This window comes from Gracilibacillus halophilus YIM-C55.5 (genome assembly GCF_000359605.1).
GTDB lineage: Bacteria > Bacillota > Bacilli > Bacillales > Amphibacillaceae > Gracilibacillus > Gracilibacillus halophilus.
On sequence record NZ_APML01000019.1, the window covers coordinates 173,015 to 230,685 of the forward strand.

57 protein-coding genes, 6 tRNA genes, 1 pseudogene and 1 other annotated feature (1 of these 65 cut by a window edge) are annotated in these 57,671 nt (G+C 37.8%); of the genes and pseudogenes, 6 read left to right on the plus strand and 58 right to left on the minus strand.

Features of this window, described 5'->3' with window-relative positions; translation table 11 throughout:
* Positions 1-49 precede the first annotated feature (49 nt).
* Positions 50-1,513, minus strand: coding sequence for a spore germination protein (locus tag J416_RS05315; RefSeq protein WP_003466472.1), 1,464 nt, complete (start codon positions 1,511-1,513; stop codon positions 50-52).
* Positions 1,514-1,627: 114 nt separating this feature from the next.
* On the opposite strand from J416_RS05315, the gene J416_RS05320 reads away from it, so the two are divergent.
* Complete coding sequence (locus tag J416_RS05320) at positions 1,628-2,491, plus strand: hypothetical protein (RefSeq protein WP_003466473.1); 864 nt, start codon at positions 1,628-1,630, stop codon at positions 2,489-2,491.
* A 75-nt stretch (positions 2,492-2,566) separates the two neighbouring features.
* Here J416_RS05320 and J416_RS05325 read toward each other — a convergent pair whose 3' ends face one another.
* The 4 genes from J416_RS05325 to rpmG form a co-directional block, all read right to left on the minus strand.
* Positions 2,567-4,120 carry a rhomboid family intramembrane serine protease gene (locus J416_RS05325; protein WP_040513026.1) on the minus strand — a complete coding sequence of 518 codons (1,554 nt, stop codon included), beginning with the start codon at positions 4,118-4,120 and terminating at the stop codon, positions 2,567-2,569.
* 86 nt (positions 4,121-4,206) lie between these two features.
* Complete coding sequence (locus J416_RS05330; RefSeq protein ID WP_040512952.1) at positions 4,207-4,386, minus strand: hypothetical protein; 180 nt, start codon at positions 4,384-4,386, stop codon at positions 4,207-4,209.
* Positions 4,387-4,436: 50 nt separating this feature from the next.
* Positions 4,437-4,994 (minus strand): 5-formyltetrahydrofolate cyclo-ligase, encoded by a 558-nt coding sequence (locus J416_RS05335; protein WP_040513028.1) that lies wholly within the window; start codon positions 4,992-4,994, stop codon positions 4,437-4,439.
* Positions 4,995-5,069: 75 nt separating this feature from the next.
* Positions 5,070-5,219, minus strand: coding sequence for a 50S ribosomal protein L33 (gene rpmG, locus J416_RS05340; protein ID WP_003466482.1), 150 nt, complete (start codon positions 5,217-5,219; stop codon positions 5,070-5,072).
* 149 nt (positions 5,220-5,368) lie between these two features.
* Here rpmG and J416_RS05345 point away from each other — a divergent pair, with 149 nt between their 5' ends.
* Both J416_RS05345 and J416_RS05350 read left to right on the plus strand, forming a co-directional pair.
* The gene (locus J416_RS05345) at positions 5,369-5,716 is read left to right on the plus strand and encodes a hypothetical protein (protein ID WP_003466485.1); all 348 of its coding nucleotides are present in this window, start codon (positions 5,369-5,371) and stop codon (positions 5,714-5,716) included.
* A 13-nt stretch (positions 5,717-5,729) separates the two neighbouring features.
* Positions 5,730-6,239 (plus strand): endolytic transglycosylase MltG, encoded by a 510-nt coding sequence (locus J416_RS05350; protein ID WP_003466487.1) that lies wholly within the window; start codon positions 5,730-5,732, stop codon positions 6,237-6,239.
* A 59-nt stretch (positions 6,240-6,298) separates the two neighbouring features.
* On the opposite strand, the gene phoU is transcribed toward J416_RS05350, so the two are convergent.
* The 16 genes from phoU to J416_RS05430 all read right to left on the minus strand — a co-directional run bounded on the left by phoU (position 6,299) and on the right by J416_RS05430 (position 18,328).
* Positions 6,299-6,958 (minus strand): phosphate signaling complex protein PhoU, encoded by a 660-nt coding sequence (gene phoU / locus J416_RS05355; protein WP_003466489.1) that lies wholly within the window; start codon positions 6,956-6,958, stop codon positions 6,299-6,301.
* 44 nt (positions 6,959-7,002) lie between these two features.
* A complete protein-coding gene (gene pstB / locus J416_RS05360; RefSeq protein ID WP_003466490.1) occupies positions 7,003-7,761 on the minus strand; it encodes a phosphate ABC transporter ATP-binding protein PstB in 759 nt (252 codons plus the stop codon).
* A gap of 21 nt (positions 7,762-7,782) precedes the next feature.
* Positions 7,783-8,652 (minus strand): phosphate ABC transporter permease PstA, encoded by an 870-nt coding sequence (pstA, locus tag J416_RS05365; protein ID WP_003466492.1) that lies wholly within the window; start codon positions 8,650-8,652, stop codon positions 7,783-7,785.
* Entirely contained in the window at positions 8,652-9,551 is a 900-nt protein-coding gene (gene pstC / locus J416_RS05370; protein ID WP_052000933.1) for a phosphate ABC transporter permease subunit PstC, read from the minus strand. The genes pstA and pstC overlap by 1 nt, the downstream gene beginning before the upstream one ends.
* Before the next feature lie 110 nt (positions 9,552-9,661).
* Positions 9,662-10,669 carry a PstS family phosphate ABC transporter substrate-binding protein gene (locus J416_RS05375; protein ID WP_003466496.1) on the minus strand — a complete coding sequence of 336 codons (1,008 nt, stop codon included), beginning with the start codon at positions 10,667-10,669 and terminating at the stop codon, positions 9,662-9,664.
* Between the two features lie 214 nt (positions 10,670-10,883).
* Positions 10,884-12,956, minus strand: coding sequence for a peptidoglycan D,D-transpeptidase FtsI family protein (locus J416_RS05380; protein ID WP_003466498.1), 2,073 nt, complete (start codon positions 12,954-12,956; stop codon positions 10,884-10,886).
* A 71-nt stretch (positions 12,957-13,027) separates the two neighbouring features.
* On the minus strand, positions 13,028-14,242 hold the full coding sequence (locus J416_RS05385; RefSeq protein WP_003466500.1) for an MFS transporter: 1,215 nt from the start codon (positions 14,240-14,242) through the stop codon (positions 13,028-13,030).
* A 108-nt stretch (positions 14,243-14,350) separates the two neighbouring features.
* Positions 14,351-14,962 carry a superoxide dismutase SodA gene (gene sodA, locus J416_RS05390; protein ID WP_003466501.1) on the minus strand — a complete coding sequence of 204 codons (612 nt, stop codon included), beginning with the start codon at positions 14,960-14,962 and terminating at the stop codon, positions 14,351-14,353.
* A 138-nt stretch (positions 14,963-15,100) separates the two neighbouring features.
* Positions 15,101-15,176 (minus strand) — tRNA-Phe (locus J416_RS05395).
* A 29-nt stretch (positions 15,177-15,205) separates the two neighbouring features.
* Positions 15,206-15,298, minus strand: a tRNA-Ser gene (locus tag J416_RS05400).
* 11 nt (positions 15,299-15,309) lie between these two features.
* Positions 15,310-15,386: transfer RNA gene (locus J416_RS05405), tRNA-Ile, on the minus strand.
* A gap of 17 nt (positions 15,387-15,403) precedes the next feature.
* Positions 15,404-15,479, minus strand: a tRNA-His gene (locus J416_RS05410).
* Positions 15,480-15,490: 11 nt separating this feature from the next.
* Positions 15,491-15,567: transfer RNA gene (locus J416_RS05415), tRNA-Met, on the minus strand.
* 3 nt (positions 15,568-15,570) lie between these two features.
* Positions 15,571-15,645, minus strand: a tRNA-Asn gene (locus J416_RS05420).
* 168 nt (positions 15,646-15,813) lie between these two features.
* Positions 15,814-17,448: a Na/Pi cotransporter family protein gene (locus J416_RS05425; RefSeq protein ID WP_003466502.1), complete on the minus strand. Its 1,635-nt coding sequence runs from the start codon at positions 17,446-17,448 to the stop codon at positions 15,814-15,816.
* 232 nt (positions 17,449-17,680) lie between these two features.
* The gene (locus J416_RS05430) at positions 17,681-18,328 is read right to left on the minus strand and encodes an NfeD family protein (RefSeq protein WP_003466503.1); all 648 of its coding nucleotides are present in this window, start codon (positions 18,326-18,328) and stop codon (positions 17,681-17,683) included.
* 189 nt (positions 18,329-18,517) lie between these two features.
* Between J416_RS05430 and ispG the strand changes: the two genes are divergently transcribed.
* Complete coding sequence (ispG, locus tag J416_RS05435) at positions 18,518-19,621, plus strand: flavodoxin-dependent (E)-4-hydroxy-3-methylbut-2-enyl-diphosphate synthase (RefSeq protein WP_156809520.1); 1,104 nt, start codon at positions 18,518-18,520, stop codon at positions 19,619-19,621.
* A gap of 64 nt (positions 19,622-19,685) precedes the next feature.
* On the opposite strand, the gene J416_RS05440 is transcribed toward ispG, so the two are convergent.
* Positions 19,686-20,123 carry a DUF4190 domain-containing protein gene (locus J416_RS05440; RefSeq protein ID WP_003466508.1) on the minus strand — a complete coding sequence of 146 codons (438 nt, stop codon included), beginning with the start codon at positions 20,121-20,123 and terminating at the stop codon, positions 19,686-19,688.
* A gap of 136 nt (positions 20,124-20,259) precedes the next feature.
* Here J416_RS05440 and J416_RS05445 point away from each other — a divergent pair, with 136 nt between their 5' ends.
* The gene (locus J416_RS05445) at positions 20,260-20,544 is read left to right on the plus strand and encodes a DUF2624 family protein (protein WP_003466510.1); all 285 of its coding nucleotides are present in this window, start codon (positions 20,260-20,262) and stop codon (positions 20,542-20,544) included.
* Positions 20,545-20,621: 77 nt separating this feature from the next.
* Here J416_RS05445 and J416_RS05450 read toward each other — a convergent pair whose 3' ends face one another.
* Positions 20,622-21,515, minus strand: a complete 894-nt coding sequence (locus J416_RS05450) for a deoxyribonuclease IV (protein ID WP_003466512.1) — start codon at positions 21,513-21,515, stop codon at positions 20,622-20,624.
* Between the two features lie 22 nt (positions 21,516-21,537).
* Complete coding sequence (locus J416_RS05455) at positions 21,538-22,845, minus strand: DEAD/DEAH box helicase (protein WP_003466514.1); 1,308 nt, start codon at positions 22,843-22,845, stop codon at positions 21,538-21,540.
* A gap of 151 nt (positions 22,846-22,996) precedes the next feature.
* Between J416_RS05455 and J416_RS05460 the strand changes: the two genes are divergently transcribed.
* Positions 22,997-23,944: a 4-hydroxy-3-methylbut-2-enyl diphosphate reductase gene (locus tag J416_RS05460; protein WP_003466517.1), complete on the plus strand. Its 948-nt coding sequence runs from the start codon at positions 22,997-22,999 to the stop codon at positions 23,942-23,944.
* A gap of 116 nt (positions 23,945-24,060) precedes the next feature.
* Here J416_RS05460 and J416_RS05465 read toward each other — a convergent pair whose 3' ends face one another.
* The 34 genes and pseudogenes from J416_RS05465 to gpr all read right to left on the minus strand — a co-directional run.
* Complete coding sequence (locus tag J416_RS05465) at positions 24,061-25,179, minus strand: Nif3-like dinuclear metal center hexameric protein (protein ID WP_003466520.1); 1,119 nt, start codon at positions 25,177-25,179, stop codon at positions 24,061-24,063.
* A complete protein-coding gene (locus J416_RS05470) occupies positions 25,179-25,877 on the minus strand; it encodes a tRNA (adenine(22)-N(1))-methyltransferase (protein WP_003466523.1) in 699 nt (232 codons plus the stop codon). Before J416_RS05470 ends, J416_RS05465 begins: the two co-directional genes overlap by 1 nt.
* A gap of 104 nt (positions 25,878-25,981) precedes the next feature.
* Entirely contained in the window at positions 25,982-26,335 is a 354-nt protein-coding gene (gene cccA / locus J416_RS05475; protein WP_003466525.1) for a cytochrome c550, read from the minus strand.
* Between the two features lie 149 nt (positions 26,336-26,484).
* On the minus strand, positions 26,485-27,015 hold the full coding sequence (locus J416_RS15055; RefSeq protein WP_003466527.1) for a hypothetical protein: 531 nt from the start codon (positions 27,013-27,015) through the stop codon (positions 26,485-26,487).
* A 134-nt stretch (positions 27,016-27,149) separates the two neighbouring features.
* On the minus strand, positions 27,150-28,265 hold the full coding sequence (gene rpoD, locus J416_RS05485; RefSeq protein WP_003466529.1) for an RNA polymerase sigma factor RpoD: 1,116 nt from the start codon (positions 28,263-28,265) through the stop codon (positions 27,150-27,152).
* 21 nt (positions 28,266-28,286) lie between these two features.
* On the minus strand, positions 28,287-30,092 hold the full coding sequence (dnaG, locus tag J416_RS05490) for a DNA primase (protein ID WP_003466530.1): 1,806 nt from the start codon (positions 30,090-30,092) through the stop codon (positions 28,287-28,289).
* Positions 30,093-30,412: 320 nt separating this feature from the next.
* Positions 30,413-31,252, minus strand: coding sequence for a pyruvate, water dikinase regulatory protein (locus J416_RS05495; RefSeq protein WP_003466531.1), 840 nt, complete (start codon positions 31,250-31,252; stop codon positions 30,413-30,415).
* Positions 31,253-31,273: 21 nt separating this feature from the next.
* Positions 31,274-33,370 (minus strand): glycine--tRNA ligase subunit beta, encoded by a 2,097-nt coding sequence (gene glyS / locus J416_RS05500; protein WP_003466532.1) that lies wholly within the window; start codon positions 33,368-33,370, stop codon positions 31,274-31,276.
* The gene (glyQ, locus tag J416_RS05505; RefSeq protein ID WP_003466533.1) at positions 33,357-34,250 is read right to left on the minus strand and encodes a glycine--tRNA ligase subunit alpha; all 894 of its coding nucleotides are present in this window, start codon (positions 34,248-34,250) and stop codon (positions 33,357-33,359) included. The genes glyS and glyQ overlap by 14 nt, the downstream gene beginning before the upstream one ends.
* Positions 34,251-34,442: 192 nt before the next feature.
* Positions 34,443-34,620 (minus strand) — a binding site (T-box leader).
* Between the two features lie 48 nt (positions 34,621-34,668).
* Positions 34,669-35,424: a DNA repair protein RecO gene (recO, locus tag J416_RS05510; protein WP_003466534.1), complete on the minus strand. Its 756-nt coding sequence runs from the start codon at positions 35,422-35,424 to the stop codon at positions 34,669-34,671.
* 25 nt (positions 35,425-35,449) lie between these two features.
* Entirely contained in the window at positions 35,450-35,590 is a 141-nt protein-coding gene (locus tag J416_RS15355) for a YqzL family protein (protein ID WP_003466535.1), read from the minus strand.
* A gap of 137 nt (positions 35,591-35,727) precedes the next feature.
* Positions 35,728-36,633: a GTPase Era gene (era, locus tag J416_RS05515; protein ID WP_003466537.1), complete on the minus strand. Its 906-nt coding sequence runs from the start codon at positions 36,631-36,633 to the stop codon at positions 35,728-35,730.
* 112 nt (positions 36,634-36,745) lie between these two features.
* The gene (locus J416_RS05520; protein WP_003466539.1) at positions 36,746-37,114 is read right to left on the minus strand and encodes a diacylglycerol kinase family protein; all 369 of its coding nucleotides are present in this window, start codon (positions 37,112-37,114) and stop codon (positions 36,746-36,748) included.
* Positions 37,092-37,556 (minus strand): rRNA maturation RNase YbeY, encoded by a 465-nt coding sequence (ybeY, locus tag J416_RS05525; RefSeq protein ID WP_003466541.1) that lies wholly within the window; start codon positions 37,554-37,556, stop codon positions 37,092-37,094. The genes J416_RS05520 and ybeY overlap by 23 nt, the downstream gene beginning before the upstream one ends.
* Positions 37,557-37,726: 170 nt before the next feature.
* A complete protein-coding gene (locus tag J416_RS05530; RefSeq protein WP_003466543.1) occupies positions 37,727-38,686 on the minus strand; it encodes a PhoH family protein in 960 nt (319 codons plus the stop codon).
* 2 nt (positions 38,687-38,688) lie between these two features.
* Positions 38,689-39,897 (minus strand): sporulation protein YqfD, encoded by a 1,209-nt coding sequence (gene yqfD, locus J416_RS05535; protein WP_003466544.1) that lies wholly within the window; start codon positions 39,895-39,897, stop codon positions 38,689-38,691.
* A gap of 17 nt (positions 39,898-39,914) precedes the next feature.
* On the minus strand, positions 39,915-40,205 hold the full coding sequence (gene yqfC / locus J416_RS05540) for a sporulation protein YqfC (protein WP_003466546.1): 291 nt from the start codon (positions 40,203-40,205) through the stop codon (positions 39,915-39,917).
* A 122-nt stretch (positions 40,206-40,327) separates the two neighbouring features.
* Positions 40,328-40,801 carry a hypothetical protein gene (locus J416_RS05545; protein WP_003466548.1) on the minus strand — a complete coding sequence of 158 codons (474 nt, stop codon included), beginning with the start codon at positions 40,799-40,801 and terminating at the stop codon, positions 40,328-40,330.
* 38 nt (positions 40,802-40,839) lie between these two features.
* The gene (gene floA, locus J416_RS05550) at positions 40,840-41,841 is read right to left on the minus strand and encodes a flotillin-like protein FloA (RefSeq protein ID WP_003466550.1); all 1,002 of its coding nucleotides are present in this window, start codon (positions 41,839-41,841) and stop codon (positions 40,840-40,842) included.
* Between the two features lie 21 nt (positions 41,842-41,862).
* On the minus strand, positions 41,863-43,203 hold the full coding sequence (locus tag J416_RS05555; RefSeq protein WP_003466553.1) for an NfeD family protein: 1,341 nt from the start codon (positions 43,201-43,203) through the stop codon (positions 41,863-41,865).
* Between the two features lie 240 nt (positions 43,204-43,443).
* The gene (locus J416_RS05560; protein ID WP_003466554.1) at positions 43,444-43,890 is read right to left on the minus strand and encodes a GatB/YqeY domain-containing protein; all 447 of its coding nucleotides are present in this window, start codon (positions 43,888-43,890) and stop codon (positions 43,444-43,446) included.
* 18 nt (positions 43,891-43,908) lie between these two features.
* Complete coding sequence (rpsU, locus tag J416_RS05565; protein ID WP_003466560.1) at positions 43,909-44,082, minus strand: 30S ribosomal protein S21; 174 nt, start codon at positions 44,080-44,082, stop codon at positions 43,909-43,911.
* Between the two features lie 105 nt (positions 44,083-44,187).
* On the minus strand, positions 44,188-45,522 hold the full coding sequence (gene mtaB / locus J416_RS05570; protein ID WP_003466563.1) for a tRNA (N(6)-L-threonylcarbamoyladenosine(37)-C(2))-methylthiotransferase MtaB: 1,335 nt from the start codon (positions 45,520-45,522) through the stop codon (positions 44,188-44,190).
* A 4-nt stretch (positions 45,523-45,526) separates the two neighbouring features.
* Entirely contained in the window at positions 45,527-46,282 is a 756-nt protein-coding gene (locus J416_RS05575; RefSeq protein WP_003466568.1) for a 16S rRNA (uracil(1498)-N(3))-methyltransferase, read from the minus strand.
* A gap of 4 nt (positions 46,283-46,286) precedes the next feature.
* A pseudogene (gene prmA / locus J416_RS05580) lies at positions 46,287-47,236 on the minus strand (50S ribosomal protein L11 methyltransferase).
* 23 nt (positions 47,237-47,259) lie between these two features.
* Positions 47,260-48,384 (minus strand): molecular chaperone DnaJ, encoded by a 1,125-nt coding sequence (gene dnaJ, locus J416_RS05585; protein WP_003466575.1) that lies wholly within the window; start codon positions 48,382-48,384, stop codon positions 47,260-47,262.
* Between the two features lie 162 nt (positions 48,385-48,546).
* Positions 48,547-50,385, minus strand: coding sequence for a molecular chaperone DnaK (gene dnaK / locus J416_RS05590; protein WP_003466578.1), 1,839 nt, complete (start codon positions 50,383-50,385; stop codon positions 48,547-48,549).
* Between the two features lie 30 nt (positions 50,386-50,415).
* Positions 50,416-51,015, minus strand: coding sequence for a nucleotide exchange factor GrpE (grpE, locus tag J416_RS05595; protein ID WP_003466581.1), 600 nt, complete (start codon positions 51,013-51,015; stop codon positions 50,416-50,418).
* A 126-nt stretch (positions 51,016-51,141) separates the two neighbouring features.
* Positions 51,142-52,164 carry a heat-inducible transcriptional repressor HrcA gene (gene hrcA, locus J416_RS05600; RefSeq protein ID WP_003466584.1) on the minus strand — a complete coding sequence of 341 codons (1,023 nt, stop codon included), beginning with the start codon at positions 52,162-52,164 and terminating at the stop codon, positions 51,142-51,144.
* 124 nt (positions 52,165-52,288) lie between these two features.
* A complete protein-coding gene (hemW, locus tag J416_RS05605) occupies positions 52,289-53,434 on the minus strand; it encodes a radical SAM family heme chaperone HemW (RefSeq protein WP_003466586.1) in 1,146 nt (381 codons plus the stop codon).
* 57 nt (positions 53,435-53,491) lie between these two features.
* Positions 53,492-55,306 carry a translation elongation factor 4 gene (gene lepA / locus J416_RS05610; RefSeq protein WP_003466595.1) on the minus strand — a complete coding sequence of 605 codons (1,815 nt, stop codon included), beginning with the start codon at positions 55,304-55,306 and terminating at the stop codon, positions 53,492-53,494.
* Between the two features lie 84 nt (positions 55,307-55,390).
* Complete coding sequence (locus tag J416_RS05615; protein WP_003466597.1) at positions 55,391-55,738, minus strand: hypothetical protein; 348 nt, start codon at positions 55,736-55,738, stop codon at positions 55,391-55,393.
* A gap of 3 nt (positions 55,739-55,741) precedes the next feature.
* Positions 55,742-56,917: a stage II sporulation protein P gene (gene spoIIP, locus J416_RS05620; RefSeq protein ID WP_003466599.1), complete on the minus strand. Its 1,176-nt coding sequence runs from the start codon at positions 56,915-56,917 to the stop codon at positions 55,742-55,744.
* Between the two features lie 100 nt (positions 56,918-57,017).
* Positions 57,018-57,671 carry the 3' portion of a GPR endopeptidase gene (gene gpr, locus J416_RS05625; protein WP_003466601.1) on the minus strand. 438 nt of this gene lie beyond the right edge of the window, so only the last 654 of its 1,092 coding nucleotides appear in the window; its start codon lies beyond the right edge, outside the window; its stop codon occupies positions 57,018-57,020.

The window sequence follows — 57,671 nt, forward strand, 5'->3', positions numbered from 1 at the left end:
AGGAAATCAACGTAATTACTTTGATCAATTTCATTTCTTTATAAACTGATTACGACTTATTTTTATCTGGATCTTGTGGACGTAGAAATGAAGGTCTTACTTCTGTGCTTGGAACAGGACGTCGAATGATCACATTATACAACGCCTTACCATCAAATGGAATAAACGGCCATAGGTAACCGATATAGAATGTATTCAAATTAATCAAGTAAAGTAAATAGACGGTTGTTCCAATAACAAAACCTTTTAATCCAAAAAATGCCGTAACTAAAAGGAGTCCCAGTCGAATAATCCGATTGGCAAGGCTCAATTCATAGCTAGGTGTACAATACGTTCCCATCACAGCTACAGCTAAATATAACACCACTTCATTCGAAAATAATCCCACTTCTACCGCTATCTGTCCAATTAAAATCGCTGAGACCAATCCTAAGGCAGTCGCCAATGCTGATGGCGTGTGAATGGCAGCCATCCGAAGCATATCGATCCCTATTTCCGCAATTAAAAACTGAAAGATAAGCGGAATTTTACCAACATCTTGCGGTCCAACAAATGATAGTTCTTCTGGTAATAAACCAGGTTCTGTTGACAATAAATAGTACATGGGCAAAATAAAAATCGATGAAAATATCGCAATATAGCGTACCATTTTTAAGTACACGCCAATAAACGGTTTTTGGCGATATTCTTCTGCATGTTGTAAATGATGCCATAAAGTAGCTGGTGTGATCATGACACTCGGTGAACCATCAATCATAATAACAATATGACCTTCATACATATGAGCAGCAGCCGTATCTGGACGTTCCGTATAACGAATGGTTGGATAAGGGTTCCATTCCTTCCCACTTAAATATTCCTCAATAGTTTTTTCAGCCATGGGTAATCCATCCGTATCAATCTCGTCTAAATGTTTCTTTAATTGCTCTACTTTTTTCGGATCAGCAATATCGGCAATATAACTAATACAAATATCTGTTTTTGAACGACGACCAATAGACATATATTCCATTCGCAACGAACGATCGCGAATCTTTCTACGCGTTAATGCGGTATTAAATATAATTGTTTCCACAAAACCGTCTCTCGCACCACGTACTACACGCTCTAAATCAGGCTCTTTCGGCGAACGAACAGGATATGTCCGAGCGTCAATCAATATGATTTTATCTAATCCTTCAACTACAAGAGCAGACGGACCAGATAACACCCAATCGGCCGCTTTATTTAAATCTTTTTCTTTATCGATCTCAACATATGGGATATATTTCTGCATTAATTTTTCAAATGGCTTATCATCTAAGTCTTCTTCTTCTAATTGTGCTAAAAAACGCATTAAATAGTGCAGGATCTCATCTTTTACTAATCCATCTACAAGAAATAGAGACATTTTGCGACCTGCATATTCCAAGTCTAAATGAATTAAGTCAAAACTTTTCTCTACTTTTAAATAATCACGTATATAATGAACATTCTTTTCATAACTATGATACAAACCTTTTTCTTGTTCCATGTGATCACCTACAATATTTCAATTATTCTTGTCTACGGAGTAGTGTTCACAAAGACAAAGGTTTCATACGTTTTCATAGAAATGAATATTTTAAATGGATTGGGAGGCATCAATGTGGTTAAGGACAAGCTCTCTCAAACAGTGATGATTTTGCTTTGTATTTCTGCCATTATTGGGGTAACTGTATATTCTAAAGATGATACAGAAACGTTACAATATTTCCCTTTGGATCAAACGTATCAATTTCTATCTGCTGATACCCTTTTGACATTACTACAAGAAACTTCGAATGACCAATATCGAATATCATGGCAGACAAATAGTGAATTAGATGAACCGGTGTATTTAAGACAAGATGTATCTTTATTGTATATGGACGGTGTTTTGAAAGGAATAAACGGAGTATGGAAAGAAGATGTAGAAGATCTTACATTAACTAAAGATTTTGAAGAAAGTGATAGTAGTCATTTTCAAGCGATTACACTCCATCATGGTGAGATTCATTATCCAGATGATGAAATAAAAAGTATACAAACAATGAGTAATGACTATTTATATGTAATTGATTCTCCACATACCCCTTTAGAATCGTTTCGTCAACCGAAAAACAAATTTCAACGTGATTGGAAACAGACGATCGATCATGCCACTCAGCAACAATTGCAATACACATGGAAGAGGTGGATCGAAGAAGCTGAAATTGATATCAATCGTTATCAACTGGTTCCGTTAGTAGAGATTGTCAATTTCCAATCAGAAGCAATACCTGGACTCGGTCAAGAAGCGACAGATCGAATTATGGGACAATTATGGGAAGGATTATATCGCAATTATATTTTGCCAGTATCGTCGAGCCCAGAGCAATTACATCAACCCATGCCGCTTATTTTAATGGAAAAACAAAATGATCACCTTATCGTCTTATTTCAAAATGAGGAGAAAGAACTTGAACGCCTGTATCAAGTGTACTCAAATTAGTAACGCCCTTTGAAGCTTCATTCCTTATTAGGAATTTACATAAAGGGCGCTTTCCTTTGCACAATATGAAAAAATTTATGCTCCTGAAGTTTGTTGTAAGGTTTCCTTTAATTTTTGATATTCCGAGGCTTCAGGATTGATTTCAATCGCTTTTTTGATCGTTTGTAGCGCTTCTTCTGTTTGCCCCATTTGTCGATACGTTAAAGCAAGATTATATAACGCTTCTTCAAAATTTGGTTTCATTTTAATAGCTTCCTCTAAATCTTGCCGTGCATTTTGGTACTTTTGTAATTGGAGATAAGCATAAGAGCGAAAAAACAATAACTCTGCATTGAAATCATCCGCGTACGCCAATCCATTCGTGACTACATCAATCGTTTCTTTGTATCGTTCATCTTCAATATAATTTTGGGCGCGTTGAGTGATGATTGATTCATCATAATGAACACTTTCATTTTGTAGTCCGTAAAACGTTAAACCAAGAGTGCTACACAAAACCAAAACAAAACCGAGTGATTGAATGATTTTTCTACGATATGTTGGAAACATGACAAGCATTGATGAGAAAAAGCCACCCACCATACCGCCTATATGAGCACCATTATCAATTTGTGGCACACTAAAACCAAAAACGACATTGATCCCAATGACAAAGATAACGTTCCAGCCCATCGTCTGAAAAAATACTTTTGGATATGTTACACCGAAAAATAACAAAGCTCCAAATAAACCAAAAATGGCACCAGATGCCCCAGCTGCAAGACTCGGGTTTAGAGCAAAACTCGCTAAGCCACCAATCATACCAGCAATAAAGTAAATCAACAAAAAGCGAAAGTTACCGTAAATACGTTCCACTAACGTCCCAATAAAGTAAAGCGCAAGCATATTCAATAAGATATGCGGCATTCCTATATGGAGAAACATCGACGTTACAATTCGCCACCATTCCCCATTCATAATGGCCATATTTTCTTTTGCACCAAATGCGATCAGTGTTGATATTGATGTAGAGCCACCATTTAATTCTAATAGAAAGTATATGAAAACATTTATTCCTAGCAAGACATAAGTGAAAAAAGGCTTCGCTTGTTGAAATAAACCTTCTTTTTGTTTTTGCCGTTGTTGATACAATTGATAAATATTATGTTGTATATAAGCATTCGCTTGTTCCATTTCAATGACATTGTCAGGCATTTGAATTGATTCAAATGCTGTTGCATTCACTTTGTTTTGTATTTTTATCAATTCATCCGCTCGATGTTCATCATCAAGCATGTAAACAAATGAATCGCGTGTCCTTTTCACTTCTGTTTTCTGCTCCGTAAGATCATACCAGTCATCTACTGGTTCAAAGTCTGAAATATATATATGATGAAAATCGACTGGTTGTGCTAAAATCCTCGTTTGCTTCTGTTCATATTGTTGTTCAGCACGTAACATATCTTGATAGACATCCCTACGCCAATCAAGCTGTTTAAGTGATAATCGAACAATGTCTTTTCTCCCTTTGTTTGCATGCTCCAACCAATATTCGTTTCGATTCGCTGAAACAAAAATTAAATCCCAATGATCTTTATACATCAAGTCATATGTTAATCGATGGAGCAGCAACTGTTTTTTTATATACATTTGAAACCACCAACCTTCAATTATGTTCATCATACCACGATTATCGCAGAAAAGAACAATCATAAGGTTGGTGAATCTCTTGTGACTTACTTACGAAACATCGACTTCATCATTTGATTACGAAGAAACGGAATATTTAATGAAAGCTTAACGGCTTGTTGTCGTAACACTCGATTATTCATGATAAATTGATACAAATATGAACGTAAGGAATAGATAGTTCCTGCAATTGCAATCAAGATTCCAACAATTCGTAACACTCGCAAAATACTCACCTCTTTGACAGAATGATACTTATATTTTGCGCAGCTTATGATCATTTATGTACAGTCATCATTTCTGTTTCGGTGCAAATATAATCGATTGGGATATCATGATGTTGGTAAAAGAGCTGATCCGTAAGTTGCCAATCGGCAGCTAAGCCAATGGTTATCCCGTGATAGTGTTGTAAGTAACGATCATAATAACCTCCACCATAACCAATACGCCAACCTTTGGGATGAAAAGCGATGCCCGGTACAATGATAATGTCCAATTGATCAGGAGCTACTGGCTGAGTTTTCTCTGGACTTGGTTCGAATAAATCTATGTATGTGTTTTCTAATTGATTAAAGGAATCGACTTCATAAAATATCAGTTGCTTTGAAGCAGGAAAACATTTCGGTAAAGCCACATATTTACCACTTTTCCATGCTTGTTCAATGATAGGTGTTGTATTCCATTCCACCCCTTTTGAAATGGTACAACCTATACGTTGTCCTCTTTCCCATATAGAACTGGTGAAAAGTTGTTGTATTAATAATGGTTCTGTTTCTTCTCGCTTAGCATGTGTACGCCAGTATGTTAGCATTTCTTTTCGTATTTGATCTTTCATACTCACTTCGATCACTCCTAATAAAAAACCCTTACCTAATGCACGAACAAGGTTTAGGTAAGAGTTTTTCATTACTTATTTTGTTTCACGATGCAATGTATGTCTTTGCAAACGCGGGGAATATTTTTTAAGCTCTAAACGTTCAGGGTGTTTACGCTTATTTTTTGTCGTAATATAATTACGGTCTCCCGTTTCCGTGCAAGCTAATGTAATGTCTACACGCATGTTTATCCCTCCAAACTAAATCAACACAGTTCTTATCGAATGTTTACCCCAAATATCATAGCAAAATCTTTTCTACTTTTCAAGTAAATCTTTTCAATCGATCATCAACTATGATATAACTATAATAGGAATTCGTAAGGAGGGACATGATGATTTATTCCGTTATCATTACCATTGTGGTGATTGGTATTATACTTTGGATTTTATCGTTTTTTATGCAAGACAAGTTTAGACAAATAGAAGATGAATTTGAACAATTTACGATTTCATCTTTACAAGAAAGTTACCAATTAAAGAAGAAGATTAAAGTACTAGAAGAAGAGCTTCTCGTGAATGAGAAAACAGAAGAGGAAACGATGAAAATGAATCAAAACGAAACACCAATCATGCGTGAAATACGCGCGCTTTATCAACAAGGGCTAGACGCAAACAAAATTGCTCAACAAATGAATTTAAATGAATATGACGTAAAATCTATGATTAAACAACTCTATTAAATGAGGGATGACAATGAAGCAAATCATTCGAGCCTTTGCATTAGGATTGCTCACTGCATCTGTCATCATTGGAAGTTTCTATTACATATCAACATCAAAAACACAATCAGAATCAAGTAAGCTCTCTTTAGACGAGCAAATTCATCAGGTCGAAGAAGAAGGGTATTACGTGTATCAAGAAGATATGGAAACACGTATTTCTGATATGGAAGCTACCATAACTGAATTAGAACAGTCTAGTTCTGAAGATGACAATCAAGAAACATCTGAGCAAGATCATGAAGAAACAAATACAGTGGCCTTACAAACAATTGAAATTGAAACAGGCATGACAGGTCCAGAAGTAGCAGAAATATTACATGAAAATCAAATTATTGATGATCCTGAATCATTCTCTGATTATTTAGTCGAAGAAAACTTGGCACGTTTTATTCAAATTGGGGAATTTCAAGTACATGAAGAAATGACGATCGAAGAAATTGCATCCATATTGACGACAGAACAAACCACAGAAGACGAATAAATCGTCTTCTGTGGCTTTCTTTTAATCCATCTCACCAATACTTGATCAAATATCTAAATTTATTTATTTAAATCGGGGGATTCACCTTTCACTAAATACGTAACATCTTCTCCAATATTTGTCGCATGGTCACCAATTCTTTCAACATATCGACCACTAAAAGCCATTTGCATAATATGTTGGATTTTTTGTGGGTTTGTCGCCGTTTCCTCTAATAATTCACGTAACATCGTTGAATACAAATTATCAACAAAATCATCGAGATCAGCAAGCTTTCGAGCAAGGGTGATATCCTCGTTTTCATAAGCTTTAACTGCTAAGTCCATCATTTGTAATGTGACTTGCTTCATTTCATGGATCGATTCATGGATATGGATCCCATGATCATTCCCTAAGTGGATCGTTGATTTTGCGATATTTTTCGCATTATCGGCCATTCGTTCCAAGTCAGTCGAAATACGGATTGCCACGATTAAACGTCGCAAATCGGTAGCTACTGGCTGTTGCTTCGCGATTAGCAGAATGGATGCTTCATTGATTTCAAAATCAAGTTGATCTAACATCTTGTCTGTTTCAATAATCTCTTCTGCTTTGGCTACATCACTTTGATAAAGAGCGGTCACTGCTTCATCTAGTTGTTGCTTTGTTTTTTGTGAAAATTGCACGATTAATGATTCAACATGTTTCAATTCGTCCTCAAACGCTTCTCTACCTACCATAATTCACTTCCTTCCTATCAAACTTTTTACGAAAGCACTCAAATTTACCCGAATCGACCTGTAATATAATCCTCCGTCCGTTTATCTTTTGGATTAGAGAATAATTGATCTGTATCCGAAAACTCCACCATTTCACCATTTAACATAAATACAGTATTATCCGAAATTCGAGCGGCCTGTTGCATATTGTGAGTAACAATAATGATGGTATAATCTTTCTTTAACTCTTTAATCAATTCTTCGATTTTCAATGTAGATATCGGATCCAAAGCTGAAGTTGGCTCATCCATTAAAATGACGTCTGGTTCAATTGCCAAACATCTAGCAATACAAACCCGTTGTTGTTGGCCGCCGGATAACCCAAATGCGTTTTGATTCAATCGATCGTGAACTTCATCCCAAATGGCTGCTCCCTTTAAACTTTTCTCTACGACTTCATTTAAGACTTGTTTTTTCTTTATGCCATGGATTTTCGGACCATATGCCACATTCTCAAAAATTGACTTCGGAAATGGATTCGGTTTTTGAAAGACCATACCGACACGTGTACGAAGTTCTTCAACCATTTTCTTTTTGGCAAAAATATCTTCTCCATCATATTCTATGCTTCCAGATGTCTGAACAGAAGGAATCGTTTCTGTCATTCGATTCAATGTTTTTAATAAGGTTGATTTTCCACAACCTGATGGTCCAATAACTGCTGTAATTTCATGTTTTGGTATATCCAAATTGATTTGATACAACGCTTGGTCTGTACCATACCATAAATTAAAATCTTCAATTGAAAATGCTTTGTTAGCCATGGTTCATAACCCCTTTTACAATTAAAATCTTTTTTGAAATTTATTTCGAATCCAAACAGCAATTGCATTCATACACAATAAAATAATTAATAATACGATAATTCCTGCGGCTGCTACATATTGCCATTCTTCTTGAGGTCTTGCCGTCCAACTATAAATTTGCATCGGCATCACGGTATATTTTGAAAACAATGAATCTGGTATCGAATAAATAGCTGTAGCTGCGCCAACAATGATTAATGGTGCCGTCTCACCAATTGCACGTGAAAATGCCAAAATGGACCCCGTTAAAATACCAGGAATCGCAGCTGGTAATACAATGCGCCAAATCGTTTGCCATTTCGTTGCTCCCATCCCAATTGAGGCTTCACGAATTTCTGATGGGACGGAACGAATGGCTTCTTGAGCAGCTACAACGATTATTGGCAATACCAATAAACTCATCGTTAACGCACCTGCTATGAGTGTGTAACCCATTTCGAATAAATAAACGAAAAATGTAAGGCCGAGTAAACCAAAGACAATCGACGGTACACCAGCTAAATTTTGAACATTCACACGTATAAACCGAGTAAACTTATTATCCCTCGCATATTCTTCCAAATAAAGAGCAGTGCAAACCCCTAAAATCATTGACACTGGTGCTGTAATTGAAATCATAGCTAATGACCCCATAATTCCAGCAAAAAGGCCCGCTTCCTCAATATAAGGCGCAGGGTAGTTCTTTAAAAAATCTATTGATAAATAGCCAACTCCTTGGCTCAGTACTCTCCCAATTAATAAAGCTAAAAAGATTAACGCTACAGATGTAGCCATGATAAAAATCCATTTAACAACGGCATTTTTCATTACCCTACCTTTTATATGTGAGTAATTGACCTTATCATTCATTAATAATCCTCCTTAAAACGTCGCGAAATATACTGCGATAAGATGTTCATTAATAATGTAAATACAAATAGTGTCATACCAACTGCGTAGATACTACTGTAAATGGTTGAATGATAAGACGTATCACCTTTTGCTCCTTGCACAATAAAGGCAGTTAATGTCTGAATAGATTCGGTTGGATCTATCGTTAAGTTTGGTGTGGCACCAGCTGCAATCGTCACAATCATAGTTTCACCAATTGCCCTTGATATAGCAAGCACAATAGAAGCGATAATCCCAGAAAATGCTGCTGGCATCACAACTCGACGTGTCACTTCAAATTTCGTTGCCCCTAACCCCAATGCTCCTTCACGCAGACTGTTAGGCACTGCATTCATCGCATCTTCAGATAGTGAGGCAATCATCGGAATAATCATAACTCCAACTACAATACCACCACTCAATGCATTAAATATATTCATATCTGTAAATATATTACTTAACATAGGAGAAACAAATGTTAATGCAAAAAAACCATAAACAACCGTAGGAATTCCTGCTAAAATTTCTAAAATTGGTTTGATGATTTTTCTCGTGCGCTCGCTCGCATATTCACTTAAAAAGATAGCTGCAGCCAAACCAATTGGTAGAGCTACACAAATTGCAATAACTGTGATCAATAATGTCCCAGCAATTAATGGAGCAACACCAAAATGATCAGTCCATGGTGACCATTTCGTTCCCAAATAAAATTCAGTTAAAGAAATATTTTGGAAGAAACCGATCGTCTCACTTAATAAGGTGAACAAAATTCCAATTGTTGTAGCAACTGAAACAGTAGCACATAAAAGGAGGAAAGCAGGGACACCTTTCTCAATTAAGTTAAATGCACTTTTTTTATTTTTATTTGCTTGAATCATTTCCTGAACGGAATATTGCTCATTATTTTTGCTAATCACAACCCATTCCCCTTTTCCTGCAAAGATGATGGGACAGACTGTATAAATGCGTAAGCCTGTCCCTTCAATATTTATTGTTCTGATAATTCGTTGATTTTATCAAGTTGCTCTTGGTATTTTTCATCTGGTAATGCTACATATCCAGCTTCTTCTGCACCGGCTCCTGCATTCTCAATCACAAATTGAGTGAAGTCGAGCACTTGTGGTTTTTCTTTTAGAGAGTTCACGTTAACATACGTGAACAACGGACGAGATAGTGGTGTGTAAGAACCATCTTGAATGGTTTCAGCATTTGGTTTCACTGGCTCACCATCACCATTATCGATACCTAGGACTTTTAAAGAATCTTTATTTTCATAGTAATAGGCATAACCAAAATATCCAATTGCGTAAGGGTCATTTTTAACACCAGTTACCAATGTATTGTCATCTTCAGATAAAGTTGTGTTTTCTCCTTCACGCATCGGATTTTCTTCTAAAATTGTTTCATTGAAGTAATCAAATGTTCCTGATTCATGACCTGGGCTAAATATTTTAATTTCTTCCTCTGGCCATTCACTATTTAAGTCAGACCATTTCGTTGCACTTCCATCTGCAAGGAAAATCTGTCTCAGTTGATCGACCGTTAAATTCTCAACAAAATCGTTCTCTTGACTCACAACAACAGACAAACCATCATATGCTAATTCTATCTCATGCAATGTAATGTCATTTTCCTCTGCTGTTGCTTTTTCGTCTTCACTAATTGGACGAGAAGCATTACTTAAGTCAATTTCGCCTACGGTTGATTTCTTGAAGCCACCACCAGAACCGGATGAACTTAAAGAAGTCTCTACTTCTGTTTGTTCTTGTTTATATTCATAAGTCAAATATTCCATAATCGGAAGAACAGTCGAAGAACCATCGATTACTACAGAACCTTCTATTGTGTCACCTTCTTCTCCTGAACCTTCCTCTCCTTGACTTGCATTCTCTCCTTCATCTGTTTCTGCATCTCCAGGTGCATTTCCACATGCAGCTAATACACCTACTGTTAATAGTAAACCAGCTACTAACATTAATAATTTCCACTTATTCATTTTGTTTCCCCCTATACATTCAATATAATCGAAGCTCTATCTTTTAGCTTCGATTATCATCGTAACGCATAACTTTTAATTGCCTATTAAGTAAATGTTAAGAGTTTGTAAATTCGACAAAATACCAAATCATTAATGTAATTTGCTCGAACTAAGATATCTTCATTACAATATAAAAAACGCAACCTTTTACAGGTTGCGTTTATAATCCATTTTATTCTTCTTTACTCTCGTAATATGCTTCTACAATGCGCTTTCCTATATCATGATTTATAGAATTTCTTGATGTGCTTGTTCCATTCTTTGGCACAATGACAGCGAAGGCCATTTCTGGGTTTTCTGTAGGTGTATAGCCAACAAGTGATAAATTTTCTGTCATATACTCTTTCCCATCTTTATATTGGGGATTCTCGGCTGTACCAGTCTTTCCTGCAACTTCATATGGGAAACCAGCCCATGCTCCACTGGCTGTACCGCGAGTAAACACGCGTCGAAAGCCTTCTTGTACACGATCAATATATTCCTGTTCCATGTCTACATGGTTCAATACTTCAGGGTTGTTCTTTTCAATAATAGGTCCTAATCCATCATTACTTGGCTCCCGAATTTCTGATACCAACCGTGGCTTTAGACGATAGCCATCATTTGCGATTGTTGATACGTATTGAGCCAATTGCAGTGTCGTATACGTATCATATTGCCCAATAGAAAAGTCTAATAATAACCCAGAATATTGTGTGGAAGGTCCAACGTATCCGGTCGCTTCAAACGGTAAATCGATTCCCGTTTCTGTACCTAGGCCGAATTGGTTAAAATGATTTCTAAAAATCTGAAAAGCATCAGGGTTTAAAGCTAATGGTTGTCCATACGTATAGTTATAGCCATTTAGTGCAATTGCAATTCTCATCATATAAACGTTCGAAGATTTTTGCAGTGCCTGTAAATCATTATTACTAGAACCTAAATCTGAATATGAATCTTTTATTTCACCAGCTATATTAATTTCTTTCTCATTCAATCGTGTACCAATGTCAATGACACCATTATCATAGCCCGTTAACACAGTCGCACCTTTAATCGCTGAACCAGGTGCATGTGCGTCATACACTGTTCGATATGCTTGATTTTTAAATTCGTCTTCCTCTCGATCATAATGTGTTGCCGACATCGCTAATATTTCACCTGTCTGCGGATTCATCATGACTGCTGTCGCATCTTCTAAAAATCCTGTATTATTACCAGGATTATCAATGGCTTTACGTAATTCATCTTCAACAATTTCGTCGACTTTTTGTTGCAGATCCATATCAACTGTTAACACAAGATCTTTTCCACGTTGGCCTTCAACAACAACATCCGATCGAATCACGTCACCATCACTATTGGTGACATACTGAACTTTTTCTTTACGACCTCTTAATACGTCCTCATATGATTGTTCTAACCCACTGGTACCGACGCGATCGTTTCGTGCATAACCATTCGCCAAATAATATTCACGATCCTCTTGCGGAATTCCTTCTTCCTGAGAAGTAATTCCTCCAATTAAACCGTTAAGCAAATTTTCATAACTTCGTTGTCTTTTCCAATCGGTTGTTGCATCAATATTTGGCAACTGATTTAAATGTGTTGCTACTTTTGCATATTCCTCTTCCGTTAATCCTTCATTGACGACGATATGTGGCGAGAGTCCTCTTGCTGCGTCCAATTCTTTTTTAATCGCAATCACGTTATATATTTCATTGGACCATTCAACTTCGGCTAAATCATCTTCCGTAATATGATCTAGCTCTGCTTGGTACTTATCACCTGTATCTAAATTTTGTTCCTCCTCGGTTAAACGATTATTTACTATTTTTTGATTACCCTCTAATAAGTACCAATATTCTTTCTTATTACGTTCAGTAATTTCTTCTTCTAATTCTTCCTCGTCTTTAATGATTGTGATATATTCCGCCAAATCACGCGCGAGCTGAAGTCGTTCGTTTCCTGTCTGACCATTTTTCGGTGGCGTATACGTAATCGATCGAACCGGGTCATTATCTACGACTACATTATGGTCTGCATCATACATTTCGCCCCTTGGCACTGGTTTTTGTGACGGTGTATTTTCGGTTTTGTCAACTTCCTGTTGCGCTTCTTCCCCGTTAAGAATTTGCACAACACCTAATTGCACAATCAACAAAGAAAATAAAAGAAATACCGAAACAAATAGTATATTTAACCGTAACGGCAGCTGAGATTTTTTCTTTTTCTGCCTATTTTTCTTTATAGCTGAAAATTTCACAGCGCTTCATCCTCCTGTCTTCATATCACTATCATTATAACATGAAGAAACGCTTATACACATAAGTGAAGCTACAAAAGTTGAATATTTCGTACAAAAAAATAGGCAATAAAATTTCCACTCCCAAGCGTTAAAAGTAAAATCGGAATGACCACTACGGGATCAAACATCAGTACACATACTAAAAACAATCCAATGGCACAAACCCTTCCAACATTGATGAACAATTCACGAATAATTACATATTCGATTCTTAACTCACGAGCATTTTTTGATTTTCCGATTACATCATAGGTCAAAGAAACAAATGGAACGTTAAAAATTGGATAAGCAAAGCCAATTACAATCGCGTAAATCACCAATGTCGTGTACGTCGTATAAAAAATAAAAATACTAATCGCCACATATAGTGTGATACCAGCTATAAAAATGGCAGTCGCCCGTTTTTCCTTATTTATTAATCGGACAATAACAAAGTAGCCAATGAATGAGCAGAATGCTAAGACAAAATTGAATGTCCCCAGTTTAAATTCACTACCTGTGACGACAAAAACCCATATCGCTATAATAAAAATAAACAGACCTTCACGTAACCCTTGAAATACATGGGCATATAAAATATTTTTCCAATTTGAATTTCGCTTTTTCTCTTTCAGCACTTTACGAAAATAAAAATGCCCTGTTGCTTTTCGTTTCTTTAAGAAAAATGAACAGACAACTGCTAAAACAAACAATACAAATGATAAAAAGAAAATCAAACTGTACCCTTTAAAGTTATCCATTTGCGTAATAATGTACCCCGCGAATATAGGACCAATCATATTTCCGAAGGACTGCAATGTACCTAATGAACCATTAAAGAAATCTCTTGTTTCCGGCTCCGTAACTTCAAATGTTAATACATTGAACGCTAACCAATAAAAACCAGATCCGATGCCTAAAATGGCACCTAATAACATCGGAATTTGAGACGCTACATCTCCAACAACTAATACGGTAATGTAAAATAAAGAAAGTACGATCACACCGAGTCTTATAATCATCGTACGGTCTACTTTTTTAGCCAATTTACCTGCTGCTAAAAATGCAGTGGGTTGTAGTAAATAAACAAACAGATTGTATAATGCAATATCAATATATTCCCCTGATTGTTTCCAAAGAAAGACATTGACAAACGTATTCGATAAAAAAGTGGCTAATGAATACAGTCCGCCAATTGTTAACAGTAATACTAAATCACGATTTACAGGGATATTTTGATTCCATAACCAATTAAAATGTCTCATTGATATACTCCTCGTTCTGCGTCTAAGGTTTATTTTGAACGAGAATAGACAGACATATACAAAAAAGAAGAGTACAGGTTATACCTGTACTCTTCTGTATCATGATACTTATTTAGCAGCGTTGTAACGCTCAGCTACTTTATCCCAGTCAACCACATTCCAGAAAGCAGCAATGTAATCTGGACGACGGTTTTGATATTTTAAGTAATAAGCATGCTCCCAAACATCAAGACCTAAGATCGGTGTTTTTCCTTCTGAAATTGGTGTATCTTGGTTTGGTGTACTAGTGATTTCAAGGTTGCCATTATTGACAACTAACCATGCCCAACCAGAACCAAAACGGCCTGTTGCAGCTGCTTTAAAATCTTCTTTAAATTGATCAAAACTACCGAATGTACTATTAATGTCATCCGCTAGTTCACCTGTTGGTTCACCACCGCCATTTGGTGAAAGAATTGTCCAAAACAGGCTATGATTCGCATGTCCACCACCGTTATTACGCACTGCTGTGCGAATTTCAGATGGTACTGCATCAAGATCAGCGAGGATGTCTTCAACGGATTTATTTGCCAAATCGTCATGCCCCTCTAATGCAGCATTTAATTTTGTAACATAAGTATTATGGTGCTTCGTGTGGTGAATATTCATCGTTTCCTTATCGATATGTGGCTCAAGCGCATCATATGCATAAGGTAGATCTGGTAGTGTAAAGTTTGCCATTTTCCATTCCTCCTATTTACTAGAATATGAAAGTTTTGTTAACTTCCTAGTTTAAATCCTATCAAAACAGAGGAGAATATTGCAAACAATAAGCTTTACTGATAATAAAAAAACAAGCTAAATGTAAGCTTGTTGAAATGGTGGCTCGGGACGGAATCGAACCGCCGACACACGGATTTTCAGTCCGTTGCTCTACCGACTGAGCTACCGAGCCTAAGTTATGTTTTCCCGAAGTAATATGTATGGCGGAGGAGGAGGGATTCGAACCCCCGCGGGCCGCAAAGCCCCTGGCGGTTTTCAAGACCGCTCCCTTCAGCCGGACTTGGGTACTCCTCCGAATAATCTAATGGTGGACCCTGCAGGATTCGAACCTGCGACCGATCGGTTATGAGCCGATAGCTCTAACCAACTGAGCTAAGGGTCCTATAACATATCTGAACATGGGGCGACCGGTGGGGTTCGAACCCACGCATGTCGGAACCACAATCCGATGTGTTAACCACTTCACCACGATCGCCATGTTAATGATGGTAGCGGCGGAGGGAATCGAACCCCCGACCTCACGGGTATGAACCGTACGCTCTAGCCAGCTGAGCTACACCGCCATTTGGCTCCACAGGTAGGATTCGAACCTACGACCGATCGGTTAACAGCCGATTGCTCTACCACTGAGCTACTGTGGAATAAAGAAATAAGTTAACATGATATGTATGATTCGCATCGAAGCGACATTTAATAATTTATCACAACAAAACATAATCGTCAACTACTTTTTTCATCTTTTTCCGTATTTCTTTTATAGATAAGAGGTTTACCATGTCTGTAGACGTACATGGCAAACCTTCCTCATTTTAATTGTGTTTTTCACCTAATACTTCATCCGCAATGTTTACCGCATGATCACCAATTCGTTCAAGATTACTTAATATATCAGCGAAAATAATACCCGCCGTTCCGGAGCATGCCCCTTCATTTAAACGAATAATGTGTTTTTTACGATGTGATTTTTCCATTTTGTCGATCTCTTTTTCCTTTTGAATGACAGATAGTGCTTTTTCACGGTCCGTTTCTTCAAGTGACTGTACTGCTTCTTTCACAGCAATATTTGTAAGGTTAAACATCTCATTCAGATCAATCATACCTTGTTCAGTAATGTCTACTTTATTGGAAATTTTGTATTGAACCAATTCAATAATGTTTTCAAAATGATCACCAATCCGTTCAACGTCTCGAACCGCATTTATTAATGCTGAATGTTCATTACGTTCTGCATCGGAAAAATTCTTGCCTGAAAGTTCAACCAAATAACCAGTGATTTCTTTATCTAAATGATTAATCGCACCTTCTATTTGCAAAGCCATCTCTGCATCTTTTTCGTTCAAACTATTCATATATTTACTCGTCTCTTCTAAACCTTTATGTGCATAACCACCCATGCGAATCACTTCGACTTTTGCTTGGTCCAAAGCAACAGATGGTGACTGATGAATAAAGATCGGATCTAAATGTTTCGGTTTATACTCAACAACGTTGTCTTCACCTGGAATGATTTTTGTCACAACGAGCGCCAAAAGGCCAATAAATGGAAACTGTATAATCGTATTTGAAATATTAAAGATACCGTGTGCAAAGGCAAGTGTCATCTCAGGGTTTAAATCTAACCAGCCACGTAAATTTTCTATAAATACTGTGTAAATTGGCAAGATAAGAATGACAACACTTGCACCGATCACGTTAAAGATCACATGTGTAAGGGCAGCTCGACGCGCGGCCACTGTAGCACCAATGGAAGCAATGATAGCCGTAATGGTTGTCCCAATATTATCACCAAATAATACCGGTAAAGCAGCACGTAATTCAATAGCGCCTTGATCAAATAACCCTTGTAAAATACCAATAGTCGCACTCGAACTCTGAACAACAATCGTAAACACCGTACCAATAACAACACCTAAAATTGGGGTTTCAGACATTGAAATGGTCAAGTCATGAAACATTTGCACATCTTCTAGTGGTGATAAACCCGATCCCATTAAATCGAGACCAAAGAACAATGAACCAAATCCAAAAATCGTTAAACCAATATTTTGAACTTTTTGATTCTTAATAAAAAATAAAATAAGTGCACCAATAGCTAGTATCGGTAAAGCATATTCTTTAATGTCAATCCCGATAATAAAAGCGGTCACCGTTGTACCGACATTCGCCCCCATAATGACACCGATCGATTGCCGCAGTGTCATAAATCCAGCATTAACCAGTCCGACTGTTAATACCGTCGTACCCGAACTTGATTGTATTAGTATTGTTACTACCATCCCAGCAAGTACACCCATAAATGGATTACTTGTAAATTTATCGAGTACATCACGCAACCTATCACCAGCAGTTTGTTGCAACCCTTCTCCCATATACTTGATCCCTAAAAGAAAGATACCCAAACCGCCAATAAATTCAAAAATCATTGTTTGCACATTTACATCCAACATGATTCATCCCTTCATCATTGAGCTTAATTGTTAGTGTCCCCAAATTACTATAGAATCTGTATGGTATTGACGTTAATCTAACTTTTCTAACATGATTAGACAAATGTCACACACACCTATACATTATTAAACTTTTATGAAGGTTTTGTAAAGGTTTTTTATTAAAATTTACACTCAGTTTACAAAAAAATATTTACTTTCCGTATCGTCAGAAAAAAAGGCTTATCTACTAAGCCTTTTTCGTACGTTCTCTTATGTCTTTCACTAAAATACGGGTACCGTCAACATCAGCCACTTGAATTGGAGTATCTCGCTTCAACCATTTCCCCTCGGTAATCGCACTATATTCTGATTCATCAATTCGAATCGTACCAATCGGGCGCATATCTGTAATGGTGTAACCTTGCTTTCCGATTAAATGATAGTAAGACTGGTTCATCGTGGAATACCCTTTTTCTTCTGTTAATTGATCGCTTAAAGGAATTTTAGACCACATTCGCCGCTTTGGGAATACTTTTAAAAATCCAAACGACAAGAAGCCACCGATGAAAACGCCCAATACTGCATATAATCCTGAACTCCAGCTTGGAGCGGTAAAACCGACCGAAATGATCATGATTACAAGTCCAATAACCGCTAATGTTCCATCATTGATAATTTTCCCATCAATTAAAACCAACCCTAAACCCATCATATATAAAGCAACCATTAGGAAGAACATGCCTGGATCCAAAGATGAAGCAAAATAAACAGTGAGAAATCCAAAGCCGATAATACTAAAAATTCCCTTTACATTGACTAAAAGTTCTCCGATTAAAAATAATGTCGCAAACCCGATAATGAGGAAGCTCATCCAATCCGTTGTAATCGCAAACATATTTAATCACTCCATTTCTTCTTATCATAACATACGTATCTTATTTACCAATAGTTTCAATTCTTTATTGAAATTTAGCGAAAAATAAGTTGAGATACTTCTCATTTTTCAGCATAAGCATTATAATAGAAAAGGATAAACGTAATACTTTGTGATAACTCTATTGTTTATTTTAAAGGAGCGATTTTAATTATGGCTATCACACATCGTAAAGATACACGACAAGTACGTATCGGCAATGTTGTTGTTGGTGGTAGAGATGAAGTAGTCATTCAATCAATGACAACAACGAAGACACACGATGTTGAAGCAACTGTTAACGAAATTAACCGTTTAGAAGAAGCGGGTTGCCAAATTGTTCGTGTAGCTTGCCCAGATGAACGTGCTGCAAATGCAATTCCTGAGATCAAAAAACAAATCAATATTCCTTTGGTCGTTGACATACATTTTAACTACAAGCTTGCGTTAATGGCTATTGAAGGTGGCGCTGATAAAATTAGAATTAACCCGGGTAATATTGGGAAGCGTGAGCGCGTCGAAGAAGTAGTGAATGCAGCGAAAGAAAAGGGGATTCCTATTCGTATTGGGGTTAATGCTGGTTCATTAGAACGACATATTCTTGAAAAGTATGGATATCCAACAGCTGATGGAATGGTAGAGAGCGCGCTTCACCATATTCAGATTTTAGAGGAACTTGATTTTCATGATATTGTCGTATCATTAAAAGCATCGGATGTTAACTTAGCTATTGAAGCTTATGAAAAAGCAGCTGAGCACATTTCCTATCCGATTCACTTAGGCATCACCGAGTCTGGTACACTATTTGCTGGCAGTATTAAAAGTGCTGCAGGTATGGGAGCCATTTTAAGTAAAGGGATTGGAAGTACAATGCGTATTTCCTTAAGTGCCGATCCTGTTGAGGAAGTAAAAGTAGCTAAGGAGCTGTTAAAAACATTTGGCCTTGCTTCAAACGCTGCTACTCTCATTGCTTGTCCGACATGCGGAAGAATCGAAATCGACTTAATCAGCATTGCGAATGAAGTGGAAGAATATATCTCTACAATTAAAGCACCGATCAAAGTAGCAGTGCTTGGTTGTGCAGTAAACGGACCAGGTGAAGCACGAGAAGCAGATATCGGTATTGCTGGTGCACGAGGTGAAGGTCTTCTATTCCGTCATGGTGAAATTATTCGTAAGGTTCCGGAAGAAATCATGGTGGATGAATTGAAGAAGGAAGTCGATAAAATCGCTGAAGAATATTTTGAACAACAAAAAGAAGAACAAGAAGCGTAAATGCTACATGCTTCACATAAGGATAACAAAGCTAGCCTCAGAATAGGCTAGCTTTGTTATTGCGTTAAAACATTGGGATCAAGATTAATGACAATACAAGGGAAATGGCAGAGACAATGATTGCTGCATTGCCAAGCGTATCCGCCCCTTGACTTTTCGAAATCATCCCTAACACGATTCCCCCGATCGACATGACTAATGGCCAAATAAAAAAGGAAACGATCGCTACAATGAGACCCGCCCAACCATAGACGGTATTTACATCTTTTTGCATTTGGGTCTCTTGTTCATCTGATTCAATTGGCTGATTAAAATCATTTGCAGACAGTTCTTCGGATACTTCTGGCTGGCGTTTGTGTACCCGATCAACGGAATACATTTCGTCCGTTTCTACAAATTGTGAATTGCCTAAAGTGGCATTTTTATTTTGCAAATCGACAGCATCATTTACTTCTAAATCATTTTGTTCGTGTTGCTCTCGACTTTGTTCATGATCTGGCATACTACATCCCTCACTTTCCATAATAGAGGTACATTTGTAGTATGCCACAATCCAACACACATTTACTTGGTAATTTCTTCGCTTACTCACCATTAAACATGTCATTGCATACTCTATCATGGAAAGGAGTATGATTATGGACGGAATAACGAAACATTTGATTCAAAAAAAGCTATCCTCATTAACCGACAACGAAATACTAAAGTATGCGCAAAAGTATAATATTCCCTTACAGCCAAAACAAGCGAATTTGATTGTTCAACAACTGCAATCCAATCGCTATAATCCATTAGATGCAAATGATCGCGCTCAAATGTTTAAAAAATTAGCTCAGATAACAGATATCAATACAGCTAAAGCCTGTCAAAAATTATTTAATGAACTGATTCGAGAATATGGCTTCGAACACTTATTTAGATAGGCGCTTAACCTATTCATACATTTTGCAGTATTATATATGTATAAAAGCTTGGCATATACATTAGCCAAGCTTTTATCTTAAGATTCCATAATCTTCTGTTTTAATCCTTCATCAAAGGTTTTTTCACGTAACATACTGATCTCATGTCGATATGGCGGTTTTTTATTTTTCTTATCTTCACCCACATAAGGTGTCTCTAAAATCTTCGGTAACGCTTCTAATTGCGGATGATGAACAATTTGATTTAGCGTGTCAAAACCAATATGACCAAAACCAATATTCTCATGTCGGTCTTTCTGTGCGCCTTGAACATTTTTACTATCATTTACATGCACAACCTTCAATCGTTCCAGTCCAATGACGTTATCAAATTCCTCCAATACACCGTCAAAGTCCTTCGTAATCGGATAACCTGCATCATGAATATGACATGTATCTAAACAAACTGATAATTGCTGATTATGGGTCACTCCATCAATAATCTCAGCCAATTCTTCGAAGGTACGACCGATTTCAGACCCTTTACCAGCCATCGTTTCCAATGCGATTTGTACATCTTGATTCGGATCAAGAACTTCATTCAGACCTTCAATAATCTTTGGAATGCCTTTATCCGCACCTTCGCCGACATGTGAACCAGGGTGTAAAACAATTTGCTTTGCACCAATCGCTTCTGTCCGATTGATTTCATTTTTTAGAAAATCGACACCTAATTTAAAGGTATCAGGCTTTTTCGTATTACCGATATTAATAATATAAGGTGCGTGTACAACGATTTCGTCAATGCCATTCTCCTGCATATGGCGACGTCCAGCCTCAATATTTAATTCTTCAATGGCTTTCCTACGTGTGTTTTGTGGCGCGCCAGTATAGATCATAAACACGGAAGAGCCATATGAAGTGGCCTCTTCACTCGACTTTAATAACATTTTCTTTCCGCTCATGGATACATGTGAACCAATTTTCAACATAACAACTCGTCACCTTTCCCCTTTATTTCCCTCGATTTTGTTTTATTTGTTTTTTCATTTGATCTTTTTGCTTTTTCATTCTCTTTTTATAACCAGGTTTGACCTTTTTAGGCTTACGAACTTTCTTCCAAGCTTGTTTTTCAACATCTGTTTCTTGATTCACTCGCTTTTGGCGAGCGTGTAATGGTTTAATTTCTTTCCATTCACCCTTTACAATATCATAATAATCAAATTGTAAACCTTTTTTCTCTAATTTATCAACTAATTTCGTGTCATCGTCCGTGTATAAGCTAATGGCGGTCCCTTCCAAGCCTGCTCTCGCTGTTCTACCTACACGATGGACATAAAAATCTTCTTCTTTGGGCATCTCTGCATTAATGACATGACTGACACCTTGAATATCAATACCGCGAGAAGCTAAATCGGTTGCCACAATATACTGATACCGTAAGTCTTGAATCTCTTTTAATACCCTTTTCCGCTCACGTTGGTTCAATCCACCGTGAATCAATCCAACATTTAGTCCTTTTTCAATCAGTACGTCATGGAGCTGATTCGCATGCTCTTTACCATTCGTAAAGATAATCGCTAAATAGGGGTTAATCACTTCAGAAATACGTCCGATCACTTCTCCATGCGTACGATGCCTTAATGGGATCAATCGATGCTCCATTGTTTTTGGTGTAAATTGATCGTCGATTTTTACATAAGTAGGCTGTTCAAAATACTTACGTAAAAATGGTTGTAATTGCTCAGGTATGGTCGCCGAAAATAAAAGGGTCTGTAAACCTGGATCAGTTCGAAGAAGAATTTGATCAATCTCTTCGATCAATCCGAGTTCGACCATTAAATCAGCCTCATCAATAACAAAAGCTTTAGTTGAATAGATATCCAATACTTTCTCTTCAACCAGATCGCGTAAACGTCCCGGTGTAGCTACAATAATTTGTGGTGTCTCTTGAAGTTTTTCAATCATTCGTTTTTTATCCGTGCCACCAATGACGAGCTTTGCTTTGATGGTTTCTTGTTTTCCAGCATAATTGATCATTTTCTTGATTTCATCAAACACTTGCATCGCTAATTCACGAGTAGGCATTGTCACAATCATTTGGACTTGCTTAATATTTTCGTCCAGTTGACTACATAACGGTAATAAATAAGCATGTGTTTTCCCAGAACCAGTTTCTGATTGTCCAATAATGCTTTTCCCTTCGATCGCTTGTGGGATGACTTTTTCTTGTATTGGTGTCGGTTGCTGAAAATGCAATTGCTTAATGACCGAATCGATCCATTCAGGAAAATCGTATCTGTTAAATGATGGTTGCGTCATCTTGATCACCTTCTATTCTACATTTATATTTTTATCGAATTATTTTGTCAATTGAGCCAATACCCTTTATAATAAAAGTATTGGACATTAAATCCACAATTATTTTATATTTTACTTGATCCATTCAAGAAAGTACAGAGGGGGAACCAGAATGGAAGTCATAAAAATTGCACCGAGGGGTTATTGTTACGGTGTAGTCGATGCAATGGTCATCGCTCAAAATGCGATTAAAGATCCTAATCTGCCTCGTCCGATTTATATATTAGGTATGATTGTTCATAACTCACATGTAACTGAAGCGTTCGAAGAGCAAGGCGTATATACATTGGATGGTAAAGACCGAGCTGCCTTGTTAGATGACATTGATGATGGGACAGTGATTTTTACCGCTCATGGTGTCTCTCCAGAAGTGAAACAAAAAGCAGAAGCCAAAGGGTTAACTGTATTAGATGCCACTTGTCCAGATGTAACTAGAACACATGACTTAATTAGGGAAAAAGTGAAAAATGGATATGAAATTGTCTATATCGGCAAGAAAGGCCACCCAGAACCTGAAGGAGCAGTTGGTGTTGCGCCGAATGAAGTTCATTTAATTCAAACCGAAGATGAAGTCGATGATTTACACATCGAAAGTGACAAAGTTTTAGTGACGAATCAAACGACGATGAGCCAATGGGATGTTTATGATGTCATGCAAAAAGTAAAAGAAAAATATCCGCAAACCGAAATGGAGCAAGAAATTTGTATGGCGACACAAGTGAGACAAGAAGCGGTAGCTGAGCAAGCGAAAGATGCAGATCTCACATTAGTTGTCGGTGATCCACGTAGTAATAACTCTAATCGACTCGCACAGGTTTCAAAAGAAAAGGCGGGAACTGAAGCTTATCGTATAGCTGATGTGTCTGAGATCCAGTACCAATGGCTAGAAGGTATCGATACGGTTGCCGTAACAGCAGGTGCTTCTACTCCCACACCGATTGCCAAAGAAGTCATCCGTTTTATTGAAAAATATGATATGGAAGATCAATCCACATGGGACCGGAGTTCAAAAGTTGATCAAAATAAGATTCTTCCGAAAGTCAAAGTAAAGGCAAAGTAAAAAATGAGGTTGAGACGAAAGAATAGTAGTGATCTATACCCGAATGTTCGCTGATTTCGATTTTAGCTAGCATTCGGGTTTATTTTTGCAACAACGAATTTCCTTTTGCACCAAACCTATTGAAAACGGAATGGCTCTGTCGATTGTTCTGAAACGATCACTTCTGTCTCACCAAGTTTATCCTTATGTTTGTCAAAAAAGGCTTGAACGCCTTGTTTCATTACTTTTTCTACATGATGGCCAGGGTCAATAAGATGTATCCCTGCTTCTTCTGCATCCTGTGCTTCATGGAATGTAAGATCTCCTGTGATATACACATCTGCCCCCGCTTCAGCTGCTTGACTGATAAATCCTTTTCCACTACCACCTAATACCGCAACTGTCTCAATTGTAGCATTCGGATCACCAACGATACGTAATTGAGGAACATCAAGTACTTCTTTGACAAAGTTCGCGTATTCTCTTAGTGTCATGGATTGATGAACGCGACCTATACGACCTAAGCCAATGGATTCACCCTCAATCGCCAGTGGGAACAAATCATAAGCCATTTCTTCATATGGATGTGCTTGTTCAGCCGCTTGTAACACCGTCGTTTGTTCTGAGTGTTTGATCACTGTCTCCATCCGATACTCTTCCACTTCCTCTATCTCACCTTGCTGACCGACATATGGATTCGTACCTTCTAGTGGCTGAAATGCACCTGTACCTGATGTTCGGAATGTACAATGACTGTAGTCTCCAATATGTCCAGCTCCGGCATCCCCAACAGCTTTCGTCAGCTGATTGACATGCGTTTGTGGTACATAAATTACTAGTTTCAATAGTTGTTCAGTGTTTGTAGGTACTAACACATGACAATCGGTTAATTGAAGTCGATCTATGAGCATATCATTTACGCCGCCTTGTACAACATCTAAATTCGTATGTGCTGCGTATACACTTATATCATGACGGATTAATTTCTCCACTATTTTTCCTTTTGGCGAGGAAAGATCAAGTTGTTGGAGCTTTTGGAAAAAGAGAGGGTGATGACTAATGATGAAATCCACTTCCTTCTCAATCGCTTCATCAACTACTGATTCCACAACATCAAGCGTAATCATAATCTTTCGTACCGTTTGCTCCTCCTTACCTACTTGAAGACCAACATTATCCCATGATTCAGCAACTTGTTGGGGTACCCATCTTTCAAATAATTGAATCACATCTTTTACTGTTACCAACTTGTTCATCAATCAACAACCTCCTTGATCCATTGTATTTCTTGATCGATTTGCTGAATTTTATCGAATGGCTTTGTTTTCGCTCGTTCCATTTGTTTTCGTATGTAACATAACTTTTCTAGTTCCTGTTTCCACTTGCGAATAAAAACATCACTTGATGCTTGTAATAAGTAGGGACCAAAGTAAAAATACTTTTCTCTTTTGAATCGATCATCTGGATAAGGCTGCTCACTTCTAGCAGCATGCGCCACTAAAATTTCATAAATATACCCGTCTTCTTCAATAATAACTTCATCTGTTAACGCATAATCATGATCGAATAACCATTGTCTTAATAGATTTGCATCAATATTCGGTTGTAAAATTAACTGATCGATTGTCTTTAATTTCGTTTTTCCTTTTTCTAGTATCTCTCGAATTAATTTTCCACCCATACCGGCGATCGTCACTTGTCTTACCTCGCCAGCAACGATAACATCTAAACCGTTACCATGACGAACATCAATACGATGAGTTAATTCTGCTTCATGTACCGATTCCTTCGCTCGTTGAAAGGGACCTTGATTAACTTCACCGGCAATCGCTCTTGCATGAAGGTTTTGTTGGCATATGTAGATCGGTAAATACGCATGATCTGAACCAATATCAACCATTCGAATGGGATCATCTAAAAAATGTGCAATTTTCCTTAACCGATTTGAAAGCATGATAGCAATCCTCTCTTTGTTATAAAAAAGCATTAACTTGTATTAATTCATTACTCTCCTATGTGAAAAAGCCTTCTGCGAAAAACAGAAAGCTTTTGTTAATCTTATTTCTTTTCAGCTAGCCACTTAGATAACACTTCAGCTTCTCCATCTGAAACAAGGCCACCAGGCATTTGTGTACCTTGAATACCATTCATAATAATATCGTAAATTTCTTCCTGGCTATATTTGCTACCTACATCTTGTAAACTAGGGCCAGTGCCACCTTCTAAATCACCGCCGTGGCAACCAATACAGTTTTGGGCAATAGCTTCTGGATCTTGTTCGACTGTTTCTTCTTCACCACCTTCAGCGTTTTGCGCTTGTTGATGATTTAATCCATATTGTGATAAAACAATCATCGCAACAATTCCAATAACAGCGATCATAGCAAAAGGTATAATTGGATTTTTCTTCATTCGAGCTTCCTCCTTGTCGTCATGCATAAACTATGATTTCCCATTCGATTTTACTTATGTATTTAGAGTAAAGACCACCTTTATTTTACTGTAAATTAACGTGTAAGAAAAGGGGAACGACTTTAAAATTCACAAAATTGATATAATCTTTATTGAATATAGTGAAATCCAACCATAATACACACGATGATTAAGTAAAAAATTCCATTTACTTGCAAATCTACATGTCCCTTTGTTTTTCCATAGATGATCCAAGTTATACTATTTAGCATTAACCAGGAAAATGTCACCCAAGTCACTCCGATAAATTGCTGCAACAATATCGACGTCGTAAACAAAAATAACGTTAAGAAGACCGTGATAGCAACAAAATCATGGAGACGTTCGTCCCTACGAAACCAATACACCATGAAAAAGGCGATTCCTAGAATAATGATAGTTATAAATATTTCTAAGAAAAAGTTTTCCAATAAAAACAACGAAAAAGGGAATATTAACAATAATGCGTCTACAAAATAAAACAATAAAAAAAATGGTGTCTTACCTTTTTTCGACTTTTGTGTTTGATTTCCTTCCGTATATAATGCAAGTAAAAAATCACAGTACTGTGCAGGTAACAATTGATGTGATTTCCAATACTTTATTTCTTCAATGATTAATTCCTTCCGCTCTTCGTCCATATCGTTCATCCTTCTATTTTGCATTTATTATTTATATCGGCAACGAATGAAGTTGAATAAAGGAAAACAAAAGAAAAGGTGCAAAAACATTGCACCTCAAATTTTCATATATTCATGATAAATCATTAAAACATTTATTCTAAGAAATCTTTCAATCGTTTACTACGACTTGGATGACGTAATTTCCGCAATGCTTTGGCTTCTATTTGACGAATTCGTTCACGTGTAACACCGAATACTTTACCAACTTCTTCTAAAGTCCGCGTACGACCATCATCCAATCCAAAACGCAAGCGAAGGACATTTTCTTCTCGATCCGTTAATGTATCTAATACATCTTCTAGTTGTTCTTTTAACAATTCATATGCCGCATGATCAGAAGGAGAAGTCGCCTCTTGATCCTCGATAAAGTCACCTAAGTGTGAATCATCTTCTTCACCAATTGGTGTTTCTAATGATACAGGCTCTTGTGCGATTTTAAGAATTTCTCTTACTTTATCTGGGGATAAATCCATATCTTCAGCAATTTCTTCAGGTGTCGGTTCACGACCTAGGTCTTGCAACAATTGCCGTTGCACACGAATTAGCTTATTAATGGTCTCCACCATATGCACTGGAATACGGATGGTACGTGCTTGATCGGCAATGGCACGAGTAATTGCTTGGCGGATCCACCAAGTGGCATACGTACTAAATTTAAACCCTTTACGGAAATCAAACTTTTCCACCGCTTTGATTAACCCCATATTACCTTCTTGAATCAGATCAAGAAATAGCATTCCACGACCAACATAACGCTTCGCAATACTAACAACTAAACGTAAGTTGGCTTCAGACAAACGTTTCTTCGCATATTCATCGCCTTCTTCGATTTTTTTGGCCAAGTCAATTTCTTCAGAAGCAGAGAGTAAGTCAACACGTCCGATTTCCTTCAGATACATTCGGACAGGGTCATTTATTTTAATACCTAACGGCACGCTCAAATCATTTAAATCAAATTCTTCTTCTTTGGATAGTTGTTGCATGGTCGGATCTTCCTCTGTGTCCCCAATCACTTCTATCCCTTGATCACTAAGGTACTCATAGAATTCATCCATTTGTTCAGATTCTAATTCAAAACTGGACAAACGCTCGGCTACTTCTTCATATGCTAGAACACCACGTTTCTTTCCTAGTTCCAATAATTGTTCTTTTGCTTGGTCTAATGTAAGTTCTGTTTCCTTTGAACTTGATGAATTGTTATTTGTCATGAGTGCCCCTCCTTCCAAAGACTAAATCAAATTTTTCAATTGCTTCTTAATCTGTATAATTTCCATCGCAATTTGTGCTGCTTTTAATGGATCAGATTTTTCAATTTGTTTTTGCTCTTTTTCCAATTGCTTAATTTTTGCGTGATCCGTCTGTTCAGCCAAAATGATACGGATATAATCATCTAATTCCCTATTTGTGATTTCCCAATCATTCTCGACCATCGATAATTCAACTACGATTTGCTGAATATCTGCATCATCAATGTACGTTAGAAAATGGCTCGGATCTGGCTCGTTGCCTTCTTCATAATAACCATATAAGTAAGTAACGATAATTTGATGGGCTTCGATATTAAATCTTGACCCAATTTCTTCCTTCACTTTCTCAGCAATCATTTCATCTTGTAGCATATAAGCAATCAATTGTCTTTCTGCATTATGGAAGGCCTTTCGTTCAGGTAGCTTCCAGTTCGATCCATGATTAGTATGACCAAAGTTTGTGCGCTTATCAGTCATCTGCTGATTACTTTGAATTCGAGCATTCAATTCTTGCTTCAGAATATCGAGTGACAACGAAAATTCTTCAGCTAATTCTCGAATAAAATGATCTCTCTCAATTGGACGCTCCAATTGCGCTATTTCGTCTATTACACTTTCCACATAACGAATCCGATCTCCTTCTTGTTGAAGGTTAAAATCTTTCTTATAATAACGCATAAGGAACGTCATATCCGATTCACTATGATGAATCACATTCGATACAAAGGCATTCTCTCCATATGATTGTATATAGCTATCTGGATCATACTCATGTGGCATAGCGCCGACTTTCACCGTACATCCAGTTTTTTTTAATAATTTCAACGCTTTATATGTCGCCTCTTGTCCAGCATCATCACCGTCATAACATAGTAAAACAGTATCCACGTACCTTCTTAACATTTTTGCATGCGTTTCTGTTAAAGAGGTACCAAGTGAAGCAATTCCGTTTTTTACATTGGCTTGATATGCTGCCATTACATCAAGTGAACCTTCAAATAAAATCGCTTCATTTTTTCGACGAATTTCACTTCTCGCTAAATCGAAATTGTAAAGCAACTTACTCTTTTGAAATAAAGAAGAATCAGAGCTATTTAAATACTTCGGCTCTTGCCCATCAATGGCGCGACCGACAAATCCAACCGTTTTACCAATATGATTTCGAATGGGAAATATTGCTCGCCCGCGAAAACGGTCATAATAATGTTCTTGGTCGTTTGTTGTTAATAGGCCAGCTTTCACCATCGTTTGTCGGTGAAAACCTTTTTTCTCAAGAAATTGGACGACAAAATCTCTGGAATTTGGCGAATACCCGATCTGAAACTGATCAATCGTTTCATCTGTGAAACCTCGTTGGTGCAAATATGCTAACGCTTGTTTGCCATCTTGTGAATGCCTAAGCAAATGATGATAAAGTTTTGTTAACCATTGATGAGCTTCTAAGATGGCCTGATCTTCAGATGAATGGTTTGACGATGTATCTTGAAAATCTTGTGGTATAGGTTTTCCGGCTTTTTCTGCTAAATAAGCCATCGTTTGTTGAAACGTAAACCCTTCGATTTCCATCATAAAGGTGATCGCATTCCCACCTTTTCCACAACCAAAGCAATGAAAAATCTGTTTGTCTTGATTGACGGAAAAAGATGGTGTATTTTCTGAATGAAAGGGACATAGACCAAAGAAGTTTCGGCCTTGTTTTTTTAGTTGCACATATTCTCCCACAATATCTACAATGTCATTCGATTGACGTATGGCTTCCACTTCCTGATTTGCTACACGTTCTGTCAATCTTATCACCAAATTTCTAATACTTCAGTCTTCAAACATCATCTTTTATACACAGAAGTACAAAATAAACATTTCGTTCTATTTATATCGTACCTCTTTATGTTTTCATTTAAACCTCAAGGCCTATCCATGCATAAACAATTAAATCAAAAACTGTCGAAAAGTCTTTTTCGACATACTTAAATAATTCTACAAATATATGCAAAATCCTTCTTTTCTTTTTAAGAATTCACTTATTTTATGAAAATATACATCGCATACAGTATTTTTCGCAAATATTAATTATAATATAAAAAAATTTTCTTTCCAACCAATTTGCATTATAAATTTTCTTTTTCCTGATCGATACTCCAGTATGGCTGGTTTACCATGTTCAAGATAATATTTGCCGTTTCTTCAACTGCTTTATGAGATACGTCGATCACAGGACAATTCAATTGTTCCATTACTTTGTCGAAATGTGCCAACTCATCGTAGATTCGATCTATATTTGCATAACTGGCGCGATTGTCTAATCCTAATGTTTTTAAGCGTTCCTTACGAATGCCATTTAATTTTTCTGGGCTGATCCGTAAACCGATACATTTTTGACTAGGAATGTGAAACAAATCTTTCGGCGCATCGATCTCAGGCGCAATCGGTACATTGGCCACTTTGTATTGTTTATGCGCTAAATATTGAGATAATGGTGTCTTCGAAGTACGTGAAACACCAATTAATACAATGTCAGCTTGCGTTACTCCTCTTGGATCTCTTCCATCATCAAATCGGACGGCAAATTCAATTGCTTCAATCCGTCGAAAATAATCTTCATCTAATTGGTGAATCAAGCCTGGTTGTTGTTTCGGTTGTTTACGAAAAGTTCGTTGCATCGTTTCCAACATGGGGCCCATAATATCGACACATTCCACTTCTTTCTCTTGGGCTTCCTTGATAAGAAAATGACGCAACTCAGGGTTAACGAGTGTAAATCCAACAAATGCACCGGTCTGTTTTGCGTGGTAAATGGTTCCACGCAAAACCTCAGTGTTTTCAACATATGGAATGCGATATAATTCATACGCATGCTCTTCCATAAACTGGCTTAAACCGGCTTTAACAACTAACTCCGCTGTCTCACCAACTGAATCAGACACGACGTAGACAATTCTTTTATCCATTGCTGCCTGTTTCCTCCTGCCTTAAGCGCCTTGATGCTGCTTCCATTGAATTAATGAAAGATCTGCAAATTGTTTAATAGTATCAGCAATTGCTTTTAATAAAGCCAAACGATTTGAGCGGAGTTTTTCATCTTCCGTCATCACCATCGTATGATCAAATAGCGCATGAATTGGTTCTGTTAATACAGATAAAGTATCAAGTGCCTGACTAGCATCACCATTCGTTAGTGCGTCTTGATAGTCAGGTAACACTTTTTGATACGTTGCATATAATTGCTCTTCTTGATTATTTTCAAATAATGTAGGGTTTACTTCATCTTCTTCATTTGCTTTTGCCGCTAAGTTAATCACACGTACAAACGCTTCTTGATTTTCTTTAAACCAAACATCATATCGTTTATTAGATAAAAGTTTTGCTTTTTCCATCATAAATGAAAACTGTGTCAACGGTTGGACGAGTACCGCATCGATAATATCAGATTCAATTTTTGCTTCTTTCATAATATATGCGGTTCGTTGCTTGAAAAATGTATCCAATTGGTCAAATACTTTCGTTTCACTTGATGCGTCTAATTTTCGCTGCTTGAAGATAGATTGTACATTTTCGATTAATTCACTAATATTTAATGGCCATTGGTTGTGATTTAAAATTTCTAACGTACCAATCGCTTGACGTCGCAATGCATAAGGATCTTGTGAACCACTTGGAATAATTCCAACTGAAAAACAGCCAACAATTGTATCTAATTTATCTGCCATGCTAATAACACTACCGACGACCGATGTTGGTAATTTGGCATTCGCATGTTTTGGCATATAATGTTCTTCAATGGCCTGTGCAACGGTTTCGTCTTCACCAAAAATTAGCGCATACTTTCGCCCCATAATTCCTTGAAGCTCAGAGAATTCATCAACCATATTCGTCACGAGGTCAAATTTACAAATTTCTGCGGCGCGTTGAATTTGTTGTTTCTCTTTATCGGAAAGTTGCAGTTGATCTGCAATGATTTGGGCAATTTCTCGAATACGATTCACTTTGTCTGCAATGGTTCCCAACTGTTCCTGAAACACCATACGATCCAATTGTTTCGTGTAGGCTTCAATGGCATGCTTTTGATCTTCTTCATAGAAAAATTGCGAATCTTGCAACCTTGCGCGCAACACTTTTTCGTTCCCTTTAGCGACATTATCAATATACTCATCGGTACCGTTACGCACAGAGACAAAGTATGGTAACAACTCACCTTCGCTATTTTCTACCGGGAAATAACGTTGGTGTTCTTTCATAGAAGTAATTAAAACTTCCTTTGGAATATGCAAGAAGCTCGAATCAAATGTGCCATAAAACACCGTTGGGTACTCGAGTAAATGCGTCACTTCTGTTAATAACTTTTCATCAATCGTTATCGTCCAATCTTGATTGTGAGCTAACTGTTGAATACCTGTACGAATCATTTCTTTTCTCTTTTCTGCATCTGCAATGACGAACTGCTCGTTAAGCAAACGTTCATATTGAAGCGGGTCGGTGACTGTAACAACATCTCCAAGAAAACGATGGCCATACGTGACATTGCTCGTTTTTACCCCAGCAATTTCAAATGGGATCACTTGTTGATCTTGCAAGCCAAGCATCCATTTAATTGGGCGAATAAACGTTAACGTCTGATCAGACCAACGCATGCTTTTTGGAAAGTGCAAACTTGTGATAATTTCACGAAATTCAGGGAGTAATGCTTCTGCTTTTTGCCCTTCGATGAATTTTTCAACATATACATACCTTGTCCCTTTCACTTCTTTAAAGTATATATCGTCAGTTGATTTTCCTTGTCCTTTGGAAAAACCAATGGCAGCCTTCGTCCATTCACCATCTTCGCTCACTGCAATTTGTTCGCTTGGACCTTTCGCCTCTTCGACTTGATCGTCTTGTTTGTTCTGTAATCCTTTGATTAATACAGCAATTCTTCGAGGCGTAATAAATGTTTGTACGGTTTCATAAGACAAACGTATATCGTTTAGCCAGTTGATGGTTTTCTCTTTGATTTGGCGTTCTGTGTCATCCATGAAGCGAGCGGGCATTTCTTCCAATCCTATTTCAAATAACACATTAGTTGTTTTCATGACCTACTTTATCCCCCTTTAACATCGGAAATCCTAATTGTTCACGTTGTTCGACATATAATTTTGCTATCTCGCGAGCTAACTGACGAACTCTACCAATATAGCTTGTACGCTCAGTTACGGATATTACACCTTTTGCATCAAGTAAATTAAATGTATGTGAACATTTCAATACATAGTCATAGGCAGGAAACACAAGACCTTTCTCCATCGCACGATTCGCTTCTGCTTCATACGTCGTAAATAGGTTGAATAACATATCTGTATCCGATTCTTGAAACGTGTACGTAGAATGTTCATATTCCGGTTGATAAAAGATATCTCCTACGGTTACATCATTTGTCCAATTCAATTCAAACACATTTTCCTTATCTTGAATATAAGAAGCTAGCCTTTCAATCCCATAAGTAATTTCGACTGATACTGGATTGGCTTCTAAACCACCAATTTGTTGGAAGTATGTGAACTGGGTGATTTCCATTCCATCAAGCCATACTTCCCATCCTAAACCGGCTGCACCTAGGGTTGGATTTTCCCAGTTATCCTCAACAAAACGAATGTCATGTGCCAAAGGATCAATCCCTAATTTTTGTAGCGACTCAAGATAAAGTTCTTGTATATCGTCAGGCGAAGGTTTCATGATGACCTGGAATTGGTGGTGCTGATATAAACGGTTTGGATTTTGGCCGTAACGTCCATCCGCTGGTCTTCTTGACGGCTCAACGTAAGCGACATTCCAAGGCTCTGGCCCCAAGCTTCGGAGCAAAGTCATTGGTGACATCGTTCCGGCACCTTTTTCAACATCATATGCTTGCATTAAAATACATTCTTGATCAGACCAATGGTTCTGCAATGTCAAAATCATTTCTTGAATATTCATCGTTCACCCTCCATCTATCTATTCATGTTTCTAAATAAATTGCTGTTCATTCATACACTTGTGCAGATGTCGCAGTTGCGTGCGAGGTGTAATCATTTGCCGAATAGCGAATCATCTATAAAACAACAAAAATTAGTAAAAAGGCAAACACAAAAACCCGTCCCTATGCCTTAACGCGTGATTGTGTTAAAGCATAGGGACGGGTTATCCGCGGTTCCACCCTATTTGCTATTCAGTCATCGTACAAAGAATAGCCACTTTTATTGATCTGCTCCAGAGCGCCTTCCTCATTTCGTCTTACTCAGCTTCCACCGTCCCGAGCTCGCTTAAAAGATATGAAATCAGTACTACTCTCTTTCAATGCAGTGAACACTATTTTATTTACATTATTAAATCATACGTAAAAAATAATACCTTGTCAATCATTTAAAGTGGAAAGTGAGTCGAGTTGTTTCAAAAATCGCTTCGTCTTCATATAATACCCGCCATAATACTCATAGTACCGATCCATTATTGCTTGTAGTTTATGTTTGTTTTCTTCTTTAATAGAAATATCACCAATTTGATCCATCTCTACATAATCGAAAACTTCCAAGAGTTTCAGTAATTTTTCATGAAGTGGCGTAAAATGAGGGTCCATTGATTGACAACGCCGACACAATACACCGCCTTCTGCAATCGAAAAACCAGCGAATTGCTCTCTCTTTCCACAGTGAACACATTGATGGATAACTGGTGCAAAGCCAGCCTCCTTATACATTTTCCATTCATAGATCATCGCTAAAACCTGAGCATCAGCCTCTTGATCAATCCTTTGAACCGTATGTAATAATTGGTGATAGATCTTCGGATTGAATTGCTTATCATCGATTAATTTATCCGTCAGTTCTGCTAAATAACTAACAAAGGCTGTTTTAAAGATATCTTCCCGAATCGAACGAAAAGAGGAAATCACTTCACCTTGTTGTAGTGTCGCTAAATTAGATCCTAACTGAATTAAATAACTACCATGAATAAATGGCTGCGTTATAGCAGCCATTCGACTTTTTGTTTTCTTAGCACCCTTCGCAATCGCTCCTACCTTTCCTGCATTTGCGGTTAGTAATGTAACGATTTTGTGCGTTTCCCCATAATCATGTGTTTTTAAAATGAAGCCATCCATTTTTTCAAACACGAGCTTCACCAATCCCTTTCTTTATTTATGAACGAGTGTCCTCTAAAATTGTATCATCTGGCTCATAAGTATCATCTTTCTCTATCTCACCTTCTATTTCTTTCATCCACAAATACGCTTCAATATTTCCCGTTTGACTAAAGATTTTCCACGGTACATCGATCACAATAAACCTCACCTTTCTGTTGGGTAATCTTTCATTGTGTTCATTTATAGATTGAGCGGATTCACAAAGATCATGAATTATAATATTTACCATGTGGACTGAAATACTGATAAATCAAACTTTCCTTCTTGTGGTAATTAATATTCATCTTGACGATAGCCGAATTCTTGTAACTGGTTTGGTTTATTTCGCCAATTTTCTTGTACTTTCACCCAAAGCTCTAAGTATACTTTGTTTCCCAGTAAACGTTCAATATCCTGCCTTGCCAGCATACCGACTTGTTTTAACATCTTTCCTTGTTTTCCAATAATGATACCTTTTTGTGATTTACGTTCTACCATGATGGTCGCTTGCACCAAAAGCTTCTGATCATCATCTCTTTCATCAATTTGATCGATCACAACAGCAATGGAATGCGGAATTTCTTCTCTCGTCAGCTCTAAGACCTTTTCACGAATAAATTCACTAATGATAAACCGTTCAGGGTGATCAGTCACGTGATCTTCTGGATAATACTGTGGTCCCTCAGGCAAATATTCAGAGAAAATGTCCATCAACCGATTTACATTGTTTCCTTCCAAAGCTGAGATCGGAACAATTTCCTCAAACGGGTACTTGTCCTTATATTGCTGAATCAGGGGTAGTAATTCATCGGGATGCACCAAATCAATTTTATTAATGACTAAAAAAACGGGCTTATTCACATTTTGCATTTTATCCATGATAAATTGGTCGCCACGTCCATACCCTTCATCAGCGTTAATCATAAATAAAATCGCATCTACTTCATTTAAAGCGTTTTCAGTCATTTTTACCATAAAATCTCCGAGTTTGTGCTTCGGCTTATGCATACCAGGCGTATCGATAAAGATGACTTGTTGATGAGCGTCTGTATACACGCCTTGTATTTTGTTTCGTGTGGTTTGTGATTTGTCACTCATAATGGCAATTTTTTGACCGATCACATAGTTCATAAATGTAGATTTCCCTACATTGGGCCTGCCTACTATGGCTATAAATCCTGATTTATATGATTGTTCCATGTCTAGATCCTCCGCTATCTTGTTGCATATTTCCATGCACCCTTTGTTACTATCATACTATACTTTCTCAATCATTTCATATATTCGACAAAACTAGTGATAACCATACAAGTTAAAACCATTTTGGTAAAAATATGAAACAGGCAATACATACAGAAGCAATGGTGACGACAAAGACAGCTGCTGCTGCTAAGTCTTTGGCTTGACCAATTTCTTTGCTCCATTCCGGTGATAAATAATCCAACGCTGTTTCAATCGCTGTATTGACTAATTCAAAGGCAATAACAGAGCTGATGGTTAAAGACAAAAGCACCCATTCAATTACTGATAAAGAGGACAGTAAACCAGCAATAATCACTACACTTGCGACAAAGATATGAATTTTTACATTGCGTTCCGTAGCAAGCGCTAGCTTTAATCCATCAAAGGCAAAACGAAATGCTCGTAACATCGTATGCTTACCGCGGTAAACCGAAGCCATCGAGAATCTCCTTCTGTCGTGACACCATTTTTTGTTCGTCATCCTCCTCGATATGATCATAACCAAGCAAATGCAAGAAACCATGCAGTGCTAGAAAACCAATTTCTCTTTCAAATGAATGTTTATAATCATTCGCTTGTTCTCTCGTCTTGTCGACTGATATCACAATATCACCAAGAATTAACGGTAAGTCATGACCAGTAATTGCGACTTCTCCATCAACTTCATCTTCTAGTGCAAAGGATAACACATCAGTTGGTTTATCGAGTTGACGATAATTTCGATTGAGAATTTGAATTTCATGATTATCTACAAACGACACTGATAATTCCGTATTCGTGGGTAAATTCTCTTGGTTGGCTGCATATGTTAACAACCGTTCGATCAAATCAACATATTCTTCGGTTACGATATTTGTTTCATCATGGAAATCAATGTGCATTCTATTTTGCCTCCTTCATTTTTGCTGATTCACCTTTATGATCAGGGTGCAACGGTGAAATAATCGTTATGTTTACTTTATCATTTTTTCAACGACTTTAAAATAAATCATGCGTTTTGTAGACATCTGAAAGAGAACTTGGTTATAGTTACCAAGTTCTCTTTCTGGGATTAATTTGATGTATCATATGCTTCAATCACTTTTTGTACTATGGGGTGTCGTACTACATCGGATTGGGTTAAATATGTAATCTGTATTCCTTTAATACCCGCTAGCTTATCTTTTGCTTCTACCAAGCCAGATTGCACGCCTTTCGGCAAATCCACTTGAGTAATATCCCCAGTGATTACCATTTTTGAACCGAACCCTAATCGCGTTAAAAACATCCTCATTTGAGCACTAGTTGTATTTTGCGCTTCATCTAAAATGACAAATGCATCATCTAATGTACGACCACGCATGTATGCTAGTGGTGCAATCTCAATCGTTCCTCTTTCAATCAATCGCATCGTATGCTCTGTACCTAATATGTCATGTAAGGCATCATATAACGGACGTAAATAAGGATCGACCTTTTCTTTAAGATCACCAGGTAAGAAACCAAGGCTCTCACCAGCTTCAACAGCAGGTCTCGTTAGAATAATGCGTTTCACCGATCCATTTTTTAAAGCGCTGATCGCCATGACAACAGCGATAAACGTTTTTCCCGTTCCAGCAGGTCCAATGCCAAATACTAAATCATTTTGTTTCATCGCTTGCAAATAGCTACGTTGACCTAAAGTTTTCACCCGTATCGGATGACCCTTTGCATTTTTCGTAATTTCATCTTCAAATAATGCTTCAAATTGATCGATTTTTCCCTTTTGGGCTAAATCAACAGCATAAATGACGTCTCGTTCACTTATCGTAATTCCTTTACGAATGATCGATAATAAACCATTTAACACATCTTGAACAATGGCAATATCTGTATTACCACCTGACACACTCACCTGTTCTCCACGAGATACAATCGTTACAGGAAGTTGCTCTTCTAATTGTTTTAAATGACGATCCTCGGTGCCAAATAAGCTTAATGCTTCATTTGGGCTTTCTAATTGTAAATCCATTCGTTTTAACTCTTCGGTCATAATCAATCTCCTTGAGAAATGGGTTGTCTTTTTACAATGTCTTCTTCTACCGTGTAGTATAGCGTTATTTTCACTTTACCATTCTCTTCTTTTTCGTGCAAAATTTTTTCATCAATAATTTCACCATCGACTCCAATTTCTTGACGCAATTTCCTTCTGGACTGTTGTAAAGCCAATGTCTTTGCTGTTTTACTGGTTCGATCCACTTCTATTTTTTCTTTTTGGTAAACTGTCTGCTTGACGAAAGAAAAAGGTAATTTCCATTTTAAAAAGTAAAAGGAGCGTTCTTCCACTTCTATTTGATAATCATGATAATCTGGATTTCTAAAATTCCATATTGGAAAGAGCTTGTTTGATGCATGAACATAATATTTATTCTCCGAATCTCCTGTTAATACACCGTAAGAATCACGTAGAGGTATAGCGACTTCACTTCGGTACCAAACCTTCGCAATGACTTCCCCTTCTGCTGCTACAGGAGGATTATCAGAATCTTTCTCTTCCATTTCTTCTTCTTCACCAAGGATTCCTGATATTAACCGTTCATTCACATGTACAGTATCATTTTGTTTGACTAATGGTTGTCCTTTTTCAACATATAAATCGACAACTACTCCTTCTTTTTCGGCTACTAAATGACTCGCAGGGGTGTTTTCTGACTCTTCCACGATTGTTTTTTCAACACCTTCTAAATGATAAGACACCCCTGTTTTTGAAATACCGACCCACAACAATTCGGGGATATCCTCTAGTAGTTTTCGCTGCAACACACCAGGTGACTCAAGGCTCCATTGGAAATTACCTTCATAAACACCATAGGATTCGAGTTGTTTTGTTACTTTCCGCTCTAGGTCTTCATTTAATCCTTCGATTTCTATTTTCCAAACAATATTTGAAAGTATAAAAATAAACAGAACCGCCAGTATAGATCCAATCATCAAGGGTTTTTGACGCAAAGTTGCTTTTACTAAAAAAGGGAATCCTTGTCCCTTTTGGAGACGAATTTTGTATATTGTTTCTCGTTTTAACCTTCGTATCTGAGATAAATCACTGACGTAAATCGTACCTTGGCAAGTTGTTTGATTCTGTCTGCGAACATTCCATACTTGGATGCCTTTTCTTACACAAAAGTCAAAAAAACGTTCTGGAAAGTCCCCTTTTACTTGGATTGTACAAGATCCCTTGAACCAATTTTGCCGCTTGTAAAACACTTCGACTCCCCCTTGGTTTACCGTTCTTTATCTGAATGAAAGGTAACTTCGTTAATCGTTCCTTCTAATAGTATTTCTTGTTCTATCATCATTTTTAAAACAAAGCGTTCACCTTTAATACGAACAAAACCACCATATACTTTTACGCGTAACTCTTGATCTTGGAAGACTAATAATCCATGATGATTTTCGATATATGCATGGATCGATCCAACCATGGTTATTCTCGGTAATTCGAGTGTTACTTCGGAAGGTAGATCAAATGTTTGTTGTAGCATACTCCCTATTCTTTGCTTGAGTTTGCTCATGATGACAGCCTCCCCTCAAATACATTGTATGATCATCAAAAAAAATCAGAACCTTGTAAATGTTCCCACGAAATGAAAAAAAGCTGCCTAAGGCGCAATGCCTCAAACAGCTTTTTTGTTTATTATTTATTTCGATGGGGCAATCGTTTTTGATGGGCTCTTGGCGGACCTAATACTTCAGCCATAATGATCCCTTGAGTGATACCTTTTTTCGTAAGGTTTTGCTGAATTGATAAGGAAGTAGAGAGACTCTCGTCTTTCTTATATGCAACAGGCGTTCCTTCCTCTAAAATAGCATCATGAGAACTCGATTGTGCTTGTATCTCTTTAGATTGTTCATACTTTTCTTTTAGTCGTTCGGCTTGTGCTTGTCTTTGCTCTTCATAGCTAGACTGAAATACGGGTTCATCTGTTGTTTCCGATGTCCTTACATCCGCAAGTTCTGGTTCTGTCTCTATCGTTTCATATGATGGTGACGATGACGTTTGTTTAGGGCGGACAGGTTTTTCTTCTTGTTCATCAGCATTTTTCATCAAACTCAAGAGCCACGCACCAATTGTCAGAATCGGTATAATAATTCCTAGTAGCTCATCCATTTGCCCCCTCCTTTCTTTCGTAAAAGAACCATATGCAATTAGTTGTTATCTTGATCATCATTTTCCTCATTATTATCGGTTAATTTACCAATTGAATCACGCATATCTGTATCAGCGTCAATATTCTTGTAATTCATGTAATCCATCACACCCATATGTCCAGAACGTAATGCTGCTGCCAGTGCTTGTGGAACTTCTGCTTCAGCTTCCACCACTTTCGCGCGCATTTCTTGTACTTTCGCCATCATTTCTTGTTCTTGAGCGACTGCCATCGCACGACGTTCTTCTGCTTTAGCTTGAGCAATATTTTTATCTGCTTCTGCTTGATCTGTCTGCAAGATCGCACCGATGTTCTTACCTACGTCAACATCAGCAATATCAATAGATAATATTTCAAAAGCGGTTCCTGCATCCAAGCCTCGATTAAGCACATTATGCGAGATCGAATCAGGGTCTTCCAACACTTCCGTATGTGCTTGTGAACTACCAATTGTACTAACGACTCCCTCACCGACACGAGCGATCACTGTATCTTCGCCAGCACCACCTACGAGTCGATCAATGTTAGCGCGAACAGTGATTCTAGCTTTTGCTTTTACTTCAATACCATCCATAGCAATACCCGCAATAAATGGAGTTTCAATAACTTTTGGATTTACACTCATTTGTACAGCTTCTAATACATCACGACCTGCTAAATCAATCGCAGCACATCGTTCAAAACTCAACTCAATATTAGCCCGTTGTGCAGCAATTAACGCATTGACGACTCGGTCTACGTTACCACCTGCTAAGTAATGACTTTCCAACTGATTTGTTGTCACACCTAAACCAGCTTTATGTGCTTTAATTAACGGGTTAATGACACGAGACGGGACAACTCGTCTTAAACGCATCCCTACAAGTGTAAAAATACTGACTTTCACCCCGGCTGCTAATGCACTAATCCATAGCATGACTGGAATAAAGGTAAATAATATAATCACTGCAATAACAATTAATGCAACACCAATAATTGGTACTAACTGTCCGTAATCCATGTTCATATCCTCCTTCAATGTTTATGTTTGAATCTCTTTTACAACAATTCGTGAACCTTCCACTTTAATAATTTTTACTGGTCGGTCTTTTGCTACAAAACTTCCTTCTGATACAACATCAAGTCGCTCTTCATTAAACTCAGCCGCTCCCGATGGTCGTAATTGGGTTAAAGTGACTCCTTGTAATCCAATCAACTCTAATCGATTGGCATTCGATACATAACCTTCTTCAGCCGTCGTTGCATCTTGTAAAATAATATGGCGAAAGAAGCCTTTTTCCACTCCAATGATTTTAAATAAAATTACCGAGAGAGCTATGGCTGTGATTAGTGCAATCGCAATGCTCATCGCCATATGTCCGACATCATCAGTCGACATAAACAATGAACCAACGATCGCACCTACCCCTATGAACCCTAAAATACCACCTGGAGTGAATAATTCAATAATTAATAACACAATTCCTATCATCAATAATACGATGGCTTCATAACCAGCTAAACCTGCAATAATATGACCATAGAAAAAGAGAACAAGCGATCCAATTCCGATGGATCCAGGAATACCAAACCCTGGTGAATAGAGTTCAACAATGAGCCCCATACTCGCTAAGGACAATAAGATCGGAACGACCACTGGATTGGTGATAAACCGCGCAATATGTTCAGCAAGTGTAGGCTCTACTTCAACTGTTTCAGCTCCTGTTAGGTTTAATTCTTTTAATAGCGCTTTACGATTGTCAACAATCGCCTCAGCGTAGTCAACTTCTACTGCAGATTCAGCACCTAATGTAAGGAATTCTCCTTTTGGTGCACCATATTCACTTAGATCAATAGATTTATCAGCCATTGCTCGAGCATAGAGTGGGTCACGCCCTTTGGATGTTGCAGCACTTTCCATACTCGCGATCCAGGCAGATTGCGTTTTTTTGTCAGCGGCGTTCCCATCACTTGTTATTACACCACTGGCCCCCATGCTGGCTTGCGGTTTGAAATAAATATGATCTGTGTTTAACGCTATGTAAGAACCAGCTGATATAGCTTTCACGGTAACAAACGAAGTGGTTTCAATCTCCATATCTTGTAGGAGCTCAGCTATATTTTGTGCAGCAGCAACCGCTCCACCAGGTGTATTGATTTCAAAAATCATATGATCTGCTTGATTAGCAGCCGCTTCTTCTGTCGCTCTTCGTAAAAAAGCCTCTAAACCTCTTTCGACCTCATTCTCGATCGGTACAATATAAACGAGACTTCCTGAACCAACATCCTCAGCGGTTTCTGCTTGAGGGGTAGCACATAATGGACTACTGAAGAGGCCAAACATAATCAAAACCAATCCAATGATAAGTGCTCTCCTTCTCATCATATCCCTCCCTTCTCCATTCAACTTCATCTTTCTTACACTTTATACGAAGGTAAAACGTCAAAGGTTTCATAAAATTATTAATGGTTGGTGACGATTTCATTAGTATCATTAAAAAATAATGAATCGAGGTTAAGCGTAGTTCATCGAATGATTGCAAATAAAAGTGTAAAAAATCCTTAACCTATAGTGTAGGCTAAGGATTTGGTTAGTCTTATTATAGTGGGTTATCTTAATCATTTACGTAAGATGTTTTTGCACGACTTGATTCACCTTAGTGCCATCTGCCTTACCTTTCACTTTTGGCATCAAAGCACCCATTACCTTACCCATATCTTGCTTAGATTCAGCTTGAACTTCTTTGATTGTTTCTTTTACAACTTCATCAAGTTCATCATCTGTTAATGGGGTCGGCATATATGCTTGAATCACTTGTATTTCATGTTGAAGATTTTCAACTAAATCATCACGTCCAGCATCTTGAAATTCTTGGAGGGAGTCTTTTCTCTGTTTTAGCTCTCTTGCTAGAACAGTGAGTTCTTCTTCCTCATTCAAATCATCTTTTTGCAACTTAATGGCTTCATTTTGAAGAGCAGATTTTACCATTCGGATAACATTTAACTTGGGCTTATCCTTATCCTTCATCGCTTGCTTCATATCCTGGTTCAATTGATTCACAATAGCCATTATGATTTTACACCCTCTTTATTTACGCTTTCTAGCATTCTCAGACTTTTTCTTACGACGAACGCTAGGTTTTTCATAAAATTCACGCTTACGATATTCAGATAATGTACCCGATTTGGAAACATCACGTTTAAAGCGACGAAGAGCGTCATCAAGCGACTCGTTTTTACGCACGCGAGTTGTGTTAGCCATGCTAATTTCCCTCCCTCCGAAGCGAACAAATAAATTCATCAACATATGTATCTATAGCATATGTCTTATACATTATAATACAATGATTGAAATAGGTCAACTGTTTTATATTTTCAATGCTTCATCATCCATGACACGGACAAATGTACCATCGTTATACGGGTAACCTGCTTTTGTGATTTTGACACGGACAATTTGACCAATCATATCTTTCGTTCCTTCAAAACGTACTTTTAAATAATTATCCGAATAGCCGATCAAGTGATTTGGATATTCTTGATCAAATTCTTCAGGAATCACTTCTACCACTTCATCTTCATATCGTTTGGCATATTCATATGCTTGGTGGTTCGACAACTCAATTAACTGTTGCACACGTTGATGTTTCACTTGATCATTCACTTGATCATCCATACGTGCGGCTGGTGTACCCGTACGCTTTGAAAATGGAAAAACATGCAATTCAGAGTAACCAATATCACGGACAAAATTCATTGTTTCTTGAAACTCTTCCTCTGTTTCACCTGGAAATCCAACAATGACATCTGAGGTAATCGCCAGTTCTGGTAAAGCTTGTTGAATCTTCTCAATCCGTTTCTTATAAAAGTCAGTCGAATATTTCCGTCGCATCCGTTCTAGTACGGTATTAGAACCTGACTGCAACGGAATATGTAAGTGTGGAACGACTTTCGTTGAACGGTCGAGGACTTCAATCACCTCATCCGTTATTTGACTCGCTTCGATTGAAGAGATACGAATTCGTTTCAAACCTTCGACATGGTTTTCTAAATCACGCAGGAGTTGGGCAAAATTGTAATCTTTCATGTCTTCACCATAACCTGCTGTATGTATACCCGTTAAGACGATCTCTTTGTATCCTGCATCAACTAATTGTTGAGCTTGATCTAACACATTTTCCGGTTTACGTGAACGCAACAAACCGCGAGACCATGGGATAATGCAGAATGTACAGAAGTTGTTACAGCCTTCTTGAATTTTTAAATTTGCTCGGGTACGATCAGAAAACTCAGGTACATCCATTTCTTCAAATACACGGTTTTTCATAATATTCGAAACACCATTAATAGGCATACGATGTTCTTGATGTTCTTCAATATGTTGAATCATCTTGCCACGATCTTGAGTACCGACGACAATATCAACCCCAGGAATTTCCATGATTTCTCCTGGTGAAGTTTGTGCATAACACCCTGTCACACAAACGACTGCTTCAGGATTTTTTCGCACAGCTCGACGGATGACTTGTCGACTTTTTTTATCACCTGTATTCGTTACCGTGCACGTGTTAATCACATAAACATCGGCATGGTGATCAAAATCGACGCGTTCATATCCTTCATTTTTAAACTTTTGCCATATCCCTTCTGTTTCATACTGGTTTACTTTACAACCTAACGTATGAAAAGCCACTGTCGTCATCTCTTCACCTCATTTCTTCAAAATAAAATGATAAGCAAGCTAAAGCATACAGTGAAGCCGTTTCAGTCCTCAAAATACGCGGTCCTAATCGAATCGATTGGAAACCAGCTTCTTTTAACTGTCGTACTTCATTTTCCGCAAATCCTCCTTCAGGTCCAATGCAAATCATGATCGACTCACCAGGGATAACATCTTCTAACATTTGATAAAGTGTTGGATTAGGGAAAGACTGTTTCGCTTCTTCTTCATAGGCAATGAATGTATGCTCATAACTATCACTCGCTTTTAGCAATTCATTGATACTATAAACTGACGCTACTGTTGGTATATAATTACGATGTGTTTGTTCACTCGCTTCTTTCACAATCTTTTGCCAGCGGTCTTTTTTCTTTTTCACTTTCTTTTCATCCCATTTCACCACAGATCGTTTCGCTTGAAAGGGAATGAATGCATTCGCTCCTAGTTCCGTACCTTTTTGCAAAATCCAGTCCCATTTGTCACCTTTAGGTAAACCTTGAGCAATCGTCACAGATACTGGAAGCTCTTGATCTTCATCAAGCCATTCTAATACATTTGCGTGTACGGCTTGATCACTTATGTCGGTAATTTGACAACGTGCAGATACCCCGTCTGGCCGATTACAAATCACTTTGCTTCCTTCTTCCATTCGCATAACGCGTATGATATGATGAGCATCATCGCCGTGTATCGTCACTTGATCCTTTGTCCAATTCTCTTCATCGATGAAATAACGTTGCAAATCATCACCTGCTCTCTAACGGTTTTTGAGCGATGAATGAAATCCAGTCTTCCATTTTGTTTTCCTCGATAATATCGAAACCGATTTTGACTAAGGCATGTTTTACTTCATCCTTTTTCGTTTGAATAATACCTGAAGTAATAAAATAGCCACCCGGTTTCACCAAATGAAACGCCTGTTTTTCAAAACGTAGTATAACTTCGGCTAAAATATTTGAAACAATGACATCCGGTTGGATTGTGACGTTATCTAATAAGTTATTTTGCTTTGCATGAATTTGTTCGTCCACCTTATTTAATTTTGCATTAATGGTGGTACTTTTTACAGCGACATCATCTAAATCATAGGCAGATACGTGTGTTGCGCCGAATAAAATCGACGCAATACTTAACACACCCGATCCACACCCAACATCAATCACTTGATCATCTGTCTGAATATACCGTTCTAAAGCTTGTATACTAAGTACGGTGGTCGGATGCGTACCTGTACCAAATGCCATTCCCGGGTCTAATTCGATAATAATTTCATCGGAGGTAACCGGTTGGTAATCTTCCCACGTAGCGTTATGGTGACTTTATCAGAAATTTTCACCGGTTTATAATACTTTTTCCAAGCAGTTGCCCAATCTTCTTCATTGACTTCACTTAATGTAATTTTGTTGAGGCCAATATCAATATCATGTACGAGTAAATTGTTAATCGCTTGTTTAATTTCAGATACTGTTTCGCCTAGAAAACTGTTTACAGGTAGATAAGCCTTGAGGCGTACACCTTCTTCAGGATAATCAGCTGGGTCTAGTTCATAAACTTCGCCATACATTGAATCCCATTCCGCTTCCAAATCTGCTTTATCTTCAATCACCACACCGCTAGCACCGGCTTCATGAAGAATGTTTGAAATCGGCTCAATCGCTTCATTTGTCGTGTAAATACTCAATTCAGTCCACTTCAAACAGATCAACTCACTTTTATGATTTATTCACCTTTGAACGCGCGTTTCACTCTTTGAAAAAAGGTGTCTTCTTGTTCATCAGCTGGCTTGTTTCCACTAATCTCATGAAATTCTCGCAACAATTCCTTCTGTCTGTCAGTTAAGTTTGTTGGTGTGACAACACGAATTCTAACATGTTGATCGCCATGACCTTGACCATGAACGTTCGGTGCACCTTTTCCTTTTAATCTGAAGGTTTTCCCATTTTGCGTACCAGCTGGGATCTTCAATTTCACGCGTCCATGAACAGTAGGTACTTCTACTTCATCACCTAATGCAGCTTGTGTGAATGTGACTGGCATTTCACAGAAAATATGGTCTCCTTCGCGTTCATAAAATTCATGTGGTTGAACTTGAACAACAACATATAAGTCGCCTGGAGGACCCCCATTTACGCCTTCTTCACCTTTTCCAGCCACACGTATCTGTTGACCATGATCAATACCTGCTGGAATGTTAATTTGAATGGTTTTACGCGTTTTCACGCGACCATCGCCACCACAAGTCGTACATTTATCTTTAATCATTTTTCCAGTTCCTTGACAATGGTGACATGCTCTTCGATTAACAACACGACCAAATGGTGTATTTTGTTCCATGTTTAACTGGCCACTTCCGTTACAATGTGAACATGTTTCTGGATGTGTACCAGGTTTTGCGCCAGAACCTTGACACGTACTACAAGATTCTTCTTGAGGAATATAGATTTCAGTATCTTTACCAAAAATCGCTTCTTCAAACTCTAATGTCATGCGATACTGTAAATCATTGCCTTGACGTGGTGCATTCGGATCACGTCTGCGTCCGCCTCCGAAGAACATATCAAAAATATCTCCGAAGCCACCAAAGTCATCAGCACCACCGAAACCACCAAAACCACCAGCTTGACCTGGATCTGCAGTACCAAACTGATCGTAGTTCGCACGCTTTTGTTCATCTCCTAGTACTTCATATGCGTCTTTTACTTCTTTAAATTTCTCTTGCGCGTTTTCTTCTTCACTTACGTCCGGATGATATTTCCGAGCTAATTTACGGTAGGCTTTTTTGATCTCGTCTTTTGATGCATTTTTTGAAACACCTAATATATCATAATAGTCTTTATTACTCACTGGCTGATCACGCTCCCGCTCGTTTATTGCATAAACTTTATCATAACATTGAACCATAAATATTTTCAAATATTTATCTGTCCATCTCGGATGAAACATGGAAAAAGTCAAAGCCATGGAAATGGACTTTGACTTTTTGTCTTACTTGTTTGAGGCAAATCGTTATTTCTTATCTTCTTCGTCATCTACTTCTTCGTAGTCTGCATCGACTACTTCGTCATCCTGCCCTGACTGATTATCTTGTGCATCGCTATTTGCTTGAGCATCTTGTTGTGCTTGTTCATAAAGCTTCATTGTTAGTGTTTGAACTTCTTGCTCAAGCGCTTCTTTTTTCGCTTGAATTTGTTCTTGATCGTTATCATCTAAAGCCTGTTGCAATTCATCTTTTGCTGATTCGGCTTTTTGTTTTTCTTCATCTGTTACCTTATCGCCAAGGTCTTTAATAGTTTTATCTGTCTGGAAGATAAGTTGATCTGCTTCATTACGAAGTTCAATTTCTTCACGACGTTTCTTATCTTCTTCAGCATTTTCTTCTGCTTCTTTCACCATTTGCTCGACTTCATCATCTGAAAGACCAGAAGAAGACTTAATAGTGATTGACTGTTCTTTGTTCGTACCTAAATCTTTTGCACGTACATTGACAATACCGTTTGCGTCAATGTCAAAAGAAACTTCGATTTGTGGTACACCGCGTGGCGCTGCTGGAATATCGTTTAATTGGAAACGACCTAACGTCTTGTTATCTTGTGCCATTTCACGTTCACCTTGGAGCACATGAATATCCACTGCTGTTTGATTATCTGCTGCCGTTGAGAATACTTGTTGTGCACTTGTCGGAATCGTTGTATTACGTTCAATCAGTTTTGTTGTTACACCACCCATTGTTTCAATACCTAGAGATAATGGCGTAACGTCTAATAATACAACATCTTTTACGTCACCTTGAAGTACGCCACCTTGAATAGCAGCACCTAGTGCAACCACTTCGTCAGGATTGACTCCTTTTGATGGTTCTTTGCCAATTTCTTTCTCAATGGCTTCTTGAACAGCTGGAATACGTGTTGAACCACCCACGAGTAATACTTTATCAATTTCGCTTGCGGACATATCAGCATCTTTTAGCGCCTGACGCGTTGGTCCCATTGTTTTCTCAACGAGGTCTGATGAAAGCTCATCAAATTTCGCACGCGTAATATTCATTTCCAAGTGTAATGGACCAGCATCTCCTGCTGTAATAAATGGTAAGGACACTTGTGTTTGTTGTACACCTGATAAGTCTTTCTTCGCTTTTTCAGCTGCGTCTTTCAAACGCTGTAATGCCATTTTATCTTGAGAAAGGTCAATACCATTTTCTTTCTTGAATTCTGCTACCATGTGATCAATCAGTACTTGGTCAAAGTCGTCACCACCAAGACGGTTATCACCTGCTGTTGATACAACTTCGAAAGTACCTTCCCCAATGTCAAGAATCGATACATCAAAAGTACCGCCACCAAGGTCATAAACGAGTACAGTTTGGTCATCTTCTGCTTTATCAATGCCATAAGCTAGTGCTGCAGCTGTAGGTTCGTTAATGATACGCTCTACTTCGAGTCCTGCAATTTTACCAGCATCTTTGGTCGCTTGACGTTCAGCGTCGTTAAAGTATGCCGGAACCGTAATAACTGCTTTATCAACTGTATCGCCTAAATAATCTTCTGCATATGATTTCAAATGTTGCAGAATAATCGCTGAAATTTCTTGTGGTGTATATTCTTTTCCTTCAACCTCTACTTTGTAATCTGTTCCCATATGACGCTTAATCGATTGAATGGTATTAGGGTTCGTAATCGCTTGACGCTTTGCGACTTCACCGATTTGACGTTCGCCATTTTTAAAGGAAACAACAGACGGAGTCGTACGATTCCCTTCAGGGTTTGGAATTACCTTGGACTCTCCACCTTCCATCACTGCTACACATGAGTTTGTTGTACCTAAGTCAATACCAATAATTTTTCCCATTTTCTATATCCTCCTTCACTTCCTATGTACTTATTGATTTACTTTGACCATTGCAGGGCGAATCACACGATCTTTCAATTTATACCCTTTTTGCATGGTCTCAACAATTTGATTTGATTCATACCCTTCTTCATCCGCTTGAGCAACCGCCTGATGAAGATGCGGGTCAAATTCTGCACCGTCTGTTTCGATCTCTTCGACACCCTCTTCTTCAAGAACAGAACGCAACTGACGGTATACCATTTCTAAGCCATCAACAACACTTTTTGCTGCTTTATCTTCAACTTCTACTTGTAACGCACGTTCAAAATTATCTAATACGGGTAGCAATTCTGTTACAACATTTTGCGATTTATATTTTAAATCTGCTTCTTTTTCTTTCTTGGTTCGTTTACGGAAGTTATCATATTCCGCTTGAACACGTAACAGTTTATCTTGCAATTCTGTTTTTTCTTGTTCCAATTTGTCGTACGCTTCTTTATCAACTGTATCTTCAAATGATACAACTTCTTCAGATGCGTCTTCATCGACAACTTCTACATCTTCGTCAACATCTGTTTCAACACTTGATTCTTGTGGATCCTTCACTTCTTCTTCAGAAAATTTTTGTTGCTCTTCTTTTTCTGCCATTAATGTCACCTCCTAAATAAAACCATGCTCAAGCTAAACATAAATGAAATAAAATAGCAAATAAAATGCATTACATACTACGTAAGAAAAGAGTATAGTATCGACACCATACTCTTTCCGGACCAATTAATACCAAGAATGAAAGGTACTTGTCAAACGTTTGGATAATACATTTAATAACGTAATCACACGTGAATATTCCATTCGAGTTGGTCCAAGTAATGCAATCGTACCAATTTGACCTTCGCCTAGAGAGTACGTTGTCGTAATTAAACTACAATCTTGCATTTCGTCTAATTGATTTTCATGTCCAATCGATACTTTCATTCCTTGTTCCGACGTTCGCAATAAATGAGCCATTTCGTCTTCTTTTTCCATTACCGTATATAAAGACTGGATTTTTTGGACATCGTTAAATTCAGGTTGCATAAGAATGTTGGTTTTTCCATCCATATATAACTTTACGGGTTGCTTATCTAATAGTGCTTCTTTCAAATAATGATAAGTCATTTCATAATCATCACTATGTTCACGTAACAGCACCATGATTTCCCCGTATAGTTTTTCTTCTAATTGAATAATCGGTACATCGGTTAAACGGTCATTCAATATATTTACTAGTTTCTCTAAATCGTTTGTTTTCATACTTGCCGGAACATTAAAATATCGATGTTCAACATGCCCTGTACTTGTTACTAATATAGCGACTGCCGTATACTCTGATAAACTAATGATTTGAATTTGTTTTAACGTTGTTTCAAACACTTCCGGTCCTAGAATCATGGATGTATAATTCGTTAAATCCGATAATACACGAGCCGATTGCTGAACAACACGCTCAAATTCCAACATTTCTTTTCGGATCGAATTGCGTATGATCGTCATTTCACTTTCTGACAGTCGTGTCGGTGACAATAAATGATCGACGTAAAAACGATAACCTCTTTCAGAAGGAATACGGCCAGAAGAGGTATGTGTCTTCTCAATAAATCCCAAGTCTTCTAGATCTGCCATTTCATTACGTATCGTCGCTGGACTAAACGTTACTTGCTCCTTCTTAGCTATCGCACGAGATCCAATGGGTTCTGCTGATTGGATGAACTCATCAATAATAACCTGTAGTACTTGTACCTGTCTATCTGTAAGCATCGATGATCACCTCTGTTAGCACTCGTGTAAAATGAGTGCTAAATCTATTTATAAATTATCAAATCTCCTTATACATGTCAATTAAGAAAATCTCATTTTTTTCGACTAAAGAAAATGATCGCTATCATGTGATTTCTTCTTCTAGTAAAAAGGCTGCAAATACTTCGTTTCCAAATAACATCCCTTGATCCGTCAATCGAATATGTCGATCTTGTTCTTCAATCCATCCACGTTCTTTTAACTTATCTAACTCACGTTGATATAATTGATCGACCGTATAGTTATATTTTTCTTGAAAACTATCGAGGGAAACACCTTTTTGTTTACGCAAACCTAAAAACAATTCCTCCTCAATTTCTTCTTTTTTGGTTATTGGTTCTCGATGCAAAACGGGTTTCCCCGAATGCTTCGCTTCGTTTACATAAGCTGGGAAAGGACGAATATTAATGATACGTTCACCTGGAAGATACCCATGAGCTCCAGCACCAAAACCATAGTAATATTGATTATTCCAATAAGTTAAATTGTGCTTACTCTCATACCCGGGCTTGGCAAAATTACTGATTTCATATTGGTGCACACCGTATTCGTTCATCGCTTTTTTTAAACTGTCATACATTTTAGCTTCCATTTCTTCAGGCGGCTTCGTTAAATTTCCTTTCATATACCGTTGATAAAAAATAGTCTTAGGTTCAATTTGTAATGAATAAGCCGAATAATGAGGCAAGTCAAATTGCAATGCTTCATCTAATGTTCGATTAAAACCTTCTAACGTCTGTTGAGGCAAGCTATACATTAAGTCAATACTAATGTTCGTCAAGCCATGCTTCGTTAAATCATTGACGTTCTGATAAACATCTTTCACTCGATGAAGGCGTCCTAATGTTTCTAACATTTGGTCATCAAAATCTTGTACCCCCATCGAAATTCGGTTGACACCTGCTGTCTTGAGAATTTTAATTTTTTCTTGGTCTAAATCACCTGGGTTGGCTTCAAATGAATATTCATCTGCAGCTGATACATCAAAATACGTATCCACCATGTCAACCAATCGCTGCAATTGCTGTATATTCAATGCAGTCGGCGTACCACCACCGACGAAAATAGTTTGCACTTTTTGTTTCGGCTGTTGAATCGTTGTCGCCATTTCATTGTGCAGTGCATCTAAATATTCGTCAGCCATTTTCTCGTCATAAAAGAATTTAACAAAATCACAGTAATGACATATTTTTTCGCAGAACGGAATATGAATATAAACTGAAGATATCATGGTGCTCCTCCTTTGCTATCCGAAAAACCCTTGCCATGCGACAAGGGTTTTTTGATGTTATTCATCATCCATTTTTAAGACACTCATAAAGGCTTCTTGTGGAATTTCCACTGATCCGACCATCTTCATACGTTTTTTACCTTCTTTTTGCTTTTCTAATAATTTTCTTTTTCTTGTAATGTCGCCACCATAACATTTCGATAAAACATTTTTGCGCATGGCTTTAATATTCGTTCGAGCAACGACATTATTACCTATCGCAGCTTGCACTGGAACTTCAAACTGCTGACGTGGGATTAGATCCTTTAACTTTTCAGCAATTTGCTTACCTCGTTCATAGGCAAAATCACGATGCACAATGAAAGAAAGAGCATCAATTGTATCACCATTGATTAAAATATCCATCTTCACGAGATTAGAAGCTTTATAACCAATCATTTCATAATCAAACGAAGCATAACCTTTCGTCTGCGATTTTAATTGATCAAAGAAATCATAGACGATTTCAGCTAATGGCATGTCATAAACAATGTTTACTCGATTATCATCTAAATATTCCATATCGTGGAATTCACCACGTTTTTTCTGACAAATTTCCATCACTGGACCGACAAATTCATTCGGTACCATAATTGTCGCACGAACAAACGGTTCTTGTACTTCTTCAACAGATTGATGATCAGGCATAAAAGATGGGTTATCAATCATCATTTCATCGCCATCTGTTTTGATCACATTATAAATCACACTCGGCGCGGTTGTGATTAAATCAATACCATACTCTCTCTCAATTCGTTCTTGAATAATTTCCATGTGCAATAAGCCTAAAAAGCCACAGCGGAAACCAAATCCAAGTGCTTGAGATGTTTCTGGCTCGTATTGAAGAGAGGAATCGTTTAATTCCAAACGCTCCAATGCATCACGCAAATCGTTGTATTTGGCTGCGTTTACCGGGAACATGCCACAATATACCATTGGATTTAACCTGCGATATCCTGGCAACGGCTCATTTGCTGGTCGATCAGCAAGGGTGATCGTGTCACCTACCCGTGTATCTTTTACATTTTTGATCGAAGCAATCAGATACCCCACATCGCCAACGGTTAGTACGTCTTGCTCTATCGGATTAGGATTTAATACACCGATTTCGTTCACTTCAAATTCTTTGCCATTCGCCATCAATTGGATTTTATCTCCGACTTTCACCGAACCTTCTTTGACACAAATCGAAGCAATCACACCGCGATAAGAATCATAAATTGAATCAAAAATCAACGCCTTTAAAGGTTCTTCTGGTTCCCCATCAGGCGGCGGGATCTTATCCACAATCTGGTCAAGAATTTCATCAATACCAATTCCCGATTTAGCACTTGCTAAGATGGCTTCTTCTCCATCAATGCCTATGACATCCGTAATCTCCTGTTTCACTCGCTCTGTATCTGCACTTGGCAAATCAACTTTATTAATGACTGGTATGATTTCCAGGTCATTATCTAATGCTAAATACACATTAGCCAACGTCTGTGCTTCTATGCCTTGAGAAGCATCCACAACAAGAATAGCGCCTTCACACGCCGCCAAACTTCTTGATACTTCATATGTAAAATCGACATGTCCTGGTGTATCAATTAAATGAAAAAGATAGTCTTCACCGTCATCTTCTTCATATTTCAATTGAACCGCGTTTAATTTAATTGTGATACCCCGCTCACGCTCTAAATCCATCGCGTCAAGATATTGTTCTTTCATTTCGCGATCCGTTAATGCCTTTGTTTTTTCTAAAATTCGATCCGCTAATGTCGACTTTCCGTGGTCGATATGTGCAATGATCGAAAAGTTCCGCACGTTTTCTTGTTTCTTAATGTTCGTCACTATGACTCAACTCCTATACTCGAGCAACATACATACTAACTTAAATTATAGCATTGAACCAAGCGACGTTCAATCCTTCTCCCTTTAAAACAGTTCATTTATGATGGAATAACCAATTGACAATAACCGATCAAAGACGTTTTCTACTAATTTTTCCCCCATCGATGCCACTTTCAAAAAAATCGGTGGGTCGGGCGCTTTTTCTTGTAAAACTTGATCGGATTGATGTTGATTGGAATTATTCATTTCTTCTATAATTTCGTCACGATCAACTTTTTTTTCTTCAGCATCAGACGAAGATTCCTCCGATTGTTCTACATTCGATCTGTCAGAAGAGTCAACAATAATCGTTGACTCCGTACGATCCATGCCAATATACATACCGAAGGAAAAAATAATACATAGTACAAAGAGGTAAAATAGAAACTTCATCCGTTATTCCTCCCCAGAAACTTTCTCAGCGTTCCAATAATATTCACTAAATATTTCTGCCAATACCTCGGATGTGTTATACAATTCTTCCATCGTATTATCAACACCGCCAAACTCAATCGTTAACGCATTCTCTGAAACATCTTGATTATATACACCGTCTCTACCAGCGCCACCATATTTCTCAACACCTCGACTAATGCCAGGGTATTCTTTTTCTAACGCTTCATGTAGAGACTTGGCAAGTGCGTAATTTTTTTCATAATGTGGGTTATCCCCGCCAATCACAAACATTAGCTTCGCATAATTCTTTCCATCAATTTCTTTTGTGGTTACATCCATCCGCATACTATCTCTGTGCAAATCAAATACATAATTCAAATGCTGATCTTCTTGTAAAGCCGTTTCGACTACTTCTTTTGATGCCTGATAAGAATGAGTCGAATAATTCCAATCATTTTCAACGAGAATGGACCCAATATCTGTGTCATCTACTTTTGAACCAATCCCATATCGCTTTAAGTCTTCCGATAATTGTTGGCTCACTCGAGTAATATTGACTTCATCATGAAAGGCATCATTAGGTTCTTCAGCTTCTGGTAAATAAGGTAAAAACGATTCTCTATTATGCGTGTTATAAATGAACACGACATCTCGTTCACCTGTCGTTTGTTCCGACTGCTGAGAATCTTCTCGATCTTGTTTTTCTTCAGGTTCGGTTGCCTCTCGTTCCTCTAACACAATATCTAAAGGTGGTGTGGATTCCATCGTTAAATTCGTATAATCCGTCCCCTCGCCAGCAATTAAAATTTGGCGATCATACGTATCAAATCCGGGAATCTCTCTCCCTAGTAGACTTCTCACATCATGTAGACGGATATTCGTTCCAAGTTCAAAGACCGACTGCCACATATTGATAGGTGGTTCGTCTTCAGGTAAGGCATGTGAAAATGCTCGATTCTCCATGGAAAACAACGATAAAAAAAGGGTTTCATCGATATCTGTTGTCCATTTTTGAATCACATTTGAGGAGACACGATAATTCGGATGCAGACTCGTGAATATACCAACAAAAATAAATATTGTGAAAAATGCGATGATGAACATAGCAACAATACTTACTATCTTGTTTTGGGTCAGAAATAATATACGTTTTTTTTGATGAAAAGGGGGTCTCATTTGTTTCTCCTTTCTATCTCCTCTATTACATTTACTAGAAATGTATGTCGATTCAATAGAAAGTAGAACCAGTAACTAAAGAAAAGCAAATCGTTACAAGTTAACGAGTATATGAACTACCATTGTGAACATCGATATTATCGTGCATGGCCGCATTTAGCCCTTGCGCTACCATATGCGCCATATCTTTAATATAACCATCGACTTCTTTTGGGGTAACCATTAAATTATGACCAAGTGGTGTCAATACTTCTTTCATCAATGCTCGTTTCTCCCCTTCATCTAAACCACCGATCATACCGAAGATCTTTTCTCGCTGTTCAATCGTTGGCATATCTTCTTCTGATAACGAGCGGTCTCCAAAATTCATTCCAGCAGGTGCCAAAGCCTTTGCCGGATCATCTTTTTCTTTAAATTCTTTCCCTACATGTTTAAACACATAATCAATCGCATCACTTGTGATGGTTACGGCATCAACGACAGTCGGTACACCGATTGCAAATACAGGAATACCTAATGTTTTTTTGCTTAATTCTTTACGTTCATTGCCAACGCCTGAACCTGGATGAATACCTGAATCGGCTAATTGAATGGTTGCATTCACTCGCTCAATTGAACGAGAAGCTAACGCATCAATCGCAATGACAAAGTCAGGTTGAAACTGATCAATCACGCCTTGTATAATATTGCTCGTTTCAATTCCAGTAACACCGGTCACACCTGGTATAAAACTTGCGACTCGGCGATATCCATC

Excerpts from the sequence above, each read along its gene's own strand:
- J416_RS05465 (WP_003466520.1), bottom strand. The coding sequence starts at position 25,179 with ATGAACAAGTTGGTAACAGTAAAAGATGTGATTCAATTATTTGAAAGA.
- rpsU (WP_003466560.1), bottom strand. The coding sequence starts at position 44,082 with ATGGCTAACACAACTCGCGTGCGTAAAAACGAGTCGCTTGATGACGCT.
- mtaB (WP_003466563.1), bottom strand. The coding sequence starts at position 45,522 with ATGACGACAGTGGCTTTTCATACGTTAGGTTGTAAAGTAAACCAGTAT.
- sodA (WP_003466501.1), bottom strand. The coding sequence starts at position 14,962 with ATGGCAAACTTTACACTACCAGATCTACCTTATGCATATGATGCGCTT.
- rpmG (WP_003466482.1), bottom strand. The coding sequence starts at position 5,219 with ATGCGTGTAGACATTACATTAGCTTGCACGGAAACGGGAGACCGTAAT.
- hrcA (WP_003466584.1), bottom strand. The coding sequence starts at position 52,164 with ATGCTTACAGATAGACAGGTACAAGTACTACAGGTTATTATTGATGAG.
- dnaK (WP_003466578.1), bottom strand. The coding sequence starts at position 50,385 with ATGGGAAAAATTATTGGTATTGACTTAGGTACAACAAACTCATGTGTA.
- J416_RS05325 (WP_040513026.1), bottom strand. The coding sequence starts at position 4,120 with ATGTATATAAAAAAACAGTTGCTGCTCCATCGATTAACATATGACTTG.
- hemW (WP_003466586.1), bottom strand. The coding sequence starts at position 53,434 with ATGATATCTTCAGTTTATATTCATATTCCGTTCTGCGAAAAAATATGT.
- pstA (WP_003466492.1), bottom strand. The coding sequence starts at position 8,652 with ATGAATGATAAGGTCAATTACTCACATATAAAAGGTAGGGTAATGAAA.
- J416_RS05495 (WP_003466531.1), bottom strand. The coding sequence starts at position 31,252 with ATGGATAAAAGAATTGTCTACGTCGTGTCTGATTCAGTTGGTGAGACA.
- spoIIP (WP_003466599.1), bottom strand. The coding sequence starts at position 56,917 with ATGAGACCCCCTTTTCATCAAAAAAAACGTATATTATTTCTGACCCAA.
- J416_RS05315 (WP_003466472.1), bottom strand. The coding sequence starts at position 1,513 with ATGGAACAAGAAAAAGGTTTGTATCATAGTTATGAAAAGAATGTTCAT.
- J416_RS05530 (WP_003466543.1), bottom strand. The coding sequence starts at position 38,686 with ATGACCGAAGAGTTAAAACGAATGGATTTACAATTAGAAAGCCCAAAT.
- J416_RS05445 (WP_003466510.1), top strand. The coding sequence starts at position 20,260 with ATGGACGGAATAACGAAACATTTGATTCAAAAAAAGCTATCCTCATTA.
- glyQ (WP_003466533.1), bottom strand. The coding sequence starts at position 34,250 with ATGAATATTCAAGAAATGATTTTGACATTGCAGAACCATTGGTCTGAT.
- pstC (WP_052000933.1), bottom strand. The coding sequence starts at position 9,551 with ATGATTCAAGCAAATAAAAATAAAAAAAGTGCATTTAACTTAATTGAG.
- J416_RS05520 (WP_003466539.1), bottom strand. The coding sequence starts at position 37,114 with ATGGCTTCGGTTTACCGCGGTAAGCATACGATGTTACGAGCATTTCGT.
- J416_RS05440 (WP_003466508.1), bottom strand. The coding sequence starts at position 20,123 with ATGCCAGATCATGAACAAAGTCGAGAGCAACACGAACAAAATGATTTA.
- yqfC (WP_003466546.1), bottom strand. The coding sequence starts at position 40,205 with ATGAGCAAACTCAAGCAAAGAATAGGGAGTATGCTACAACAAACATTT.
- J416_RS05345 (WP_003466485.1), top strand. The coding sequence starts at position 5,369 with ATGATTTATTCCGTTATCATTACCATTGTGGTGATTGGTATTATACTT.
- J416_RS05460 (WP_003466517.1), top strand. The coding sequence starts at position 22,997 with ATGGAAGTCATAAAAATTGCACCGAGGGGTTATTGTTACGGTGTAGTC.
- rpoD (WP_003466529.1), bottom strand. The coding sequence starts at position 28,265 with ATGACAAATAACAATTCATCAAGTTCAAAGGAAACAGAACTTACATTA.
- glyS (WP_003466532.1), bottom strand. The coding sequence starts at position 33,370 with ATGAAAACAACTAATGTGTTATTTGAAATAGGATTGGAAGAAATGCCC.
- pstB (WP_003466490.1), bottom strand. The coding sequence starts at position 7,761 with ATGGCTAACAAAGCATTTTCAATTGAAGATTTTAATTTATGGTATGGT.
- J416_RS05560 (WP_003466554.1), bottom strand. The coding sequence starts at position 43,890 with ATGGCTATTGTGAATCAATTGAACCAGGATATGAAGCAAGCGATGAAG.
- ybeY (WP_003466541.1), bottom strand. The coding sequence starts at position 37,556 with ATGCACATTGATTTCCATGATGAAACAAATATCGTAACCGAAGAATAT.
- J416_RS05455 (WP_003466514.1), bottom strand. The coding sequence starts at position 22,845 with ATGACGCAACCATCATTTAACAGATACGATTTTCCTGAATGGATCGAT.
- floA (WP_003466550.1), bottom strand. The coding sequence starts at position 41,841 with ATGGATTACGGACAGTTAGTACCAATTATTGGTGTTGCATTAATTGTT.
- J416_RS05615 (WP_003466597.1), bottom strand. The coding sequence starts at position 55,738 with ATGAAGTTTCTATTTTACCTCTTTGTACTATGTATTATTTTTTCCTTC.
- J416_RS15055 (WP_003466527.1), bottom strand. The coding sequence starts at position 27,015 with ATGGACGAAGAGCGGAAGGAATTAATCATTGAAGAAATAAAGTATTGG.
- era (WP_003466537.1), bottom strand. The coding sequence starts at position 36,633 with ATGGAACAATCATATAAATCAGGATTTATAGCCATAGTAGGCAGGCCC.
- J416_RS05385 (WP_003466500.1), bottom strand. The coding sequence starts at position 14,242 with ATGAGACATTTTAATTGGTTATGGAATCAAAATATCCCTGTAAATCGT.
- J416_RS05335 (WP_040513028.1), bottom strand. The coding sequence starts at position 4,994 with ATGAAAGATCAAATACGAAAAGAAATGCTAACATACTGGCGTACACAT.
- J416_RS05555 (WP_003466553.1), bottom strand. The coding sequence starts at position 43,203 with ATGAGAAGGAGAGCACTTATCATTGGATTGGTTTTGATTATGTTTGGC.
- J416_RS05350 (WP_003466487.1), top strand. The coding sequence starts at position 5,730 with ATGAAGCAAATCATTCGAGCCTTTGCATTAGGATTGCTCACTGCATCT.
- phoU (WP_003466489.1), bottom strand. The coding sequence starts at position 6,958 with ATGGTAGGTAGAGAAGCGTTTGAGGACGAATTGAAACATGTTGAATCA.
- J416_RS05470 (WP_003466523.1), bottom strand. The coding sequence starts at position 25,877 with ATGCTTTCAAATCGGTTAAGGAAAATTGCACATTTTTTAGATGATCCC.
- J416_RS05545 (WP_003466548.1), bottom strand. The coding sequence starts at position 40,801 with ATGGATGAGCTACTAGGAATTATTATACCGATTCTGACAATTGGTGCG.
- J416_RS05450 (WP_003466512.1), bottom strand. The coding sequence starts at position 21,515 with ATGTTGAAAATTGGTTCACATGTATCCATGAGCGGAAAGAAAATGTTA.
- J416_RS05430 (WP_003466503.1), bottom strand. The coding sequence starts at position 18,328 with ATGTTTGCGATTACAACGGATTGGATGAGCTTCCTCATTATCGGGTTT.
- grpE (WP_003466581.1), bottom strand. The coding sequence starts at position 51,015 with ATGGCAGAAAAAGAAGAGCAACAAAAATTTTCTGAAGAAGAAGTGAAG.
- cccA (WP_003466525.1), bottom strand. The coding sequence starts at position 26,335 with ATGAAGAAAAATCCAATTATACCTTTTGCTATGATCGCTGTTATTGGA.
- J416_RS05375 (WP_003466496.1), bottom strand. The coding sequence starts at position 10,669 with ATGAATAAGTGGAAATTATTAATGTTAGTAGCTGGTTTACTATTAACA.